The organism is Ammoniphilus soli (assembly GCF_040813775.1).
On the sequence record NZ_JBEGDL010000041.1, the window covers coordinates 1 to 44,084 of the forward strand.

Below are 44,084 nucleotides of genomic sequence, written 5' to 3' on the forward strand. Positions count from 1 at the left end.
GAGTAAAGCGTTGATGAAGATACTTCCTGATTTGTTCTTCCATTTCCATCCTCCTTTTGCCCTTTTACAGTCATTATAGCACATGTTTATCCCTATCATTTCCAATTCATGACTTTTGAGATCCCTATAGGTTGTTGATGGGGGACCTTTTGTACATCCGATCTAGATGAGACGTTCATTATATTTCTTATACAACCAGTAACTTCAGTACGGAGCGAAGAAACACCTGTACCTTTCGAACGGAGGCAAGGACATCTTCCTCCACCATCGAATAGACTTCTTTTCCTTTGGGGAGAAGTCGGTATACTCGATGGGACCTTCGCTCTCCTTCCCATTTCCCTTCTATCCAAATTTTCTTTTCCATATCCCAAAGCACTTCAAAATAATAGGTTTTAGCCGGTTGCCAACCATACTTTTCGAGAGATTCGTTTAATATCGTAGATGGAATTAATCGAGGGGAGCGGTGAAGTTCTTTTAAAATCATCCACTCCACTAACCGACGGACATGAACCAAACGACTAAAAAATTTCTGATGTTCACTATTCGAATGGATCACGGAAGGTTTACTACCCGTCCGAGTGATTTCAAAAACAAAAAGATCGGCCCAAACCTTCACCATCGTAAAGGATTCTATGTAGCTTTGGCGATACCACTCTCGTTTCTGTCTGCCGGCTGGAGTGATCGTTAATAAAGTTTGACGATGATCCGTAGAAGATACTTTTTGTATGAGTCCTTGCTCCCTCAAAGAGGCTAGCGTTGCATAGAAATGAGACTGACTGACTCGCTTTCCTAATAACTCTTGCTCCATTTTAAGAAAGAGTTCCGATCCACTCTCTATTCGTTGATCGAGTGCTTGTAGCACATACAACATAAACAACTCCTTGTGGCTAAGGCCTATTTTTTTTGCCGTTAGCATCTCTTCATGGTCTAGGCTCATAGGCTACTCTCCCCGTCCATATGATTTATTCTATTATACACCAATTTAAGAACAGTACGCTAACGGAATATTGAATTATAAAAGCAAAAAATATTCTCCTCCCCCTTTCAATTATATCCCCTTAATATATACCCTCCTAAACAACTTATCCTACTTGTAATAGGACAGAGATGTTAAAAAATTATCAATAAAAGTGGTTAATTTCAATACATTCGATAGATATTCCGTTAGAGTACTGTTTTATAAAAGAAGGATTAACAAAGTTTGTCCATCATTCTTCACGCTTCTCGTTCAAATACATGGTTTCAACCCATCAATTGGATTTTGAAATACAGATCATTAAAGTTGAAATTCCTTTACACCACTCTACTATTATTACAGGACTCAACCCCTTTTACCTAGTTAACGAAAGGAAAAGATCATCCCAGATGTAAGCAAAACACTAGGGAGTTATGGGTGAAAATATTCTGTACTTCTTTTATGGTATCCGACTTATAAAGCAACATGGGCTATAAGGGCTTGTTTAACACGTCATCCCTCCATAATCACCATACCACTTCCACGGGTTCCGCCAAGATGAAATGGATGGAAGGATTCGTCTATCAAGCCTTCGATCTATTTTCTACTACATTTACTGTCATACATTCATCTTTCATCCCCCACTCCTTGGGCCTAGTTTAAAACTATAAGCGGAGATGATCGGCTAACACAAGCTAACAGGAATAGCCCGAACTGCTGCAAAGGCAGTTCCAGAACATCCCCTTACCCTTACGTGCCTGCTAACTATAGGAGTCGGGATCATAAACACTATAAACCAATTAATCCAAAAGAGTTTTCCATATGACATGACAACTGAAGATGGTCAATGAAAAATAGAAATACAACGGAGAAGAACCGGCTGCACCGGTTCTTTTTTTGTCCTCGCTTAGTTGAGGCCGCGCCTTTGACAAGCGTACCATCCCCGAATGTCTGCTTTGCAAAGAGTCCTTTCAAGAAGCTAGGCTTGCAAAGCTATTCGGGGCACGGGTCTTCTCCCCACGCGGAAAGGCTTTGCGCGGCGAGCCTCGACCCTTGGTTCGTTTGCCTCAGGCGGCCCCGCAAGGGACGCTCGGACAAATTCCTATAAGGAGAGGATTAAGATGGAACAAAAAAGAAGTCGGATTACGGTTTACTCGGTGCAGTTGGTAAAGGAACGAAATATGATGGTGTATGGAGAAAAATCAATCCGGAGCCCACAAGATGCGGTAAAGGTCATGCGGGAATTCATCGGGACATCAGACAGAGAAGTGTTGCTACCATTTTCCTGAATACAAAAAACAAAATCACGGGGGTAGAAAAAGTGTCGGTCGGTTCGTTAAACTCAGCGATTGTGGACCCTCGGGAAGTATTTAAGGCGGCGATCCTACATAATGCGGCATCCATTATCGTTGGACATAATCATCCCTCCGGAGACCCGACTCCCAGCCGTGAAGATCTATCCGTCACGAACCGACTAGTGGAAGCCGGGAAAATCCTAGGGATTGAGGTATTAGACCACCTCATCCTCGGTGAAGAAAGATTTCAATCTCTCAAAGAGTCAGGAATGATGTAACCTTCCTGATTTCTCCCCCTCGGATGGCCCCTGAGGGGGATTTTTCTATATTGTAATATAATTACCACTTCATTACAATATAATTAAATTAATTATATTGTAATGAAAATGAAAGGGAGTGCCCACATGCGGTTATCTGAACAATACCAAGAATGGTTACGTCAACCGGAAGGTTTTGATGATCGGGAGCTAGCCCATGAATTTGACATCATATTTCAAATCACAAAAGACCAATTACAGCTTCATGTGGAGTCCAAAACGGAATATCTAGTGAAGGAGGAAAAAACCTTGAGTATTGCGGAACAAACCGCCTATATCAAAGCATTATTCGATGATCTCTACGAACATTTTATCCCGTGGCAGCCCATACAAACTGAGGAATATCTGAAAAAGGCGGAAGAGATGCGGATGTTTTTAGAAGATAGACCTATCCTTTTGGATACCCCTTATTTTCAACAAAACATCGGTCGTCAGCGGTTAAAAATCATCCAATATTGGATCGAAAACGTGGGAGGAAAAGAATAACCACGTTTTTCGTCAAGGGGAAAAGCGGTACCGGACCGCTGGTCTTTTTTTTCGGCGGGAGGATAAGAAGCGACCCTTGACGAATGGTGACCCAATAAGCTAAATATCCCCCCGAACACCGTTCGAGGGCTGGCTAGCGCCGAGCGTCATAAGGATTCCAAAGGGTATCCCTTTGGTTCTTTTTCATGGTTGTCTTTTGTCCTTCAAAAGTACATAACCAAGTATTCACTCGTTCCATCTTCTTTTTATAGGGTCATATCCCCTCACCTAATCTATTGAGCCTTCGGATAAACCCGCCGCTTGCAGCTAACACAGACATAAGCACGTTCCATCGTCTCCGGGTCTACGATTAACCATCGCCCTCTCATTTCCGTTTTACACTGGCATAAGTCAACGGCAGCCAACTGCTCCTTAATCTTACTGACTTCCCACCATTTCTCCATACAACCACCTCTAAACAAGAATATATGTTCTTATATTATCACAACTAACCGCTCAAGTTATTATTTTGTTCATTCCTATGTAACATTCTGGTCATATTATCCTTCTATAATGAAATTACGTAACTCCCTCCTGTATCAACATATTGCCCCGCCAATCTTTTGGCGGGCCCATTTTTATCGACATATACAAACCAGATAATCATTTTATATAGCTAAATAATTTTTTTAGAGATAAAAAATGTGCCTGCCATTCCTGGCAGGCAACAATGATTCACTTCAAGTTCATGCGTAGGGAATTTCATTATAATCCAATACATGCATGATGAGTAGATGAAACAGTTAGACAAATTACAAATATTGACATGTCTAAAAAAATAGTCATTTTTCATATCGCAGTCAATCGACTCAATCGGATTCGCTTAAAAAAGGGGAAGAAATAGAGAAGAATTAAACTTGAATTGTGATAAGGGTTATATGCGATTGAAGAGTTTATCCAATTGTAAATAAAGGATACCTTTAGCTTTTTTAGCTATGGGTATCCCTTATTATCACTTATCTATACGTCAATTTTATCTAATGCATGTTCCCATGACGGAAAGTAAAACAATGCACTTCGCATTAATACAGGATCAGATTGCTTTACTTTCTTTTTACTTAGTGATTCCCCTTTTGCCTTTAACTGCCTCAACTTAGCCAAAACATCTTCCATCTTCATGTCAGCTTGCATCGAACTTCACTCCTTATCGGTTGTAGTTGATGTCTGTTCATTAGATGTCATGTCTTGCGTACAAGTGTAATATAAAAAATGGACACAAGCAAATAAACTAAGCTGTGGTGACATGTCTAAAAACTAGTGATTTGTCCATCATGGTCATACATAGACTAGCAGGATACAAATCAAATCGGTACTGAAATTACGCTACGGGTGGATCCTCATACCCCTTTTGGTGTTGTGAATCATAGGGATCCTCTATCTTGGATCCAGTAAGGACCAGGGGGTATTTTGTACAAGTATAACTTGCTTTCAAACACTAGTTTTCATTATATTGATAATAATAACTATATTTTTATAGGGAGGTCTACAGATGAACAAAACCGAATTAGTAGCCTACGTAGCAGAAACCGCAGAAATCACCAAGAAAGATGCCACAAAAGCGGTGGATGCAATATTCGAGGCCATTGAAAACAGCTTGAAAAAGGGAGAAAAGGTACAGTTAATCGGATTTGGAAACTTTGAAGTTCGTGAACGTGCCGCTCGTAAAGGTCGCAACCCACAGACCGGTCAAGAGATTGAGATCGCAGCCTCCAAAATTCCCGCCTTCACGGCCGGTAAGAGTTTAAAGAGTTCCGTCAACGGAGAAGAAACCGCCTAATCACATACGAAAGCCTTGAGAATTTGCTTTTTCTCAAGGCTTTTGTATGTGATAGGGTACTAGAACTTTCAGGATAATTTATTGAATTCTTCCACTTAGGGATTGCTCTGCAAACTGAACCAACCGCTTCGTAATTTCTCCACCAACAGAACCATTCGCACGGGATGTCTGGTCAGCACCAAGTTGAATGCCGAATTCCTGCGCTATCTCCCACTTCATTTGGTCAATCGCACTAGCCGCTTGAGGAACTAGTTTCCGATTCGAATTACGACTCTCTTGTTGTCCTGGCATGTTAAATCCCTCCAATAAAGTTATGAAAATCCTTGTGGAAGTTATCATTCCACCTATGTGGTATGTTATTCATATAAACCTATAACAATAAATTTGATTTGTTTGTTTGAATTTTATGAATCTTGCCTGTCCTGTTAATAAGACCACTAGCGGGAGAGAAATGAAATGGGCACTTCAAGACTGAAGGTTATATTGGCTGAAAAGGACATAACAGTTAAGGAATTGGCTGCGGCCAGTGGTGTTCCCTATCGAACTGAGCCTTCGGATAGACCAGTCGCTTAGCTAACACAGACATAAGTACGCTCCATCATGTCTGAGTCTACAATTAACCAGCGCCCTTTCATCCGTTTTACACAGGCAGAGGTCAATCGTAGCTAACTACGTGATCAATCTGTCCTTGTATTAATCGTTGTGGAAGAAGTTCTTTTATCAATTCCACATTCATTAATGACCTCTTACTCATAGTCCATTGTTAAGAGGAATTTGTATGACGATTTTTTCTTTTGCTGTATGATACAAAATTTTGTTTCCTGAAATTCAAACTAACTTTCTTGTTGCATCTCTAGGAAAATCAATGGTTTTAATTACGGCTACTTCAGCAATCTTCCTCTATATGATAAGTTAACGCCTGAAGAACAGCATATTGACCAGAATAATTTGCGCACTTCGAACCATAACATACAAAAACACCTCTTTATATTCCTTTTAACACAAAGTATCATCTATGTTTTAGCAATTCTTATTGTTGGGGAGACCCTAATTTTAAGTTATAAATGCCTCCTATTTAATCCCATGTTAGTCCGCTTAATCCTCTTCTCATTTCTTCTAATTGTATTGGGCTAAGAGAAAAGTAACTCTCGCCCTCTCTGCAATCTTCTATATAAGCTAAAACTGCAAATAATACAAATCTAGAATTTCCCCCATTACGCGTGATGATATCAATGACTTTATTCCATGATGTGATATTCACTTTTTCACTCTCCCCTCGTGCGAATTCATACATCTAACGACGATTCACTTTCACCTTGATCCTACTCCTAGAGTTATCGATTTTTTCTTTTCCCTCTCGGTCGCGAGAGATTGCTACAACACAAATAATTGAAAATACCAAGCCACCAATTATCCCTATATGATTACCTATAACATTAACATCCATGGTTTAATCCCTCCATTTTGGTAACCATACTCGAACCAAATCAGTGCTCTCTCCTATTAACTCTTAAATACTGATTTTTTCCGTTAGCTCATTTCCATTTATTTTAATCTTCATTAGTCACCATCTCCTTCACCATTTAAGAAGTGTGTTTTTCTCTATTCCTCTTCGGAATAAATTCATACCTTTTGGTCAAAAATAAAGCTAAGAATTATTATGTAGTACACTCTATGTTGGCTAGAAGTTGTCCTATTCCGATTTTCGATAGCTTTTGCTCTCGGATTTCCGATACCCTAAACCAAAAGAAAACCTCCATCAATCAAGAGGTTTCACGATACAAAATATCATCTAAATTGGGACAATTAAGGGAAAAGTAAATACGGAGAAAAACATCTAAGGAAGGTTGACTCTTATTATTAAGGATATCGGACATATTACCGGTACTTATCCCAATTTCACGAGCAAATCGAGCACCTGACTTCCCAATTTTTTTCAAATGTGATTTAAGTTTGTTTTTTAGTGGAAGTTGCTTATCACCTAAGTAACTTAAAGATGGAACCTCATGATGGTGGATAAGATCAGATCGTACAAACTTAGGGATAAAGTAGACGAGTGCTGAACGAATCACATCCTCAGGCTGCAAATAATCTTTTGGGTTATCTAACTTTTGATTCGCATAATGCACAACTTTAAGTAAGTCATCTGCTAACTGATATGGCAGTGTGATCGAAAATGTCATGTCTTGTTTATTCATCCCTACACCCCTTTCAAAGGAGGTTTTGTTATGACAAGAGAGGAAGCAAAAGAGCTACTGGATCTTGCAAAGAAAGGAAAATAAAAAAGGCTTCTCTATTTTGGTGAAGCTTTTTTTATTTTGCAATCTATTTTATGAGTCAAAGAATATAGTTATGTATGAGGATTAAAAATTCGCTTTCTCCCAATATATCGAATGCATGTTCCTCAATCCCCCATCATAGGCTTTAATAAAATATCCTATGGACACGTGGAATGTGTCCATAGGATAAGGTCTAATTTTTGGGATGTGATTGAGTGAGAAGAGAGGGACAAAAAAGAAAAATTCGATCGGATAAAAAGAGAGATGTAAAGCCAACCGTTTCCATAGAACTTTATGAATGTATGAATCGATTGTCATATATTACGGTTCGACCAGTTAAAGATATCGCAGAGGATATTTGTCGGGTTGGAACACAATCGCAAGAAGTTATTACTGGCTTATCCTATTTCTTTAGAAGAGATTTTTATTTCACAAATAATTTTGGAGACTCCATCTGCTTTCGTGGAAGTTTAGATCGTGCTCCTATAAAAATTGATCGTGGTACAGGAGCCAAGGGTAGACTTTCTCTGCGCTTCCCCCCACACCTATTCGAAACGGTAAAAGAGCTCTCTTATGCCTTAGATCTGACCGTATCCTCTGCAACCACACTCTTGATCGAATCCGTTCTACAAGAGACTGACTTTGTCTCCGTTTACTTAGAGGAGTACATCAAAGAAGAATTAGATCCTCATCGACTACACCAATTAGAAGAAGTCGTAGCTTACATTAATCAATTCAACCCGGAAAAAGACACTACCGTCGCTAAGATCCTTCACTTGATTTGGGAAAATATGAAGGATCGTACGCAATCGATGAAAAAAGCTGTAGACGAATGGTTAAAAGAAAATACGGATTGATTATTTCTTTTTTACATTTAACGGACTCTTATTCCAAGATTTGTTTGCGTCCTTTGCGATTTTAGCAGCTTGTTCTTTAGTCATTTTAATGGCCATACTGATACACCTCGTCCTGGATTTTATATTCAGTATGGTCAGAAAACCTGTTTGATAAACCATGAAGTCTGGCTTTTTGATAAGGATAATAGAAAAAGCACCTTTTTCAAGGTGCTTACAGACTTAGATTTAGTAAACTACTAACCAGTTCATCATATATATAATCCGGATAAGTGATAAATGAGGGGATAAGTAAAATTTAAAATTTTCCATTATTTAGTAATACCCATAATGGTTTTTATTTAACCGAAAACGTGTATTATAATGGATTGTTTTATTATTTAATTCTCAATTTCGATCCAAAGATGGAACTTGGTCCCAATAACATCAATAAACATCAATTATTGACTCATTTCAGTAACCCTCTAAATAAGACGCCAATTCGTTGATCATCGTTGGAATACACAAAGCCATTTGCTGACCATCTGGAAATTCCACAATATATAAATAATCGATTCCTCTTATTTCTTTTTCAACAGTTCGCGAATGAAAAACTTCATGAAATTTAGACTCAACAACGCTTCCTATTTCCTCTAACGGATTCCCCTGTTTAAGCATGAAATTTCCTCCCTTCTATGAGATATCTATATTAACCATATGATCCAATAAGATTGTCCCATTCCACAGTCATGCAACTTGGACAACACCATCTGCATAGATTATAAAGACATGACACCACATTATTCAGGTATTAAAGGTCATTCGAGCTCGTGTCTGGGTTGTCTTATTCATTAGAACCCCCTATATTATCTAAACCATTCGATATGTTTCCAAAAGAAACACGAAAGGAGAATTACATGAGATATAGAGATCAAGCTATTCTATCCGATCTTCAAAGGTTTCGGGTGATGAGCCGTGATGATATTGTTGAAATTCACTTCCATGATGTAAAAGAAAAAATTAAAGGGTGTAACACCGTTCTTAAGCGATTGAGAGAAAAAAACTTGATACAAGCGAATACCAAACATCGCCCTTACCTTTACTTCCCCAATCCATCAACCGTAAAAATTAACAGTCAAAAACTAAATCACTTTCTAGCTATTTTAAAATTTTATCGTGAACTCCGTGAATTTAGTTTACCTAGTAAATTTGAGGTCGAGGCAAAGTTTGGACCTACCTATATGGAGCCGGATATATTTATGATCTGGGAAGGAAATCCTTACTTTGTAGAAATTCAACGATCTTACTATTCGCCCCAAAAAATGAGGGAAAAATTAAATCGATATATTAGATACTATCAAAGTAACGAATGGCAAAACTCTTCCTGGCAACATAACCCCCACTGTCCGGTATTCCCTACTTTATGGATGATTACGGATATTAAATACCCTCTTCAATTTCTTCCCTTTCGGATTGTTCAATCTGTGAATGTGGTCAATGGAGTTCACAACCTTAACATACAAACTAATACAAATACAACTTAGTTTTAGCTTTTTTTATATTCTATATGATATTCCCGTTACGGAAAATACAGCATTAAATCTAAGACGTATGTAAACCCACTTTTCATCTTACGTTGAAAGACGCCGATGACTTCATTTAAACCCATGATATGAATAAACCTAACATTAATTTGACTCATATAAATAAACGTAAGGTTTAGGAGATATTGAATAAAAAATTTTGTTTAATGGTCACAAATCATCACCTCCTCCCAGTCCAAATCGTAAAATTGAATCGATTTCACCCACAAAATTCTATTACTGGTTAGATACAAAGTAAAACGAACGAGCTGCTGAGATAGCTCGTTCGTTTTTATTCCAACTAAGTCATATTATCCAATGTTTTTATATTTGCAAATCCGCCATACGATCCGTAGAAAATAGGTTATTGCTTGGATTTATTCAAGCTCTGTTACTGTTTTATAGAGAGCTTTAAAATGAAAGTAAGAAAATCAGGTGTTTAATCCAAGAAAGTCGGTTCCTGTGGGATAAACCGACTCTTTTGAATTTTATCTACATTAGCAAACACGATTAATTAAATCTCTGTTATTTTGCTATAAATCCAGGTTAATTCGTATAAAAAACCATCCACTATTTTCTAAATAAATTCCATATACACCCTAATACTCTAACGTAGCTATCGTAGACATACAAAGGAAACAATTAAATTATTTTATCGTAGCTGTTATCTTTGGTTAAGTTTATTTATTTTTTCAACCCGTAGTCAGCAAATCGTTAATACCGCCAATCCATCTCCATCGACAAGTGCTTTAACAATTGAACAGCCTTTTTCGGTTCGGTTTCCAAAGTCTCTACATGAAGGGTGTTTTTAAAAGAGAGAACTCTACCCGTTTCGGATCAATCAGCACAAAACGGAGCTCTTTTGGAGATTTAATCATCATGAGCAACAGGATTAAACTGTTTAAGAAAACGGACTTCTCTGACCCGGTAGTACCCGCTACCAGGATATGCTTGATTCTTTCCAGTGAATCGAGGAGCAGCTCCCCTACTTCCGTTTTTCCTAGCACCAAAGGCAACGGATGGTTGCCGTTTCGGGTTGATCGCCCCTCCCCAACTCTGCTTCTAGGTTCTTTTGCTCCCTATTCCAGATCTCCTAATTCGATCTAACCAGGGGCTTCCCTTCATAAAATTACGTTTCGTTTGCCATTACTAACTCGGATGATTGCTTCCCCCGCAGGCCTATTTTCGAAAATACTTGGACAAGCTGTTGGACCACTACAAGGATCGTTTTATAAAAGCAAGTAGGTCAATAATGGGGAAATACCTCTACCCTAGTTAACAGTAATCTTCCCCCGGATACACCAATAATCTAGAAGGACTGCATAAAACTAAATTTGGGATTGTTAATCACTTACTTCTAGAGATAATAATGAAAAAAATTAAATGGTTATAAAATAAAAGTGGTAACTTAATACTTTTAGTAATCATAAAAATAACTATTTGGTTATAATCATTTATTAAATATTCTTTTTTAAATACCATTAGCGTTTTAATATTGTCCTCACTAACATTGATATATCAAGGGCTTGAGGATATAGATGAAAAAAATCCACGGACGATAACTTAGAAATAACAGACGATATTATAAAATTCACAGCTTCTTATATGGTATCAACATTCTTATACTTAATACTCACATAGATTGAATCTATAATCCACAGAATAGATGCCAATTTTACGGTTGAGTTTGATTCATGACTTCTATATAAGGTTGATCAACTTTATAAAAAAAAGCAAAGAATCGGGCTTTTTACACCGGTTCTTCGCTTTTTTTTGAAAATGAAATGATTTTTTCATAAAAGGGCATGACAACCAGCGGCCATCCTATGGAATCGCCGCTCCCGCTGTAGTTTCTAACCAATTGAATGGTTGGAAACTACGTAATATTGCTTTTTCTGCTTCTTTTTGCTTTTGTTGTTCTTTTCTTTTATATTGGCGCATAAGTAAGGTCTCGATTATATCACGAATTTCACACATTTTTTTGGTAAATTGACGAGTCCATTGAGAAGATTCTTGTAACCCCATATTCTTTATAGCAGATATTGATTTTTTGACATATGCCATTCTCATTTGCAGCGTTGGTAGGATTTTCACTTCTAAATCAGCTAAAATACCACGTAAAAATGGACAGACCTCCCCCTTTTGTTCCTTTTCATATATAGAAAAAGTTAAAAGGAGCTTATCCATGGCACGAGTAAATAACTCTAAGCCGACTGAGCCAAGCTTGGTAGTATATTCATCTTTTATTTTCATGAGGTTGATTTTGGTGTCATAGGAAAGAATATCATGACAATAGCTTTCGATGAGACGATCCTCAAGCCATTTCTCTTCTCCTTTATTTTTCAAAGGCTCTCTTTCCAATTCTGGTCGGATACCTGTTACCCTGAACCATTCTTCCCCTTTAAGCTTAAAACTTTCGATTTGTAAAAAGGATTGGGCTTCCTCCAACACTTCAAGAACCGGTGCTTTAGAGTACAGGTTCAATACACCCTTTTGTTCTCTAGGGCTATGGTAAAGGGTAGAAATTGGGCGAGATAGAATGCGTCCATTATAGACTCCATACCATAGGGTATAAAGTACAAAACGTTGAGTTTGCACACTGGTCTTCTTAAATTCGTTCGATTCTATAAAGGGATAATGTTTGACGTAACCCATTTTATACTGATCGGAGGGTACATAAAGATTTAAATAAATCCGATCACCTTCAACACGAATAATCTCGTCCCGGACTCCTTGCTTCATAAACTTGTAAACCGATTGCAGATCACAGTCCATTTCAACGGCGATTTCCTTTGGAGTAAGTGGAATTAATCCATCCCAACAAACAAAACGGGAAAGTACAAAATGAAATTGCATTCTCAATGGGCTATAATGTTTTGTTTTCGTTGGATCGCATAGTTTACGATGGATCATTCCTCTTACCTCCTTATATTTGTCATTTTGTTAACGGCACCAATCGCCTTTATCCGACATCATAACATTGATATGAAAAAAGTGGCAATCGGAGCACAGAGGATAAAGTAAGATAGGAGTACAGAGGATAATCGGAGTACAGAGGATAATCGGAGTATAGAGGATAATGAAAAATAGGAGGACAGAGGATAATCGGAGTACAGAGGATAAAGGTTGATCGGAGCGCAGAGGATAATCGGAGTACAGAGGATAAAGGTTGATTGGAGCGCAGAGGATAATCGGAGTACAGAGGATAAAGGTTGATCGGAGGACAGAGGATAATCGGAGAACAGGGGATAATCGGAGTACAGAGGATAATCAATAATCGGAGTACAGAGGATAATTAAAACCTAAAAAAAATTTTTTTAAATGGTAAATTGCAATAACATTGGTGCTGAATCGGAGTACAGAGGATAAATAGAAATCGGAGTGCAGAGGATAAACAATTAAGGAGATGTTAAGAAAAATAAAATAAGGGTCATTGCTGACCCAAAAATGTGATGTTTGATCTCTCTTCAATGATAATGGGTTGATTTTTAAGCCAGTCGGAAGGCACAAAAGTAAATTCTTTATAAAATCTACCCGCTTTTATGACATCATAGTCTTTAATTACATCAAAATCTTTCAATTCGGCAAATGCTTCTTTTATCATATTCACAGCTTTAGTCCGAGTAGAAGCGACAATACCTAGGTGCTCGATGAGAGGATCAATGAGTATGTTTCTTTCATGTTCGCTTAGTTCATTCACGATATAAAGGTATAAATTCTTTGAAGTTGGTGTGGCTAGATCATTGAATAAACCCATATTAATTAATACATAGTTCCCTGCTAGTAAACTATCGTGTAAATAGTTGTTAAATTCAATATGTGCTTCCGCAGTACCACTAGTGTATATGATATCTGCGTTCTGAATAGGATGGTGAATTCGAGTTCTTGTTTTTTTTCCACTCGTTGCATCTAGATACTCCTCCATAATAATGGATGTTCTAGCAAGATTGTCCAAACTTTTGGATAAAAGATTATATTCGCCGCCAGCCAAGTCACTTTCAATTACTTTTAATAATTCTTTAAATTGAAAGTGAAATGCTCGTTCCTTTCCTTTCATCTCCCATAGTTTTAGGAGGCCTATAAACACTTTTGAATCATAGGTAGTCAGATAATAACCATTTTCATTTCGATAGTATAGCTTTCTAAAGCCATTCCGTACCTCTTCAATGATCCCTTTATCTGTTCGTATCCTTTGTAATGTAGTTTCATTTGGGGTTGAAGATCGAAAAAGCCCATGTCGAAACACGTTTTTTTCAACTGGATGTGTAAATTGCTTTTGATATAGCTGTTTTGTTTCTATGGTTTTAGATATTACTTTTTGTTGCATGTCTAGGTTCTCTTGATAGGAAACTAATTCTTCATTTTTTCCGTTAGAGTCAATGTATTCTCTCATTAGATTAATTAACTGATCATTAATTTTTTCCTTCACCTTGGTCAGTTCACGCATATTACAATTTTTCAATTTCTTGACTACGTCGTCAAGTTCTTTATCCAGTTCTGCTTCGATAACATAGATATCAAAAAGAGATAATTCTCTCTTTTTATCAATTAACTTTGGGACCGCTTTATCAAGGATGTTCTCAATTTTTTTACTCATTTTTAACACCCCCTTCGTCTTCTATCATTTTATTATGAAAACCAGTGATCGTCTATGTAATAATGGGTAATACTCAGTAAAAACTAAGAAATTGAGAGATTGTTTAGTTGCAGAACTGTAGTAAGTAATGGATTATTAAATGAATAAAATAGAAAAGTTGATTTTTGGAAACAACAGATACACTAAGTTATCCCATAGATGCTTTCGATCATGATACAGACTAATTACTGAAGCCTTGATTCGTGGAACGAGAGAAGGCTTTACTGAAAATATTTATAAACACAATCCTTATACGAAGAAATCTGAATGACCCCAATTAGTGTTATGAATCTTTTAAGGTAGGAGACGGGCTAAGAAAGATCTGATATTAGCTTACATCATGGCGGGAAAAATACAGTTATCCAGTTTATCAAGTGGAAGGCTCGGCATTATAAAGCAAACACGAGAAAAAAGCCTTCACCAATTAGAAGACCTTTTCCACTTTAGGAGGGTTTTATATGGTAAAACCTTTTTAGGACCATCATTGGAAGGTTATAGCATTACAACATTAAACTCAAATACCTACATTTAGAAAGGTACATGTTTCTGTATTGTATTAACGTGATTAAATTGCCTCATCGTCTCAAATCTTCTTTTTTGACATTTTCCACTCCACTTGTTAAATAAACTTATTGATTGAACAATAATCCTTGTCTATATCCGGTGGAAAATTTAATGTTTTTAGTCTAGTGATTGAATTAGGTAGGCAAGATCGACATCTGACGTGCGCGATCTAGAATTTGAATTAATGTTTGATAATCCTCTACTAATTCACTTGGTGGTTGAGTTACCTTATTATCGAGCTCTTTTCGAAGATGTCGGATTTCATCTTGGAGTTCCCGGATGATTTGATCTTTTAAGATTAATTCCTTTTCCAGCCTACGATATTCTTCTACCTTTTGCCCGAGGAATTTCATGATATCCTCAAAGCTCATATTTCCCCCATAAAAAGCCTGCAAATTGCTATCGCTGGAAGAAGGATTTGCTTTCACCTGTACTTGATGGACTTCGCTATTTTCTAACCCCTTTCTCTTGATACTCTTGTTCTTCTTTCGTTCTTCTTTTGCATTTTTTATCTCTTGGTCATATTGTTTTCGAATGGTACTGTTCCAACGGAAACCACAAGCTGCAGATGTTCGATTTAAGAGTTCTGCTACTTCTTTAAAAGCTAGCAGTTGTGTACTTCCTTCACGAATATGGTTGTATACGGTATTGGCCAGAAGTTGATCATCTTCAAACGACCACGAATCTTGGCGTGACTTCTTTTCTGCCTGCATAGGAATACCCTCCATTAATCTATGTTAGACCAGTAGTTTGTCTATCAGTTTAGACTGTATTATTAAACTTTATACATAGATTACTTAAATTATGCATCTTGGAATCTGAGTGCAGATGATAATCAATAAGGAGGGAATAAAAAATAAAACTAACTAAAACATTGTATACGTAATTGTTCTTCAATGATCATATTTTCAGCAAATCTGACTAGTACAAAAGTGCATTTTTGTAAAATACTGCTATTTCTAATATATAGTACTCTAACATCAAAGTGTGTTTCCAAACTTATCCAAGACCTGATTATCTATATTCATTTTTTTGGTACGTAGAAACTTGAATATCCCGTTACCCAATGATGGTACGAATAGTATATTTCAACCGTTTCCGGTGATTTCGTTAAATGCCGCAATAATAATAGTATAATTATTAATTGAGCTAGGAGTTGTTGCATTACTGAATTAAGCCCATATTCAATAATGCAAATTGCTAGTAGACTATCATAACCAGTTTTTAAATAGGGATATGAATTCGTTTTTCCTTTTATTCAGTCGTTGCAGTTAGATATTCTATCCTACTTTTAGCTAAAACATTGAATGACATTGTCCAACTACCGTTCGTTTGTTTGGTCAATATCATTCAATGTTAAGAATTAATGAATAATTAGTTAATAACGAACTTCTCCATTTTTCGTTATTACAACTAATCGGTGCTCTTTAGGAACATTGTATTTATCTTGCAAAAACGTAATGAAACTTGGATTACGTAACATGATTTCAATAATCTCTGTAGCAAGGGCTGTTTTAGACTTACTAACCGTCATCGATAACCGATGAAGAAGTATATTTGATTCCAGAGTAATATTTGTTTTTACACAAATCTTCTTATGAGGCTTTACCTTACTTGCTTCGTTACCTATCATCACTTTAATTTCATCCATCAAATCACCTCAAATTTAAAAGTTGGGATATCTCAGGGCAAGTTGCTCAAGTGATTACACTTGCCCTACTTGCCCTACTTGCGCAACTTGCTCAAGTGATTACACTTGCCCTACTTGCCCTACTTGCCCTACTTGCCCTACTTGCGCAACTTGCCGACTTGCCCTAAACATATGCCCTAAGTGATTTAATGATGACAAAAAATAATTCTATCCAATTAATATCTTTGCGTGTATTAAATACACATCAGCTGCGTAAAGTATCCATGCCCCTCACCGGTTAATTAAATCGAATCCCCTCTTTTTAATGCACTTCTGTAAAGCGAATACCATCATGGATGTATCTTCATCATGCTTTCAATTAAAATGGCTTGCTCTCATAATCCACCATTTTAACAACACAGAAGAGGAAATCTTTTCTAAAATATAGTATCTTTGTTTTTCAACACATAATTATTTAGCGAAATTAAGCAACTTTATGCAACCACTTGGGTTTTGAACCTCACATGACTGAAGTCACGTGATTCCTGCGCTGAACACCATACTGGGTGAATGTAAGCAGGCTATCCCTATGGCTCCCACGGTTGGTCTTCTAATCAGGGTCTTGGAACTGAACAATATCATCTTCCCAAAAACAGATTTAACAAATATCGTAAGAACCTAGAGGCTTATATTCCAGTCTGTTATTGGGATACATATTACATTTTGACGGGAATTCTACCATATTCGTTCGAATTCCCCTTCGGTTACTACCGAATTCCCCTTCGGTTACTACCGAATTCCTCATAGTAAACTTCATTTCTTGGGAATTCTCTCCTCTACCATGGGATGAACCTATGAATGAGTAGAATGTAAGAATGAAATCATCCTAAGCAATTGGTGGACCCAAACAACTTTCATGCTAAAAAGGATCAAGTTTTTATTAAACGTATTATTGCTACAGAGGGTCAAACCATACAAGTGAAGAATGACCAATTGTATGTTAATGTGGAGTTAATCCCTGAGCTCTACTTAGCTGAGCTCAAAGGACAAGCCCAGCGTGGAGGATTTTTTTAACAGGAGATTTTGGTCTCGTAACAGTACCGAAAGGTCATTTATTTGTAATGGAAGATAACCGTCATCATAGCATGGATTCTAGAATGATCGGTACTATATCTAAAGAACAAATTATCGGACGTGTGGATGCGGGTTTTTGGCCTTTTTAACAGGCTAGATTACCTAACCCATTAGATAAAACCTGACCCTTTTCTAGCCATATAGGATAAAAAAGGTTTTTTGTTTAAATCAAATTAATTTTATTTATGTACCATACATAAAATTGGTATAAAATGATCGGGTATGAACTTTAGGAATATGTAGTTTTATTTGTGGTACACAATTGTGGTACATAATATCCTTATATTAATTGAAAATTATAGGTTTGATTGTGGTACACAATTGTGGTACACAAATGGTTGTAATTTTACTCAAGTCAATTAAAATTAATTGAGAGAAAGATGGATAGAAAATAAGAATATATTCTGCCATTTCGAATAAATACCAAAAGATATACATATTATTATCCTAATAGAAATTGCCAAATTTATGATATTCTACTATAATGGACCATAATGGTACACAATTGTGGTACATAAATGGGCGTAAGGAGGATGACAATGGAGGAGTCTTCCAATCGGATTGTAGATTTGGATGAAATATTATTTCATCCTGAACATCTTTTGTTTTTTCGAAAAAAGATGGATGATTTCACAGTAGAAGTATTTAAGAAGGTAGTTCGTGCAAACAAATCTGGTCATGGACTGATTAAAACTAGATTAGAAAATTATCATAGTCAACGAAAACACTATGATCGAGCTTTTACTATTCTGGAGGCGCAAGGCTTTATCGATAAGAAAGAAGATGGAACTTGTACCCCATATTCTGTAACCAATCGCGGAAGACAATTATTAAAGATGCTTGTAACTGAAGAGCAACAAAAACAAAATTAAAGGAGTTAGATTACATGAAATCAATAGATTCTCTAAAAAATTTAGGTGCTTTAAAGGCGTTATTATCTCGTCATGTTCTGTCCAGCGAATTAGAATCAGAGTTTAGTCGTTTTCCTTCTCAAGCAATCGTTGGACTTGGACAAGGTGGTGGTCGTATTGCTGCCGAACTATCTCGATTCGGATTCCCGACTTTTCTGTTAAACTCATCTAAATCTGATATGAACGAACATCGTGGTTTGATTCCTGATGAAAGGCGTATTGAAACCAAACATACAGGATACCCAGCCCTTGAGGGTACAGATAAGAACGCTCAATTGGGTTACGAGATCGCTGTTGAAAACAAAGACACTTATAAACTGATAGCCGTGGAACAGGATATTCAAAATGCAGAGTTTGTGTGGGTGTGTGTTTCTTTAGGCGGTGGTACCGGTAACGGGGCTTTAAAGGTTGCTTTGAGTTATTTATCTCAAATTCGTAGTCGTCGTGCTATTCCCACAAGCGATGGCAATAAGATCCCGCTAGGTGTGATTTGCTCTCTTCCATCAAAGGATGAAAAAGGTTCTGCTTTCCGGAAAAATGCCTTAGCTGGTATTAATGTACTCAGTCAATTGATGCGTGAACGTAAAATCGGTTCAGTATTAGTAATGGATAATCAAAAGATTTCGGATTACTATAATGATCCCTTAACCACCACACAAGGAATGGAGATAGACGCTCGTTCGTACTCAAATATGGTAGTGGCCAGTACATTATTTGAAATTTGTACATTACCACTCTTAGGAGGACGTAGCGTATTCGATAAAACAGAGCTGTTGTCTACATTATCGACTCCTGGCTGGTTATCTATCTCCAAAATGAATGATTTAACCATTGACAATGAAGATTCTATAAATTTTGAAGCTGAAATAACGAGACTATTTAAAGATAACGAGGTTCTTGCCGATTATCGTTTTGATAAAGCGCTGGCGGGTGCTATTGCCGTTATTTATCCGGAAGGGAAAAATATATCCCCTAAGATTGCTGATGCCGTCTATGGACATGCTTCCGAGTTATTAAATACAAAAGTGAACCAAGCCATTTCGAAGAGTCGTCATCTACAGGAGATATTATTTTACGGATTAGCGGTGGTGGCAGAAGCTCCTGTTCGGATTCATCAGTTATTGGAAGAAAAGAATGAATGGGAATCCATTGAAGAAGAACAAAGAAAAGCACAACAAGAGATTGCAACCGCAGGTTTAGATGAATTTGACGATTTCTTCACTACAAAAAAGAAATTAACCCATACCCGTCAAAATATTGGATTTGATGATTTGGTAGATGATATCGAAGGATCGCAAAAAGCGGCCGATTTAATGGACCTAGATGATCTAGATGATAATTTTTAATCGTACAGAGATCGATAGTACAATCTATCGATCTCTTTTTTAAAAAATAAAAAACCTGGCTGGGCCAGGTTCCATCTATTATTTATTGCCATATTCCTCTATGTACTTTTGTATAAATTCTTCCATTGCAACCAAGTTCTCTACTCTCCGAAAAAAACCTTTTTTTAGGAATCGTTCTGAATCTGGCTTTTCAGACCATTTAATCAAGGCTTCTTTTCTTAATGCTGCGTCTTTTTTACGTTGTAGCTCTAGTTCTTTAGCAAACTTAACGTCTACCTCTTTGGCTAGCGATTCATTCTCTTTTCGAAGAGTTGTAATTTCTTGCTTTAACTCATTTTCAACTTCATTGTGCTTTTCTCTGTACTCAGTGATCTTATCCTCAAGTCTAGTTAACGTTTGTTCTGGAAGTTGAAGTGCGTTAGACTGAAGAGCTGCAACGAGAAATTTAGATTTAACGGAAATCTTACCTTGACCGTCCACTTCAAAAAGTTCATTTATAGTCCGAATGAGATGTTGCTGATTTTTCTCCATTTCATCCATGCGATCGAGTAATTCGTCGTTTGCGTCATACTCTTCGTTTTGGTAACCCAAACTTTTAGCCACATACTCCGCTATGGTTGGGATCTTCATTTCTTCTTTTAAAATGTCTATCATCAAGAGTTTAAAAGCGCCTCTATAATCAAACCGGTATACGTTTGCTGTATCATCAGGGTTTATATATTTTTTGGTCACTTTAATGATTTGTCGTATATTGCTGGAACTTTTATACCCTAGGTTACCCGCTAACTCACTAGTGCTGTAGAATTTGCTAGTATCTAACCAAAAAGTTGCTTTTCTAAGGAGTTCTTGTTCTTTCTTTTTCTCGCAGATGAGTTTAAATAAGACATCGTCTTTAAATTCATCCAGGAGACGCTGTTTTAGTTCGTTTTCTTGCTCTAAGTCAACTATATGTTGTTTATCTACAATGACTTCTTCCATACAAGTGCCTCCCTTCCATTGATTTTTGGAAAAACAATATGTTTTTCTTTATTTTATACTAAAATTAAACAAAAAAACTATAGAATTCCTAATAGAATTCGCAAAGAACTAAAATTTTTCTGTGGAATTCTAAGTATTACTTTAAATAGATCTCCATTCACTTGAGAATTTTATAGTTCTGGTTCAAATCTGATGCAGATATAAATTAGTCTAGTCGAACACAGTTAGTAAAACCATGTAGCATTATTAGGATATTGGAGGTTGAAAATCATATAGCCTATATCTTTGAGCGTTGAGAAATAAGAACATGAAATTAGAATTCTAAGGAATACAGTAGGTTTCCAAAGAATTCTTAACGCATTGAGATAACAAACTTGAATCCCCGTAATCTTTCTTGAAAGAATTCCCTCGTATAATTTATATTCTTCAGAATTCCCTGGTTTAGTTAAACTGTATTTTATATATAGATATAATCACTAAAAATAAACAAAAGAATTCTGTAGTACAAAATTCCTGCGAGAGAATTCCTATTAGAATTCTATAGGTGTGCCACAACGCAACTAAGAATTCTCTCGAATTCAAAAGTAAGAGACTTGGTGGAAGTCAGTTCTAGTTAAGTATAGATAAGAATTCTTCAGAAAATCATAAACCAGAACAAAGAATTCCATAGAAAAACTTATTTCTATAGAAATCCACAGAGAATTCCTTCGAAGAAAATAATGTCTCGATTTTACAGAACGAAAATTCGAAGGAAGTGAATAGATTCGAAAAGAATTCTGGAAATTCGTAGTTTGGAGATGGAAAACAAAATAGAGAATTCTCTTATATAAAATTTATTCTCTAGAATACTACGAATTCGGAAGAAATAATGGATAATATTAAACTAGAAAAAAAGGAAAGGGAATTTACTTTTCCAAAGCTAAAAATCAAATCAACCTCACCGTTGTGAGTTTCAATTGTGCTTTAAATTTCTTGTATGTTTTTTTACTTGTAAAAGCTTGGGCAGTCTCCAACTTCTGTTTGATTACTTCTTTAAATAGGAACAAATGTTTTGTGTTATTACATAAACAGGAATAATTGTTCGTAAATAGGATAGTGAAAAGGTTGAATTAACAAACAGACAGAACGCTATTTTAGATTTCATCAAGAGGAAGTGCTAGACAAGGGCTATCCACCATCGGTTTGTGATATAGGTGAGGCTGTATGTTTAGCCTCCAGCTCTACGGTCTATGGCCATTTATCCCGTTTAGAAGAGAAAGGTCTTATCTGCTGAGATCCAACCAAACCTCGGGCGTTAGAACTCCTTGAGCCTGACAATGAACCGGAATTTATAACTCCAACACTGTTCAAATCTATGTCTTAGGGAAGTCACGGTTGGTCAACCCATCTTTGCGGTAAAGGATATGGAGAAATATTTTGTACTTCCTGAGAGAATGATTGGCAGTGATGAGGTTTATATGCTTCGTGTTGTTGGAAACAGTATGATTGATGCGGGAATATTAGATGGAGACTTTGCGATTGATAGACAGCCAGTCCGATGCAAAGAACGGGGAGATTGTGATTGTCATGACAGAAGAAGGGGAGGCTAGCTGTAAAAGTTTCTTCAAAGAGAAAGATCATTGCAGTCAGAGAATCCAACAATGGAACCCATTATCTTGGCGAAATTCATCGGAGTGTTTAGAACCGTGCACTTTATTATGTGTGCTTAGGGGTGATGATAAGTGACTACATCTAGATTTGATTACAGCAAGTTGCCTAATCGTTCCATTCTTTTACTCGATGCAAAAAGCTTTTATGCCTCCGCCCATTGTTCGAGTTTGGGACTAGATCCACTCACAACCTATCTCGCGGTTGTAGGGGATCCGGAAAGTAGGGCTCCATTTTGTTTGCCTCTGTAGCCTTAAAGCGTGATTTTGGTGTGAAGAACGTTTCTCGAAATTTTGAACTTCCCAAGGATCCTAGAATTAAAGTCGTGAAGGCCCAGATGGATAAGTATCTGAATTTTCAGTATGAAGTTAACAAAAATTTTTAACCGGTTTTACCTTATGAAATCATTTTTCAATATTCCGTGGACGAAGCATGGAGTGATGTCACCGGAACGGAGAAACTCTTCGGGGATAAATGGACAGTGGCAAGACAGATCAAGAAATAAATTTGGAGGAGCTCAGAATCCCCGTGTCGGTAGGGATAGGACCTAACATGCTAGTGGCCAAAGTTTGCCTAGATATTGAAGCCAAGAAAACGCCAGAAGGTATCACAGAGTAGAAATATGAGGATTTTCCTGAAAAACTATGCCGGTTCCTGAAAGAAATGTGGGGTATTGGATCTCGGATGGAAAAAAAGGGATCAGAACCGTATGACATCTTGCCAATTTTGATGTTTCCATATTGTAAAAGCGTTTCGGAATTATGGGGGTTCAGTTATACAATCACGCCGGGGAATCGATCTTTCTTCGGTTACTCCTAATTATTGTGATTCACATAAAAGCTACGGAAACGGGATCACGTTACTACGAGATTATGCAAACCATCAGAAATAAAAATAGTCATACGTGAACTATGTGACTAGTAGGGGCAGAAAGGACAGTTGGCCGGGCGGACTATTTCACTCGGGATGGGCTACTCAAAGGAGGTTTCAGGAGGATTTTCTCGTTCCATGAGTATCCAAATACCAACGAACTTTGAGGACGAGGTATACGATGTCTGCCTGAAACTATTTGAAAAGTTTTATGTGCCGGGTACCGATGTCAGGAATCTCTATGTCTGCTTATCGAATTTATGTACTGATGAAGAGATTCAACTGGATATGTTTAGTTTTTGATCGAAGGAAAAGAAGCGGAGCTTGGCCTATGCTGTTGATGATATCCGAGAACGATTTGGATCGATAGCGGTTGTCAAAGCGTCAAGCTTAGCTGAAGGAGGGATCGCTATCGATAGGAGTACGAAATTGGTGGGTACTATGAGTGATTGTTCTAGTGATATGGATCCCGGAGCTGTATAAAATTGAGTGACCCTACTAAACCAGAGGTAAGGGTCTTTTTTGTTTGATCGGGGTTTGCATCAGAACTTGTTCCGCCAACGGGTTAGATAGTGAAATAATATGGTACTATTTATGTGGGATTACAATAATGGTTCTATAGAAATTTGAAAAAAGCGAAGAAATTTATGGGAATCAAAATGACACAGGATCAAGCAATAAAAAATGCACAACAAGCTAATGATTCTTGGAAGAAAAGCCCACTTAATAATAAAAGGAAAGAGTGTATTAGTTAATATATTCATCCAACTAATGATGGAAAGCCTGTTTAACTGTTTGGGTACGGTTTTTTCATGTTTTCCCAAATTAAGTTGATGATCTAAGATATAGTCGTATGTTGAACAGGGCTGTTTTTATTAATATAGGAGACGACTTGTTTTAATTGGTCTAATCTATTGGCAACTAATTCTTCATAAATGTAGTGTTCGATATAGTCAGAAACGATATCTGACTGTTGAATTGTACTTTCTAATTAAAAGGGAGTTGCGGTTAAGTCAAGGGCATACGATAGTTTCATTGACTTTTTCGTGAGCTATTACTGCGGTTTTTCCCGATTTTCTATTTCTTTCGATCTTTCATTTTTTACTGCTATTTAACAACTCAACAACAGTCGTGTGTTAATAATGCTAGACCGTGCAGTAATGGGAGGATAAGGAGTTGACATAGAGGAGATTCCACATAACGTCTACATCTCGAGCCTTGCGTCGGTGAACAAGAAGTCCAGAAACGTCAGATTTCTAGCTTCCAGAGGGCCGCCGGCGGTAAAAGAAGATGACCGATGACATTTGGTATATTGTTCGGATTTCAACTTTGTAGCGGAGGGAAAGACTGATGAGTATGTGGAGGTCAGTCTAGCTCTGGGAAGGAAGTTACTTATCCACTAAACATGGTGAAGAGCCTTGTACTTAAGATTACGTTAGCTATGATCACGCTATAATTATACTTAGCGAATTGAAGGATACGAAATGAAACAGCATCTCCAAAAAGTAAGCTTTGGTTAGTTGAATTTGTATTCTTGAAATGCTGTTAACAAAATAACGCGAAAGCACGTTTGAAAATTAAAGTTCATGCCAACAATGAAGACATAAAAATTAATCCTGAAAGGGTGTTAGCAATGGCTGTTAAAATGACGAAAGAACAAGCTATTAAAATTGGAAAACAAATCAATGATTCATGGAAAAGGGATGCACTGAATGTAAAGAAAGGCAAATAAGTGGATCATTCTGTAAATTGATCGATCCACTCCTCTAGATATTGATGTACTTTCTTGGTTTTACTGTAAGCTTGTTTTGCTAGGTAGGCTACTAACTTAGGAATAGTGATTTTGTCGTCTGGTGTTTGATATTTGTTCATATATAGTAAAACTTCTTGAAGTTGCTCCATTCGTTGATTATCAATGTTAGATTGGATATGTTTTTCGATATATTCTAGTCCGATATCCATATATAATGCTCTTTCTAACAAGAGAGTGGTAGCACTGGATATCGTTAAGTCTAATGAGTAGGCTAACTGACTTAATCGATCGTGTTGTTCTTGGAGAAATCGAATGGATATTCTGGATGTTTCACCTTCTCCACGGTCTACTGTTATAGGCATACGTGTGCTATCACCGGGATATAGGATGAGATCACCAAAATCATTATGAAACGGATAGTCCCTTCTAAAATAAGAAGAAAGTTGATGGATTACCTTTTGGGAACGTAACCCTTCTATACATAAAGTCTCTCCAACGTTCTTAATCGGGGTTGTAGTAATAAACGAAATGCGCGCCAAACAATCATAGAATTCTACAGAAATTACCGGTTGGATTTGGCGTTTACGATCACTTCTGACTTTTCTAACCCTATGCTTATCTCCTGCTCCATTCATTTCCACACCTAATTTCCACATAATATCCCCGGTACACATTAACTGTGTACCGGGTTTATATTTTATTCTATGATGGAGAAGGGAGGGCTATGTCCATAAAAGCGAACACAAGTTCACCTCGGAAAATCTTTGATTAGAAGTAAGATAGATAAAAATCATACGTTAAAGACCTGATCCATCTTATAGCGATGAGTTCAAACATACGTATTTACGGTTGCTAAATTTTATTGGACCCTTAAAAAAGTAGGGGGCAAATGATTGATAGATAAATAAGTCTTATGTTAATGGCTTTTTTGAAGATATTACGAAAAGGAGATACGAATGGAGATTGTGAGAAATGAAAGTATTTTCTGTTCAGGAAGAGATTAGGCGGGGAAGTAACGTTGAGGATCTCACCAATAATTTTTGAAAGTGGAAAAATATCCCCTGACATCAAAAAATGTCAGGGGATAATGTACGTTAGCTTTGATTTCTTTTTTTCCTTCGGTCATGCTCTTATTTCAAGTAAGGTGGATGTTTCAACAACCCTCATAGCCATATAAATCATGTGAAACGATGCTGCAGATCCAAGGAAGCCGATTCCGATAGGCAGGATCATCCGCCACACTTGTTGTATCATCCAGTCCATTCTTTTTAGCCATTTTTCGGCTTTTTTTCTCTCCAATCTTCCACCGTTTCTTTATCCAATGGATCACTACCTTAAAAAACCTTGTTGATGTGAAAGTCATGCACGAGCCACTTTCCCTTTTCAAACGTCAATTCAAGGATCATATGGGTGAGTGTTTTGGATTGTACGGTTTGAACGGTAATGATTTGGTCAAAGTTGGCTCAAAGCATGAGTAGTATCGGTTTTATTATAAATCAACTCTTGGATGATGAGGTTGGACTTCACATTTCTGTCTCGTGAATCGGAGCGATGAAATAGCGCCTCTAAAAAGGTTTGTCCAGCTTGTTTAATGTTTGCCACTATGTTCGTGTCTGCCGCTTGTTCGTATTTTTTATGGCTGTTGATTCCCGTCCATAAGGAAGCCATCAAAAGGATGGAGAGAACCAGGATCGTAATCGGGGTGATACGCATCCACTTTTTCATACTTCCCTCACTCCATAAAAAGGTGTAGGATCAACCGGTCGGTTGTTTTCCCGGATTTCAAAATGCAGGTGTAACCCCGTGGTAGAACCGGTGGAGCCCACGTTTCCAATGATATCTGCGATTTTCACCGTTTGTCCTTCCTACACGATAATTTGGGAAAGGTGTCCATATACGGTTACCATTCCGTTTCCGTGATCGTCATGACACGTTCCCCGTAGCCCTGCTGGTGATTCTTTGGATTTTCCCAACCTGCCCGGATGATTTTCCCAGCTTTGACCGCACGGGATCTTCCCCGGCGATGTCTATGCCTTGATGTAGTTCGAAGATCCCGGTGAACGGGTCATATCGATAGCCAAAAGGGGACGTTAACTGCCCCTGGTGGGTTGGATAAACACGTAGGCATTGGACTTTAGATTACTAGCTTTTCCTTGGATATACCGAAAGACATGATCAACGTAGCCCACATCGCCATAGCTGTCCCATCCGTACTTTTGTGCCATCATCTGAGAAAAGGCGATCGCGTTGGCTTTCGAATATCCTCCGTGCTGTCTTGCGAAATTAATAAAACCCGCCCCAAAATTATAGGACTGTACTAGCGGAAGAATTTGTTCAGACCTACTATGATAAAAGGGTTGACCCTCTTAAATTTCAAGTCATTTACCACCACCTCGAGAGGCAAAAACCTCCTTTGTCTTTTATCATTGGTTAGAAAACGTTTAAGACCGCCTTTTTTAAAAATATAAAGATACGCGGTCTATTTGTGTTGCTAGAAAAGAAATGACCTGTCAAACCCTTCTACTCCCTTTCAACCCGTGGAAATTTGCCATGAAGAGGACATGAACATCATGTTCTCTTCCTTTTTTTATGCCTTTTTATCTGTAAAATCTGTGGAGATTAGTGAAGGTCATTGTGGATTATAGAATTAAAGATGTGAATATAAGAAATTGACTTGTACATTCTAGAATGGGCATTATGGATTGTTTTGACGACCATTTCACAATCCTTGCTACACTTGGGTTTCAGCCGACTTGGTCATGATCCTAATGGTTTTTAAGAATGGGTATTAAAAATAGAAGTTATATTTAACTTAAAGAACATGCCATTTTCTACTCTTTCTTTTTTTCGTGCAAAAAAATCTATCTTCCTTTCATTTTAATCCGTCCTGATTCCATTGACTATTTCTTTTGTTCGTCATTTTACTCTCTTTTATTCCATATAAAAAAGAAAAATGAAGTAGCTACAGCACCGAACTGAGCAGTAATACGGTCACAAGTATCTATCTCGTTTGATGATGTTTCGAAGTAGGTTGAGTGTTGTCAAGCGAAGTCCAGTAACGTCAGGTTTCTGGCTCCCAGAGGGCCGCCGGAGGCAAAAGAACATGACCGATGATCATGGCCTATGTTCGCTTTTTGCTGTGTGGTGGAGGGAAAGGGTGAGGTGCAGTCGTGGGCAGCCTAGCTCTGGAGTAAATCTGTAGCTGTTGAGCTTCGGAGAGACCCACCATGGCGAAGCGGTCCTGTTTTTGGGCCCGCGTTCGCCATCATGACGCGGTTTACGAAGTAAACTTAGCGTAATGCAGGATAAAGAGATGCACCAGCATCTCGAAGAGCCATGCTGTGCTTGGCTCGATTTGTGTTCACTGAAAATGGAAAAATGAACCAATTTATGTTAAAATTAAGAAAAGTAAGGGAAAGGATGTGTTCATGATGTCAACTGTGACTTTTTCCGTTCGTATTCCACCGGAATTGGATACCGAATTACAAAAGAGATCCAAAGAGCAAAATACCACCCGAAATCAGCTGGTCAATGTGGCTATTAAACAGTATTTACAACATACCGCGCAAGAAAGAATAGACCAAGTGTATGCCCCTATACTCGAACAATTAATGAGAAAAACGCTTCAAAGTTTCGAAAATCGAATTGCAACGGGAATCTATAAAACGGAGTTAGAAGTGTCGATGATCCTCACGGTTGTGGCTGAGATGCTCGCTCAGCAAACCGGTCATACTGCCCATGATGTCAAGCAGTTGGTTCGAAAAGCCGTCATAGAGGAGCGTAAGAAAACGAATAAAGAAGTAAACCGAGAGTAAGATCATGGGAGATTTGCGGGCGTTTGTGAAAATGTCGACGGAAAAGAACGCAGAAAAAGTCGGTCCTCATTTAAAATACATTGGTTTTCGTTCCCAAGAACAAGGATACGAAAAAGAGATGAAAGGTTTTTTTGATAAGCAAAAGGACCGTGTGACGGATTATAAGGCGCTTGAGCAAAGTGTTCAACATGATCGAGCCTTACAGCATCACTCCTCGGTGAAGATCCATAAATTCGTGATCAGTTTTCGCGGGGAAGATTACGAGAAGCTGGGTCTGAATGAGGGGAGGATGAAGGAGGTGGCCCGGGTCTTCATGCAGAAGTTAGAACTGGAAAAGGGAATGAAGCTGGAATGGGTAGGTGCAGTCCATTTGAAATCCGATCACCCTCATATTCATCTGGTGGTTAAATCCGTGGGTCGAGATGATTTCGGAAACGGCCGAAGGCTTCATATCAACATTAAAGAGGATATTTTGGAACTCAAGAAGGAAATTCATCGCTTCACAGGGCGTGATGAAATCTTGAACCAGGAACGACGAGAAAGGCAAATGGAGCGTGAAATGGCAAAGGAGGACCGGGAAGAAGCGAGGGAATGGGTTCAAGTGGGAAAGGAATTATCTTCGATTATCTCAAAATGGGTTCAAGAAGGAGAACGGTTAAATCAAAGGGCACGAAACCAAGCGGAACGAGCTTCCAAACGAGAAGCCGACCGAGGGAGGGACCGTTGATGAAAGCATGGTTTATCAAATGTGGGTTGTTGTTCGGTTTAGGAGCTGTACTTGATTTTTTTGCCGGGTATTTGATTATCTTAGCTGAACATTTCCGTGTGTTGAGACAACCAGGGGTGGAGAAAGCCAAAGAAGTTATGCAACATCCTATGGAGGCGTTGGATATTTTAGTGTGGGGTGGGGATCACTCGGCCGTGCATCAAGCCATCCATGACACGTTCTTTAGTTTTCCGTTCCAAGCGATCGTGTGGGTGGCCTATGGATACTTTGTCTCCGGATTCTTTAAAAAGAAAATGCCGGTCGAAAAGCAGGAGGCGTCCTCTTATGGTTCCCATGGTACGGCCAGGTGGGCTAATAAAAAGGAATATACCCAAGCCTTAATGAAGGATGAGATCGGCTTTGTTCTGGGGGAAAAGAATAGAAAGCTGGCCGTTCATCCGTTGAATTCTCCCTTAAACCAAATTATCACCACCTTTGGGGGCTCAGGTACGGGGAAATCAGCGGGGTATTCCATCCCCAACATTCTACATATTGCGGAAAAAGTAGGGGAGTCACTGGTCGCTACGGATCCCAAGGGAGAGTTGTATAATCAGACGGCGAAACATGTACAAAAGCTTGGATATGATGTAATTGTTTTTAATTTACTCGATATGAAAAAATCTCACCGTTATAATCCGCTAGATTATGTCCATACCTCGGACGATGCGATGAAACTGGCTAAAAAAGTGGTGCAATCGACGGGGATAAGCAAAGGGGACAAAATGTGGGAGAATGCGGAAATGAATTATTTAGCCGCGCTCATCCTCTATCTGAAGGAGACCCAGCCCAAGGAAGAACAACATTTACGAAATGTTCTTTATCTGGGCACTACCATTGGCCGAGAACAGAAGCAGCTGGATGCCTTATTTGATGCCCTCCCATATACCTCAACAGCTAAAGCCTGTTATGATATTTTCCGTCTCGCCGAAGACAAAACGAGGGCAGGGATTCTCATTGGGTTTGGGGTACGCTTGCAATTATGGGTCAGTGAGAATGTAGCCCAGCTTACCAAGGCTAGTGATTTTGATTTGAATCAATTAGGGATGAAAAAGACGGTTTTATACTTACTAATTCCGGATTCGGATTCTACCTTTGATCTCATTCCCTCGATGTTAATTGATCAACTCTTTGATCAACTGTATCGGCAGGCCGACCAGAGTCCCAAAGGCAGACTTTCGATTTCCGTCCGCTTCATCTTAGATGAGTTTGCCAATATTGCGGCGATCAACGATTTTGAACGTAAAGTCTCTACCATGCGTTCACGTGGAATATCGGTGGTGCCTATTTTACAATCCTTGACCCAGTTCCAAAATCGATATGATCATAAACGTTGGTCCGAAATCCTCGCTAGTTCCGATACGATTGTATTTTTAGGAACGAATGATGAAGAAACGGCCAAATATTTTTCTCAGAAGCTCGGGCAAACGACGCTCATGATTAACTCTACCTCTGAATCTAGTACCCAGCATGGCTTATCTGAAAGTCGGAGTACCTCTTTTATTGGTCGGTCTTTGGTGAACCCGGATGAATTGCAAAAGCTCAAAGACGAGGTGATCGTTTTTCAGCGTGGACAGTACCCGGTTAAACTGAAAAAGTATTTTTATTACAAGCAAAAGCGGTGGGCAGACCTCGAGACCACACATTGGAACCATGATCTTTTGGTAAGGAGAGATGAACCTATTTTTCCTTTACACCTAAAAGTGGTGGAGGAAACTAGCAAAAAGGAAAGCATTCCGGAACCAAAGAACGAAATAAAATCTTTGACATTCGAGGTTGCCGGGAAAGAAGAAAGGATACCGAAAAAGCCTGAGGAAGTAGCAGTGGTCGAAGAGGAAGATATTCTGAGGGTAAAGGAAGAGGTCTCGGTTTTTGCCCTTGAGGTTGCAGCTGGTAAAGAACCTATTATAGAAAAGCCGGAGGAAGCGGAAGAGACGTGTATTCCCGAACCGAAGAAACCCAAATCCTTGACATTCGAGGTGGATGTCAGCAAAGGTACAACGAAAGGGGTGGAGGAAGAGACAGATCTATCTAAACCAGAGAAGAAAAAACCCCTTTCCTTCTCTTGAGTGAATGTTTGAAAAAAGGTGTGTGCAAGTGCACAAATAATCCATTACACTAATCATAACCAACTGAATCAAGGGGGAAAAGATGTGCCAAGACAGCCCAAAGGAGGGTATCCGTCTAAAGGATATAGAATTTCTAAATTTCATATCCAGTTATTTGATGCTTGCTCTAATGTGTATGGTACGAGTAAGAGTGCTTTAGCTTATGCCCTCTTGTTCTTGAAAGAACCGATAAACCCTCGGGTTGTCAAGAATCTTCCCGAACTACACTCCTACCAGTTATTAGAGTGCATGCTTCAACAGCTATGGGATCAGGAGGAATCTTATCCAAGGTTGACTCATCATTTATTTAGCCAGCGAATGAAGGAACTGAAAGGGATGAAAGAACCTTCTTTTTGGGAGGGGAAGAGATTATCCCGGCATTTCCGTTTAAGTATGGATTCAAGAGAAGCGATTAATGAATATACGAAGAAATACAACCTACAGGTGGGAAATACGCTGGAGCTTGCGATTTGCATTTTTGTAAACGAGCGAGAGGATGATGAATATATCTTGATCAAGACGGTGTTTGAATCGCTGCTCCATCCCACGGAGGATGAGGACGAAACCCAATAAAGTTGAACAGGTAAGGACATGAAAAGGCCACAGAGGACAGCAAGAAGCCAAATCGTTTGTATCTGTTAAAACATGAAATGTGCGATGGAGGAGAAAGAGATGATATGGAAAGGGATCAAACTCCTGGCTTTGGTATTCACTGTCGCGTTTTTGTGTCCTTGGACCGTCTTTCTTCCGTTTTATTTGATCACCAAGCTGATAGCGAAGCCGGGAACCCGTATGGATCAAATTCACCAGCATTTCGAAAACCAAGTGACAGAAATTTTTTATGAATCCATCGCCAGGATCGACTTAATCACCGTATGTTGGCTGATTTTATTTGTTCTCCTCTTCTTCCTCGGGCTAGCGACTGGTATCAAATGGTTAAGGGGTAGGAAAAGAAACCCAAACTATCCATTTTAGGCCATTTCTACTAATTGGAAAATGGTTCCTTTTTCGCTTGTTGTGTGTTCGTGAACACTATATACTAAAATTGGGAATATAAAATAAAAAAGAAGGAAGGGAGAGGATGGACATGCCGCCGTTTATTAGTGCTTTAAAAAGCCTGCTGGATGATTTAGCTTCCTGGATGATGTTTTTGGTTCCCGGTATCTTGGTGGTTACGCTGGTTATCGGGGGGATCCTGCTTGCGAAAGCGGATGATGGAGTGGAAACCAAACATATCAAAGATCGTATGGGCAGAGTCGTCATTGGGGCTGCCATCGCGGGTGGAGCGACCTGGCTAGGAAAATACATATGGGGCTTGTTTGGAGGGGGAGTTTAAGAGGAGAGAGGAGGGAATGAATCATGCCGACAGAGACAAATCAATTTGATTCAACTACTTCGACACCGGATGGTGGAGATGAGGCAGTGTTCGGGAACGTAAGTAATTGGTTTGACCCCGTTGACAAATTTAACGAAGCCATTCGAGAATTATTCGCGAATTTGGCTACCGAGGCGGCGTCAGCGGCCTTTGATTTTTTGGGTGAATATGTGATTGCCATCACGGATTTAAACAAAATTCCCAATTTGGATACGTTAATCGAATGGTCACAGTGGGCTGCTGGGGTTCTCATGATGATCTTCTTACTGAAGCGAATTATGGACGCTTTAAAAGGGGAAGCCCTCATGGAAGGGGAAGCCAACTGGGCAGAGATTATCGGGAGTGCAGCGATTTCTACCGCATTGATATTTGCCACGCCGTATATCATCAAGAATTTCCTCATTGAAATCAATAATGCCATTGTCCAATCCATCACAGGCCTCGGCATCCAGGTGGATATGTCCTCACTAGAGATTATCCATCTATTTGCACCGTCTGGACTAACCCAAGAAACAGGAAAAATCATTTTTATGACGCTCATGTGGGCCATTGCTTTTCTCATATTCTCCATTGCGGGTGCTGTCCGTTATGTTGACTTGGCGATTGTACTCATCATGGGTCCCTTAGCGGCCACTTGCTATACCAATCGCTCGGAGGTGTATGCGAATTATTGGGTGGAAGCCATCTCGGTGATTTTTACACAATGCATTCATGTGTTGCTAGCCTATCTCATGCTTCAGTGGAGCGCAACAGGAACGCTACTAGGGATTTGTGGATCGATCGCAGGGGCTGTAGTCGCGATTCGCGGACCCCATACGCTCCGACAGTTCCTTTATTCAACTGGAACCGGAAGTGGTGCAGTAGGAATGGGAAGGCTCGCATTTTACAAATTGGTCATGCAAAACGCAGGGAGGTAGGGCGGTGAAATATAAAATTCCGCGAAATGTTAAAAGAGGATTGAGCTTTCTCGGTCTTGAATTCCAAGGATGGGTCTATTATACACCGACGGTTTTGGTTCTATCGGCCTTAGCGTTTGAAATCCCTTATCCTCAAGCTCAATTTGTCATGCTGGTTCTAGCAGTGATTCTGCCTCACTTCGCCTTTCAAACGGATGAAAAGACGGGGAAACTGAATTTTTCCTTTTTGAATGATTATATGAAATGGCTATGTAGCAAAAAAATCATAGAGCCGGTTTGGGGGGATGAAGATGCTCGGCAAGAATCTCTTCAGATTCAACTTCGACTTTTTAAAACGAAAAAATAAAAAAAGTCAGATCAAGCGGGAGAAAATGCCGATTCACGCGGTGGATGATTTGATTTATGAATCGAAGAAATATAAAGCCGTATTAAAAGTTGTGGATCCTATTAATATTGATTTGCTTTCTGAAGAAGATTTGCTCAAAGCCATTGAGGCGATTCAAGGATGTTTAAATGCGCTGGAGCTCAATCAAAGAGCGCAAATTCTAATCAGTTCAGAAAAAATTGATATGGAAGCCTATTTTGGTTATCTGAATGAAAAAGAACAGGAAGCTGCTGCGGTGGCGGATACATACTCAATCGAAAGAATTCAAGGAAAGAGAGCCTTTTTAAGAGATCACGTGCATTATTCTCGTAATGTCCATAAGTTTTATTTCACCCTAGAGAGTAAATATCCCAAATTTGCCGATGAACTCCGGGATTTAACCGGTTCTTTGATGGAATACCTGCATGACGGCGGAATGAGTGTTGTCATGATGAAAGGGGATGAAATCAAGAAAGTCATCTATGAAAAGCTGAATCCGATCACGTCCCATCTCCAACCCTATGACTCCGATATGAACATCATGAATCTCGCCCCAACCTCTATTATCGATCACGGGTCTTATTATGAAATGGATGACCTCTTTTATAGCTTTTTCAGCTTCTCTCATTTTCCGGAGGAGGTTTCTCCTGGATGGCTCCAACGAATTTTGAATACCAAAGTGCATCTCGATTTATGTATCAGTTTGATGGTGGGAGATAAAGCCAAGCTTACGAAATCGACGAACGCCAAAATTCAAGAGTTAGAAGCGAAGTTGGTGGGAAAATTGCCACCGATGTATAAGCTAAAATATGAGAAGGAACGGGAAAGTCAGCTGATGCTGTTAGAAGAGATCCAAAATGACAGTGAACAGGTGCTTGATGCTTCCTTTCTTCTTTGTGTCCGTGCAGAGTCCAAAGAGGAATTGATCCATGCGGAAAAGCGCTTGATTACGGCGGTATCCAGTTCCAAATTAAAAGCCCGTAAGCTCCGCCACCAAGGACACGAACTCATGTGGTATACGCTGCCGATGGCCTATCACAAAATCGATTTGGAAGCGAAGATTTACTGGTCCATGCAATCGTCGGTGGTGGCATCTATTCTTCCGTTTAATTCGAGCGAGCTGAATCATAATGAAGGAGTATTTAAAGGATTTAATGCCAAAACAGGAAGTCCGGTCATTTATGACCGATACAATCGTGTCCTCTTTCATAATCCCAATGAAGTGGTCTTTGGAGAATCCGGTTCCGGGAAGTCCTATTATCTACGGTTGGATATTCTGCGACATGCGACCTCCGGAAGGAGCAACCGGATCCTAGTGATTGACCCAGAACGGGAATACTTCTTTGAAAACTCTCTGCGCATTACATTTGCGCTCGGAAGTCGTTTTACCACGAATCCTTTTCATATTCGCTCGACCATTGTGGATTCCGATGATGAAAAACTCGATGGCGTGAACGATGTGGGGCAGTACTTAAGAAAAAAAATTGGTTCCATGATGTCTTTCTTCCACTGGATTGTGCCAGACCTATCCCCCTTAGAAAAAGCGAATCTCTTACAGGCGATTCAAATGTGCTATAACCAAGCGGGGCTAGACTATCAATCTCGTAAACTACCATCGGTATTTCCGACGCTTTCTGATTTGGTCCAAGTCGTAAAAGAACACTTCTATCCGGCCATGGAGAACTTTGTAGCCTCGCTATACCCTTATGTAGAGGGGGCCTATGCCACGATGTTTAATGGCCAAACGAACTGGGATATGCAAAGCCAAATTATTATTTTAGATATTCATGAACTTGGTGATGAAGTCAAACGCCCGTTAATGGACTTGTTGTTGAAAGAAATTTGGGAGGAAATCAAAATTGACCGGGAAGAACTCATGGGAATGTATGTGGATGAAGCGTGGCTTCTAGCGGATGAAAAGAATCAGCAAACGATGGAATTCTTACGTGAAATTGCCAAGCGTATTCGAAAATATGGGGGATTTTTGACTACGGCAACCCAAAATGTGGATGACTTTTTAACGATTGGCAAGCACGGAACCGCGATTTACAACAACGCCTTTATTAAAACCTTCATGCGGATGTCGGAGCATGATATTCAAGAGCTCTCGAAGTTTATGAATTTCTCAGATAAAGAGCTCAGAGTCTTGGGACGTGGCAAACAGCAAGGATACTGTGTGCATGTCTGTTCTACGAAACGCATTGAGATGCGAACCCAAGCGAGTCCGGATGAAAAGAACATGCTGGGTCTTAAAGAGGCGGAGAACAAAAAAGATCCATTCGTGGTTGAACAAAAACCCGTCTTGCAACTAGCCAAGTGAGGGATTGGGTATGGCGAATACATTAAAAGCTCTCTTCCTCATCGGGTTGATCGTCTTGCTCAGTCGATTTGTCGATTTCCATGCTCTATTCAATGGTGAGTCATCAGAACCGGTTACTCCTGTTGCATCTCCGGCCCCGAAACCGGAAGTATCCGTCAAGCCGTCTAAGGTAGAAACGAACGAAGACAATGAAAACATCAAAAGACAACAAGCCGAATCCTTGGAAGTAGCTAAAACCTTTGTGTTGATCTATTTCTCTTATCATCATCAAAAACTAGGGCAAAACCTGGAGAAAAGTCTTCCCCTCATGACACCGGAATATATTCAGCTCACAGGCGGCGTTCCGGCGAGAGAAAAAGCAGAGTTGATACAGCGGGACGTACAGATCTTAGATGCCTATGTCGTGGAAGGAGATCATCCTCCTCAACAGATGATTTGGGATATCGCCGTAAGAAAAACAGAAACCGTGCAAGTTAATGGAAAAACACAAAAATTAGCAAGCGAAGCGGTTTATATGGTTCGTTTAAAACAAGTAAACGACAAGTGGTTCGTGGATGGAGTAGAGGTGTCATATGGCCAATAACGGGAGTGTATCATCAGGAAGGTGGGTTCAGGGAGGAATTGCCCTTGCGAAATTAGGCCCAATTGGAATCGTGATTCTTTTACTTTTGATGGTCCCTTTTATTCTGGCTCCCATGATGTTTTTCTTCCAGAGGGAACCGGGAACGGTAGGAATCGTTGGTGGTACAATCTCAGAGTTTGGGGCCCATGAGATCCCTGCTAACTTCATCCCCATCTACAAAGCAGCAGAAGCCCAATACGGAGTTCCTTGGAATCTGTTAGCCGCTCACCACCGTGTGGAAACGACATTCAGCACGAATGTATCTGTTAGTTCTGCGGGTGCTGTGGGGGCCATGCAGTTTATGCCTGCGACATGGGCAGGGTGGAAGTATCCTCATACGCCTCTCGGGAAGATCACAATCCCTATTGATATTTCAGATCCATCTGTAATCGCCAAAGGAGGCGGTTATGGAGTAGACGGGGATGGCGACGGAAAAGCTGACCCCTATAATCCGGTAGATGCTATTTATTCAGCGGCCAAATATCTTGCGGCAAATGGTGCCGCGGAGGGCCGAATTCGTGAGGCGATCTACGCCTACAATCATAGTGAGGACTATGTGATGGAAGTGATGAGTTACGCCGAACGGTATGTAAAAGTCCCACAGGTAGTTCAAATGGATGCAGGAAATGGTCTAGTCAATCCTGTTCCTACAGGCTACCGGGTCAGTTCAGATTTTGGATTCCGAATCCATCCGACCCTGAAAAATGAGGAAAAGCATACGGGGATTGATTTAGCGGCTCCCGAAGGTGAGCCTGCTGTATCCATTACCACTGGTAAAGTCAGTTACGCCGGGTGGCGTGGGGGCTATGGGAATACCGTGATTGTGGACTATGGGAATGGGGTTCAAGCCCTTTACGGACATTTATCTAAAATTGCAGTCGAGCCAGGTACAACCGTCAAGGCTGGACAATTGGTTGGATTCATCGGAAGTACCGGACGATCTACCGGACCTCATTTACATTTTGAAATACGTAAAGATGGAAAGCCGATTGATCCGGAGCAGTTCATCAAGCTATAAAGGAAGGAAGTAGTTACTTTTGAAAAAGATCCTTATTCCGGTGGTTGGTCTCCTTGGGATTCTTGTCATCATCATGGTATGGGTTTCCACCGGTTCCTCTAAAAGCCCGTCAGAAGTCGTAACAACCTTTTATGAACTAGCCAATGAAGGGGAATTTAGTAAAGCTACAGAATACGTTTCAGGCGATTTAATTAGAATCTACGAAATGAATGGTAAGAATATGAACTTGGATATGGCTAAAGATACACATAATGGACAATTGAAAAACGTAGAAATGATAAGCGAAAATATTAATGGTGAACTGGCAATGGTTAAAGTGAAATTAAATTGGAAAGATGGGACACCTTCAAGAATCGCTGATTATCACTTGACCAAAGAAAATGGGGAATGGAAGATAGCACCGAGGTAGGATTAACTGCTGAAAATAGAAACAGGAGTACTAGAAGATAGAAAAGAAACTCACCGCGGAAGATTGGCCGCTCAAGGTGAGTTTTTTCTTTAAAGAGCTTACTATTTGGTTTCTACAGATTTTACTGAAATTCTAAAAGTCATTTTGTTCCTAAGAGAGGCTGGCAAGAGATCAAAGAGATGAAGAACCTGTCAGAAATGTTTTTTTATTTAGTACGCTTGGGTACACTATTGGTTGTTTTCGTCTGCCTTCTTCTTCTGCGTTTTCGGAGCTAGACATCCGCATACCGCCGATAGGGTCATAGCCAATCAAATCGAACCTTTCCATGCAAAGTAAAATATCATATAAAACAGGGGGCTTTAGAGGTACCCCCTGTTTTATGTTTGATTTAAAGGTCCTTACTTTGGATTCTAATCATACATAATGCCGTTTTGTATCATTCTAAAAAAGATTTCACTCCATGTGATTTAGTTTGAGGGAATTTCCATCTATGGGATTGCATTGATGAAACAAACTTTGGTTTGAAGTTATACATCCTGATTCTATTCTGATGTTCTTGATATTAATTAGGTACAACATAGTGCTATTAGTTATCTGGATATAGCGTAAGAACCTAATGGGTTTAGGATTACTCGGAGGGAACCTTATCATCGCAACAATCCGTGAGGGTTGATAAAATTTTATAAGGTCGTAACAAGCTATACTATACGAACTACACTTATATGGTACTATTATCATATAAGTGGGATAACTATGTAGATTAAAGTACGGTTCACCGAGTTAATTTAAAAAAACTTCCATTGAAAATAACCTAGAATGATTTTTCTACCTATACTTTTCATTTATTGAAATAATAGAATCTACAAGCCATGAAAGAGGTGTGAATTGTGAAGGAGGTTTTTCAATCCGTTATTAGTAGTTACGAAGATGAAATACTAAACAGTCAAATGGACATCCTATTTGATAAGGTTCGATCTCAACAGGTAGATTTCACACAAGGTATAAACAAATTAATAATAAAACAACAAAAGAAAAAAAGACAGGTTGTATGTGTTCATGAAAAAACAATAGAAGATATTACTTTAAAATACTTAAAGAAACGGCTAGATACTACATTTAAAATAAAATATCCAAATAGAAAAAATATAATGAAAGAATGTTTTTCAATTTTGGAAGCAATTCATAGTATGAGTGATTTTGTCATTTTTAAGTTTGATTTTAAAGATTTCTTTCAAAGAGTATCGGGTAAAAAAATTTATGATAAGTATCTTAAATATTGTGATTTGTATCGATATGAAAAAGATCTATTAGAACAATTGGCTAACAATTTTAATAATTGCTCAGCAGGTTTACCTACTTCAAATGCCTTAATTGAGATTATATCTCGAGAATTTGATTTGAAGCTGAAGTCACGGTGTTACAATCTGGGCCTAATTTTTTACTCTAGATATGTTGATGACTGTTTATTAATATTTAATCAGTTCGTAAAACAAGATCAACTGTTACAAATAATAAATGAGACTATAGAAGAGGTATTTTCTAATTGTTCAGTTGAATTAAATACAAAAAAAATCTCATATCTAAGTAGCAATTCAAGTTCTGATACTATATTTGATTATTTAGGTTACTTATTCAAATATAAAAAAAATGGTGATGATAAAACTTATTTTCAGTACGGTATTGCTGAAAATAAATTAAAGAAATATCGGAGAAGAATGTTAGCTATTATTCAAGATTTTAGGAGGAGTGGAGACATTGAACTTTTTAGACAGCGCTTGCTCTTTATGAGTTCTAGGATAGTATTCTATAATGCTTTCCAGTCTAATTATTCAACTATTTCAAATTGGGATGTAATAGGGATTATATCTAATTATGCTGAACTACGTCATTTTATTACCGAAAGGGATAGAATTGAAGAGAAGACATTACAATTTTTCACCTATGAGATAATTAAAACAATTAAAGCTGAGATTGGTTACTTGCCATATTTTTTAAAGAAAAAACCAGATGGTTACTTATTAAAAAATCGTTTATATAATAATAAGTCTATTATATTTCACCCATATATTGGTTGGACAAAAATGCATCTGGTAAAGATGCTAAGAAAACTTGACAGTTCGATATCTGTTTCAAAAAAATCGTACCGTCAATTGGTTAAGATTTATTGTGACAAAATTAAAGTAAAGGCATAAAAAAGGGGTCTTAGACTCCTCTAGAGTTGTCCAAGCCCCTTTTTTAATAGCGTTTTGGATTATAGTTTGAAAGAATAAAGCAGGAAATTCAAATGAGAACCACAGTTCTTTATCTTACAGGGACTACATTGATTTACTAGGGATGAAACTGAACCCGAGTAACCCAGATCCGATAATGTGTGTAATCAGCTATGTAAAAATCGATGATGCCAAAAAGCAGGCTAATTACTATGAGAATTTTCTCTATTTAAGAGTAACATAAAAATAGGTGGTTATTCAATGGATATCAAGAATATCAAACGAAATGAATTAGATATATTACTAACGGAGTTATTACCAGTAGAAGTAGGCAACATATTTACATTACGTTATTTTTATGATTTTTTAATGACGAAGAAAAATGAAATTCAGGCTCTTGAAAAAGAATTGCTAAAAACAAAATTTTCACCTGAAAATTCATTGTTTGATGGGGGTTGGCATGCCACTCCACTAAAATATAAAGTGAATAAAGGGAATAATGATTTAAGAGAGATAGCAATTTTAAATCCGTTTTCATTAATGCAAATTTTTCTTTTTACAAAACTATATAATAACGAAATTATCGATAATCTAAAGAAAAATTCTTACTTTTCCTTACGCTACCATCATAGAAATAATGATTTGTTTTATAAGAATAGTTCTAAGGGAGTAGTAAAATATGAAGACAATAGTGAGCATAAAGATAAATTTACAAAAGCATTAGAAGGCTCAGGTATTTTCTATAAGATTAAACCATGCGGTATGTTGGGGAATTTTTACAATTCAGATCAATGGTTTAAGTTAAATAATCAATTTCGTTATTTTGCTAAGATTGATTATAAAGATTGTTTTGGTAGCATTTATACACATACATTTAAATGGATTATTTCTAATAATACGATAGACTCTAGGGAATTTAAAAACAATCATTTATACAGTGTGATTGACAGATTGTTACAACAAATTAATTCGTCTATTTCAAATGGAATAATCGTAGGTCCGGAATTTTCCAGAATGATAGCAGAGATGTTATTACAACACATTGATTATGAAGTATACAACAATCTAATTTTATCGGATATGAAAAAAGGAATAGACTATGAAGTGTGCCGTTACATAGATGATATATATATATTCGCTAATGAGGAAAACGAATTACTAAAAATACAAAATTTATTTATACAATATAGTTCTAAATATCAGTTGAAAATCAATGAACTAAAAAGTATTAGTGGAAAACTTCCATATCTTTGGAATGAATGGAAGGGAAAAACTAAATCATGTGTTAGTACACTTTTAGAAAGGACTTTTTATTCTTCAGAAGAAAAAAAAGAGTATTATATAAAAGCAAAAAATTATACGAAGTTAAGAAATGTTGCCTCCTTAAAAGAAGAACTTCAAAACCTATTATCTCAATACCCTAATTTTAGAGAAAAAATTATATCCTATGTATTTAGTGCGCTTTTTAATAGAATGAGAGAAAATAATAAAAATTTATTTAGGCCTGAAGTGACAGATGAAGAAATAGAAAAGGTGCTGGATTTTATTTTCTATATCTATTCTTTCGCTCCAACTTTTAGAAATACCCGCAAATTGATATGTATTGAATATTTATTTGAAAACGAGATAGACTCAGTGCGGTTTAAGTCTATATTACAAGGTGTATTAAAGAAGTATGAATATATATTTTTTAATGCTAATTTACCTGATGTTGTTGATTTACTATTGATTATTGGCAAAAACAATTTAGAGTTGTCCATATCAACTGAAGAGTATTTATGGCAAAAAGTCATTGAACAAGATAACCCTATAGTAGCAGCAAACTATTTAATGTATTCAAATTACAATAACAAGTATTTCAATACAATCCAAAGAGAAGTCGCAGATTTAATTGAACAAAAAATATCTGTAATGACAAACCAAAGTAATATCTTGCTATATAGAGAATTATGGTGGGTTTTTGTTTTTATAAATTGTCCTTACTTGACAGAGAAAGTGAAAAAAATTATGAAGGAAAAAATAAACTTGTTACAATCAAGTAGGGGAGATACAAAATCCCAACTACTGTCTTTTTTATATGAATTTTTAACAGATGATAGAATTTTAAACAAATTCATTGATTGGGACACAAACAAAGACCTCACTGGTGATATAGCATATTATACTTATGAGAGAACAATATTTCAAAATCCATCGTTTAATTTGATATTGGAGTACTTCTAAATACTCGTATCTCATTATTGTTGATATATTGTAAAGGCCAAGTGTTGTGAGATCGATTACCCAGTTCACTTCAAGTTATTTCAGTTATCTTCAGATCTAGAATCAATTTGGTACACTGGAAAGCAAGCTATAACCTTTAAAAAATTACATCATAACATTGAGATATCAAAAAAGTTTTTAAATTGATAAAGTAAAGATTGATTTTGAGTGGATACATCGTACAGCTTGTTCTCACTGTCTACTCAACACATGTTGACTGTGGGAACAACAATTAGAAATTTGGGAGATATAGAGGAGCAGCCCTCTCTGCCACTTTATGAGCAGATGTCTTTAGACGGATATCTGATTTTGCTGTAATTGGAATCATACACAATTCTGTTTTGTATCATTGGATAATCCCTTATTTACGTGATTATTGGGTTGTACAAAGTTACCATCGACTTCAACCTGTCATTATAGGTAATAATGATACTTAAATATCGCAAATTTTACCAGTCAAGTATCAAACAGAACAGGAGGTTGTCATGGAGTTTGTTCAACCGATTCGAGACCGTATAAAGATTGAAACCATGAAAAAGATCCTCAAAAGACGAAATTTGAGAGACTATTGTCTGGTTGTATTGGGAATCAATAGTGGGCTTCGTGTGAGCGACTTGCTGAAACTAATCATTTCTGATGTGCTTGATGAGGGAGGAAAAGTAAAGGACCGGATCACCCTTAGAGAGAAAAAGACCGGGAAAACGAAAAACTTTCCCTTAAGCGATAACGCGAAAACGGCCATACAGGAATATTTAGCAACTCGAGAATATCAACATCAGGAACCTCTGTTTATTTCGAGGAAAGGTACCCAAGCTCGAGTTTGACACCATGCACTTCAAATAAGCCTGAAACCATTGGGATTCCAGGC

The 44,084-nt window shown here is 38.1% G+C and carries 49 protein-coding genes and 2 pseudogenes; 32 read left to right on the plus strand and 19 right to left on the minus strand.

The window, feature by feature from the left end:
• Positions 1-187 precede the first annotated feature (187 nt).
• Positions 188-937, minus strand: a complete 750-nt coding sequence (locus ABLT31_RS33315) for a winged helix DNA-binding protein (RefSeq protein WP_367759848.1) — start codon at positions 935-937, stop codon at positions 188-190.
• 1,139 nt (positions 938-2,076) lie between these two features.
• Between ABLT31_RS33315 and ABLT31_RS33320 the strand changes: the two genes are divergently transcribed.
• The 3 genes from ABLT31_RS33320 to ABLT31_RS33330 all read left to right on the plus strand — a co-directional run bounded on the left by ABLT31_RS33320 (position 2,077) and on the right by ABLT31_RS33330 (position 3,053).
• Positions 2,077-2,244 (plus strand): hypothetical protein, encoded by a 168-nt coding sequence (locus ABLT31_RS33320; protein ID WP_367759850.1) that lies wholly within the window; start codon positions 2,077-2,079, stop codon positions 2,242-2,244.
• A gap of 14 nt (positions 2,245-2,258) precedes the next feature.
• Positions 2,259-2,528: a JAB domain-containing protein gene (locus ABLT31_RS33325; RefSeq protein WP_367759932.1), complete on the plus strand. Its 270-nt coding sequence runs from the start codon at positions 2,259-2,261 to the stop codon at positions 2,526-2,528.
• A gap of 126 nt (positions 2,529-2,654) precedes the next feature.
• Entirely contained in the window at positions 2,655-3,053 is a 399-nt protein-coding gene (locus tag ABLT31_RS33330; RefSeq protein ID WP_367759852.1) for a hypothetical protein, read from the plus strand.
• A gap of 272 nt (positions 3,054-3,325) precedes the next feature.
• Here ABLT31_RS33330 and ABLT31_RS33335 read toward each other — a convergent pair whose 3' ends face one another.
• Both ABLT31_RS33335 and ABLT31_RS33340 read right to left on the minus strand, forming a co-directional pair.
• Positions 3,326-3,496 carry a hypothetical protein gene (locus ABLT31_RS33335; RefSeq protein WP_367759854.1) on the minus strand — a complete coding sequence of 57 codons (171 nt, stop codon included), beginning with the start codon at positions 3,494-3,496 and terminating at the stop codon, positions 3,326-3,328.
• Positions 3,497-4,052: 556 nt separating this feature from the next.
• Positions 4,053-4,223, minus strand: a complete 171-nt coding sequence (locus ABLT31_RS33340) for a hypothetical protein (RefSeq protein ID WP_367759693.1) — start codon at positions 4,221-4,223, stop codon at positions 4,053-4,055.
• 358 nt (positions 4,224-4,581) lie between these two features.
• Here ABLT31_RS33340 and ABLT31_RS33345 point away from each other — a divergent pair, with 358 nt between their 5' ends.
• A complete protein-coding gene (locus ABLT31_RS33345) occupies positions 4,582-4,869 on the plus strand; it encodes an HU family DNA-binding protein (protein ID WP_367759856.1) in 288 nt (95 codons plus the stop codon).
• Between the two features lie 78 nt (positions 4,870-4,947).
• On the opposite strand, the gene ABLT31_RS33350 is transcribed toward ABLT31_RS33345, so the two are convergent.
• From ABLT31_RS33350 to ABLT31_RS33365, 4 genes are all read right to left on the minus strand, one after another.
• Entirely contained in the window at positions 4,948-5,160 is a 213-nt protein-coding gene (locus tag ABLT31_RS33350) for a small, acid-soluble spore protein, alpha/beta type (RefSeq protein ID WP_367759696.1), read from the minus strand.
• A 784-nt stretch (positions 5,161-5,944) separates the two neighbouring features.
• Entirely contained in the window at positions 5,945-6,130 is a 186-nt protein-coding gene (locus ABLT31_RS33355; RefSeq protein ID WP_367759858.1) for a hypothetical protein, read from the minus strand.
• Between the two features lie 33 nt (positions 6,131-6,163).
• Positions 6,164-6,316: a hypothetical protein gene (locus tag ABLT31_RS33360; protein WP_367759860.1), complete on the minus strand. Its 153-nt coding sequence runs from the start codon at positions 6,314-6,316 to the stop codon at positions 6,164-6,166.
• Between the two features lie 316 nt (positions 6,317-6,632).
• Positions 6,633-7,067: a helix-turn-helix transcriptional regulator gene (locus ABLT31_RS33365; RefSeq protein ID WP_367759862.1), complete on the minus strand. Its 435-nt coding sequence runs from the start codon at positions 7,065-7,067 to the stop codon at positions 6,633-6,635.
• A 296-nt stretch (positions 7,068-7,363) separates the two neighbouring features.
• On the opposite strand from ABLT31_RS33365, the gene ABLT31_RS33370 reads away from it, so the two are divergent.
• Positions 7,364-8,005, plus strand: coding sequence for a hypothetical protein (locus tag ABLT31_RS33370; protein ID WP_367759863.1), 642 nt, complete (start codon positions 7,364-7,366; stop codon positions 8,003-8,005).
• A gap of 450 nt (positions 8,006-8,455) precedes the next feature.
• Here ABLT31_RS33370 and ABLT31_RS33375 read toward each other — a convergent pair whose 3' ends face one another.
• Positions 8,456-8,659 (minus strand): hypothetical protein, encoded by a 204-nt coding sequence (locus tag ABLT31_RS33375; RefSeq protein WP_367759865.1) that lies wholly within the window; start codon positions 8,657-8,659, stop codon positions 8,456-8,458.
• A 239-nt stretch (positions 8,660-8,898) separates the two neighbouring features.
• Between ABLT31_RS33375 and ABLT31_RS33380 the strand changes: the two genes are divergently transcribed.
• The gene (locus ABLT31_RS33380) at positions 8,899-9,525 is read left to right on the plus strand and encodes a hypothetical protein (protein ID WP_367759867.1); all 627 of its coding nucleotides are present in this window, start codon (positions 8,899-8,901) and stop codon (positions 9,523-9,525) included.
• A gap of 830 nt (positions 9,526-10,355) precedes the next feature.
• Here the strand turns inward: ABLT31_RS33380 and ABLT31_RS33385 are convergent.
• From ABLT31_RS33385 to ABLT31_RS33405, 5 genes and pseudogenes are all read right to left on the minus strand, one after another.
• Positions 10,356-10,601: pseudogene (locus ABLT31_RS33385) on the minus strand (FtsK/SpoIIIE domain-containing protein); the annotation flags it as partial.
• 787 nt (positions 10,602-11,388) lie between these two features.
• Complete coding sequence (locus ABLT31_RS33390; protein ID WP_367759869.1) at positions 11,389-12,477, minus strand: hypothetical protein; 1,089 nt, start codon at positions 12,475-12,477, stop codon at positions 11,389-11,391.
• A 517-nt stretch (positions 12,478-12,994) separates the two neighbouring features.
• Positions 12,995-14,161 carry a hypothetical protein gene (locus ABLT31_RS33395; RefSeq protein WP_367759871.1) on the minus strand — a complete coding sequence of 389 codons (1,167 nt, stop codon included), beginning with the start codon at positions 14,159-14,161 and terminating at the stop codon, positions 12,995-12,997.
• A gap of 737 nt (positions 14,162-14,898) precedes the next feature.
• Complete coding sequence (locus ABLT31_RS33400; protein ID WP_367759873.1) at positions 14,899-15,477, minus strand: RsfA family transcriptional regulator; 579 nt, start codon at positions 15,475-15,477, stop codon at positions 14,899-14,901.
• A 665-nt stretch (positions 15,478-16,142) separates the two neighbouring features.
• A complete protein-coding gene (locus tag ABLT31_RS33405) occupies positions 16,143-16,415 on the minus strand; it encodes a hypothetical protein (RefSeq protein ID WP_367759875.1) in 273 nt (90 codons plus the stop codon).
• Between the two features lie 876 nt (positions 16,416-17,291).
• Between ABLT31_RS33405 and ABLT31_RS33410 the strand changes: the two genes are divergently transcribed.
• The 4 genes from ABLT31_RS33410 (at position 17,292) to ABLT31_RS33425 (ending at position 19,785) form a co-directional block, all read left to right on the plus strand.
• Positions 17,292-17,468 (plus strand): S26 family signal peptidase, encoded by a 177-nt coding sequence (locus ABLT31_RS33410; protein WP_367759877.1) that lies wholly within the window; start codon positions 17,292-17,294, stop codon positions 17,466-17,468.
• Positions 17,459-17,617 (plus strand): signal peptidase I, encoded by a 159-nt coding sequence (lepB, locus tag ABLT31_RS33415; RefSeq protein ID WP_367759934.1) that lies wholly within the window; start codon positions 17,459-17,461, stop codon positions 17,615-17,617. Before ABLT31_RS33410 ends, lepB begins: the two co-directional genes overlap by 10 nt.
• A 450-nt stretch (positions 17,618-18,067) precedes the next feature.
• Positions 18,068-18,400 (plus strand): hypothetical protein, encoded by a 333-nt coding sequence (locus tag ABLT31_RS33420; protein WP_367759879.1) that lies wholly within the window; start codon positions 18,068-18,070, stop codon positions 18,398-18,400.
• 14 nt (positions 18,401-18,414) lie between these two features.
• Entirely contained in the window at positions 18,415-19,785 is a 1,371-nt protein-coding gene (locus ABLT31_RS33425) for an FtsZ/tubulin family protein (RefSeq protein WP_367759881.1), read from the plus strand.
• 78 nt (positions 19,786-19,863) lie between these two features.
• Here the strand turns inward: ABLT31_RS33425 and ABLT31_RS33430 are convergent, their stop codons facing one another.
• Entirely contained in the window at positions 19,864-20,763 is a 900-nt protein-coding gene (locus ABLT31_RS33430) for a hypothetical protein (RefSeq protein WP_367759883.1), read from the minus strand.
• Between the two features lie 1,130 nt (positions 20,764-21,893).
• On the opposite strand from ABLT31_RS33430, the pseudogene lexA reads away from it, so the two are divergent.
• The 7 genes and pseudogenes from lexA to ABLT31_RS33465 all read left to right on the plus strand — a co-directional run bounded on the left by lexA (position 21,894) and on the right by ABLT31_RS33465 (position 25,012).
• A pseudogene (lexA, locus tag ABLT31_RS33435) lies at positions 21,894-22,472 on the plus strand (transcriptional repressor LexA).
• Positions 22,473-22,484: 12 nt separating this feature from the next.
• On the plus strand, positions 22,485-22,661 hold the full coding sequence (locus ABLT31_RS33440) for a hypothetical protein (RefSeq protein ID WP_367759885.1): 177 nt from the start codon (positions 22,485-22,487) through the stop codon (positions 22,659-22,661).
• Positions 22,662-22,831: 170 nt separating this feature from the next.
• Positions 22,832-22,915 carry a hypothetical protein gene (locus ABLT31_RS33445; RefSeq protein ID WP_367759936.1) on the plus strand — a complete coding sequence of 28 codons (84 nt, stop codon included), beginning with the start codon at positions 22,832-22,834 and terminating at the stop codon, positions 22,913-22,915.
• Positions 22,885-23,028: a hypothetical protein gene (locus ABLT31_RS33450; RefSeq protein WP_367759887.1), complete on the plus strand. Its 144-nt coding sequence runs from the start codon at positions 22,885-22,887 to the stop codon at positions 23,026-23,028. The genes ABLT31_RS33445 and ABLT31_RS33450 overlap by 31 nt, the downstream gene beginning before the upstream one ends.
• Positions 23,029-23,376: 348 nt before the next feature.
• A complete protein-coding gene (locus ABLT31_RS33455) occupies positions 23,377-23,583 on the plus strand; it encodes a DinB/UmuC family translesion DNA polymerase (RefSeq protein WP_462976569.1) in 207 nt (68 codons plus the stop codon).
• A 21-nt stretch (positions 23,584-23,604) separates the two neighbouring features.
• The gene (locus tag ABLT31_RS33460; protein ID WP_367759890.1) at positions 23,605-23,763 is read left to right on the plus strand and encodes a hypothetical protein; all 159 of its coding nucleotides are present in this window, start codon (positions 23,605-23,607) and stop codon (positions 23,761-23,763) included.
• A 1,087-nt stretch (positions 23,764-24,850) separates the two neighbouring features.
• A complete protein-coding gene (locus tag ABLT31_RS33465; protein ID WP_367759892.1) occupies positions 24,851-25,012 on the plus strand; it encodes a hypothetical protein in 162 nt (53 codons plus the stop codon).
• 5 nt (positions 25,013-25,017) lie between these two features.
• On the opposite strand, the gene ABLT31_RS33470 is transcribed toward ABLT31_RS33465, so the two are convergent.
• The 5 genes from ABLT31_RS33470 to ABLT31_RS39095 all read right to left on the minus strand — a co-directional run bounded on the left by ABLT31_RS33470 (position 25,018) and on the right by ABLT31_RS39095 (position 27,363).
• Positions 25,018-25,689: a hypothetical protein gene (locus ABLT31_RS33470; protein WP_367759894.1), complete on the minus strand. Its 672-nt coding sequence runs from the start codon at positions 25,687-25,689 to the stop codon at positions 25,018-25,020.
• A gap of 497 nt (positions 25,690-26,186) precedes the next feature.
• Complete coding sequence (locus tag ABLT31_RS33475) at positions 26,187-26,309, minus strand: hypothetical protein (RefSeq protein ID WP_367759896.1); 123 nt, start codon at positions 26,307-26,309, stop codon at positions 26,187-26,189.
• A gap of 176 nt (positions 26,310-26,485) precedes the next feature.
• Complete coding sequence (locus ABLT31_RS33480) at positions 26,486-26,758, minus strand: hypothetical protein (protein ID WP_367759898.1); 273 nt, start codon at positions 26,756-26,758, stop codon at positions 26,486-26,488.
• Complete coding sequence (locus ABLT31_RS33485; RefSeq protein ID WP_367759899.1) at positions 26,755-26,886, minus strand: M23 family metallopeptidase; 132 nt, start codon at positions 26,884-26,886, stop codon at positions 26,755-26,757. Before ABLT31_RS33485 ends, ABLT31_RS33480 begins: the two co-directional genes overlap by 4 nt.
• A 237-nt stretch (positions 26,887-27,123) precedes the next feature.
• A complete protein-coding gene (locus ABLT31_RS39095; protein WP_462976570.1) occupies positions 27,124-27,363 on the minus strand; it encodes a lysozyme family protein in 240 nt (79 codons plus the stop codon).
• A gap of 1,101 nt (positions 27,364-28,464) precedes the next feature.
• On the opposite strand from ABLT31_RS39095, the gene ABLT31_RS33500 reads away from it, so the two are divergent.
• The 15 genes from ABLT31_RS33500 to ABLT31_RS33570 all read left to right on the plus strand — a co-directional run bounded on the left by ABLT31_RS33500 (position 28,465) and on the right by ABLT31_RS33570 (position 44,040).
• Positions 28,465-28,848: a hypothetical protein gene (locus ABLT31_RS33500; RefSeq protein WP_367759903.1), complete on the plus strand. Its 384-nt coding sequence runs from the start codon at positions 28,465-28,467 to the stop codon at positions 28,846-28,848.
• Between the two features lie 4 nt (positions 28,849-28,852).
• A complete protein-coding gene (locus ABLT31_RS33505) occupies positions 28,853-29,575 on the plus strand; it encodes a relaxase/mobilization nuclease domain-containing protein (RefSeq protein ID WP_367759905.1) in 723 nt (240 codons plus the stop codon).
• The gene (locus tag ABLT31_RS33510; RefSeq protein WP_367759907.1) at positions 29,575-31,680 is read left to right on the plus strand and encodes a VirD4-like conjugal transfer protein, CD1115 family; all 2,106 of its coding nucleotides are present in this window, start codon (positions 29,575-29,577) and stop codon (positions 31,678-31,680) included. Before ABLT31_RS33505 ends, ABLT31_RS33510 begins: the two co-directional genes overlap by 1 nt.
• Before the next feature lie 84 nt (positions 31,681-31,764).
• Positions 31,765-32,292, plus strand: coding sequence for a hypothetical protein (locus ABLT31_RS33515; RefSeq protein WP_367759909.1), 528 nt, complete (start codon positions 31,765-31,767; stop codon positions 32,290-32,292).
• Between the two features lie 99 nt (positions 32,293-32,391).
• Positions 32,392-32,694, plus strand: coding sequence for a hypothetical protein (locus ABLT31_RS33520; RefSeq protein WP_367759911.1), 303 nt, complete (start codon positions 32,392-32,394; stop codon positions 32,692-32,694).
• Positions 32,695-32,806: 112 nt separating this feature from the next.
• On the plus strand, positions 32,807-33,055 hold the full coding sequence (locus tag ABLT31_RS33525; RefSeq protein ID WP_367759912.1) for a hypothetical protein: 249 nt from the start codon (positions 32,807-32,809) through the stop codon (positions 33,053-33,055).
• Between the two features lie 23 nt (positions 33,056-33,078).
• On the plus strand, positions 33,079-34,011 hold the full coding sequence (locus ABLT31_RS33530; RefSeq protein WP_367759914.1) for a conjugal transfer protein TrbL family protein: 933 nt from the start codon (positions 33,079-33,081) through the stop codon (positions 34,009-34,011).
• Between the two features lie 4 nt (positions 34,012-34,015).
• Positions 34,016-34,357, plus strand: coding sequence for a hypothetical protein (locus tag ABLT31_RS33535; protein ID WP_367759916.1), 342 nt, complete (start codon positions 34,016-34,018; stop codon positions 34,355-34,357).
• Complete coding sequence (locus ABLT31_RS33540; RefSeq protein WP_367759918.1) at positions 34,302-36,695, plus strand: VirB4 family type IV secretion system protein; 2,394 nt, start codon at positions 34,302-34,304, stop codon at positions 36,693-36,695. The genes ABLT31_RS33535 and ABLT31_RS33540 overlap by 56 nt, the downstream gene beginning before the upstream one ends.
• A gap of 10 nt (positions 36,696-36,705) precedes the next feature.
• Positions 36,706-37,278 carry a hypothetical protein gene (locus tag ABLT31_RS33545; RefSeq protein ID WP_367759920.1) on the plus strand — a complete coding sequence of 191 codons (573 nt, stop codon included), beginning with the start codon at positions 36,706-36,708 and terminating at the stop codon, positions 37,276-37,278.
• The gene (locus ABLT31_RS33550; protein ID WP_367759922.1) at positions 37,268-38,335 is read left to right on the plus strand and encodes a peptidoglycan DD-metalloendopeptidase family protein; all 1,068 of its coding nucleotides are present in this window, start codon (positions 37,268-37,270) and stop codon (positions 38,333-38,335) included. The genes ABLT31_RS33545 and ABLT31_RS33550 overlap by 11 nt, the downstream gene beginning before the upstream one ends.
• Before the next feature lie 19 nt (positions 38,336-38,354).
• Positions 38,355-38,744 carry a DUF4878 domain-containing protein gene (locus ABLT31_RS33555; protein ID WP_367759924.1) on the plus strand — a complete coding sequence of 130 codons (390 nt, stop codon included), beginning with the start codon at positions 38,355-38,357 and terminating at the stop codon, positions 38,742-38,744.
• 887 nt (positions 38,745-39,631) lie between these two features.
• Complete coding sequence (locus ABLT31_RS33560) at positions 39,632-40,936, plus strand: reverse transcriptase domain-containing protein (protein ID WP_367759926.1); 1,305 nt, start codon at positions 39,632-39,634, stop codon at positions 40,934-40,936.
• A gap of 279 nt (positions 40,937-41,215) precedes the next feature.
• Positions 41,216-43,177, plus strand: a complete 1,962-nt coding sequence (locus ABLT31_RS33565) for a reverse transcriptase domain-containing protein (RefSeq protein ID WP_367759928.1) — start codon at positions 41,216-41,218, stop codon at positions 43,175-43,177.
• 524 nt (positions 43,178-43,701) lie between these two features.
• Complete coding sequence (locus ABLT31_RS33570) at positions 43,702-44,040, plus strand: tyrosine-type recombinase/integrase (protein WP_367759930.1); 339 nt, start codon at positions 43,702-43,704, stop codon at positions 44,038-44,040.
• The last annotated feature ends 44 nt before the right edge of the window (positions 44,041-44,084 follow it).

Bases quoted from the DNA above. Each gene is read 5' to 3' on its own strand.
- ABLT31_RS33450 (WP_367759887.1), top strand. From the start codon at position 22,885: ATGGACAGTGGCAAGACAGATCAAGAAATAAATTTGGAGGAGCTCAGA.
- ABLT31_RS33455 (WP_462976569.1), top strand. From the start codon at position 23,377: ATGGGCTACTCAAAGGAGGTTTCAGGAGGATTTTCTCGTTCCATGAGT.
- ABLT31_RS33340 (WP_367759693.1), bottom strand. From the start codon at position 4,223: ATGCAAGCTGACATGAAGATGGAAGATGTTTTGGCTAAGTTGAGGCAG.
- ABLT31_RS33480 (WP_367759898.1), bottom strand. From the start codon at position 26,758: ATGAAAAAGTGGATGCGTATCACCCCGATTACGATCCTGGTTCTCTCC.
- ABLT31_RS33500 (WP_367759903.1), top strand. From the start codon at position 28,465: ATGTCAACTGTGACTTTTTCCGTTCGTATTCCACCGGAATTGGATACC.
- ABLT31_RS33395 (WP_367759871.1), bottom strand. From the start codon at position 14,161: ATGAGTAAAAAAATTGAGAACATCCTTGATAAAGCGGTCCCAAAGTTA.
- ABLT31_RS33545 (WP_367759920.1), top strand. From the start codon at position 36,706: ATGGCGAATACATTAAAAGCTCTCTTCCTCATCGGGTTGATCGTCTTG.
- ABLT31_RS33350 (WP_367759696.1), bottom strand. From the start codon at position 5,160: ATGCCAGGACAACAAGAGAGTCGTAATTCGAATCGGAAACTAGTTCCT.
- ABLT31_RS33320 (WP_367759850.1), top strand. From the start codon at position 2,077: ATGGAACAAAAAAGAAGTCGGATTACGGTTTACTCGGTGCAGTTGGTA.
- ABLT31_RS33365 (WP_367759862.1), bottom strand. From the start codon at position 7,067: ATGAATAAACAAGACATGACATTTTCGATCACACTGCCATATCAGTTA.
- ABLT31_RS33330 (WP_367759852.1), top strand. From the start codon at position 2,655: ATGCGGTTATCTGAACAATACCAAGAATGGTTACGTCAACCGGAAGGT.
- ABLT31_RS33550 (WP_367759922.1), top strand. From the start codon at position 37,268: ATGGCCAATAACGGGAGTGTATCATCAGGAAGGTGGGTTCAGGGAGGA.
- ABLT31_RS33565 (WP_367759928.1), top strand. From the start codon at position 41,216: ATGGATATCAAGAATATCAAACGAAATGAATTAGATATATTACTAACG.
- ABLT31_RS33345 (WP_367759856.1), top strand. From the start codon at position 4,582: ATGAACAAAACCGAATTAGTAGCCTACGTAGCAGAAACCGCAGAAATC.
- ABLT31_RS33540 (WP_367759918.1), top strand. From the start codon at position 34,302: ATGCTCGGCAAGAATCTCTTCAGATTCAACTTCGACTTTTTAAAACGA.
- ABLT31_RS33380 (WP_367759867.1), top strand. From the start codon at position 8,899: ATGAGATATAGAGATCAAGCTATTCTATCCGATCTTCAAAGGTTTCGG.
- ABLT31_RS33520 (WP_367759911.1), top strand. From the start codon at position 32,392: ATGATATGGAAAGGGATCAAACTCCTGGCTTTGGTATTCACTGTCGCG.
- ABLT31_RS33470 (WP_367759894.1), bottom strand. From the start codon at position 25,689: ATGTGGAAATTAGGTGTGGAAATGAATGGAGCAGGAGATAAGCATAGG.
- ABLT31_RS33375 (WP_367759865.1), bottom strand. From the start codon at position 8,659: ATGCTTAAACAGGGGAATCCGTTAGAGGAAATAGGAAGCGTTGTTGAG.
- ABLT31_RS33525 (WP_367759912.1), top strand. From the start codon at position 32,807: ATGCCGCCGTTTATTAGTGCTTTAAAAAGCCTGCTGGATGATTTAGCT.
- ABLT31_RS33510 (WP_367759907.1), top strand. From the start codon at position 29,575: ATGAAAGCATGGTTTATCAAATGTGGGTTGTTGTTCGGTTTAGGAGCT.
- ABLT31_RS33420 (WP_367759879.1), top strand. From the start codon at position 18,068: ATGGAGGAGTCTTCCAATCGGATTGTAGATTTGGATGAAATATTATTT.
- ABLT31_RS33570 (WP_367759930.1), top strand. From the start codon at position 43,702: ATGGAGTTTGTTCAACCGATTCGAGACCGTATAAAGATTGAAACCATG.
- ABLT31_RS33360 (WP_367759860.1), bottom strand. From the start codon at position 6,316: ATGGATGTTAATGTTATAGGTAATCATATAGGGATAATTGGTGGCTTG.
- ABLT31_RS33475 (WP_367759896.1), bottom strand. From the start codon at position 26,309: ATGGCTAAAAAGAATGGACTGGATGATACAACAAGTGTGGCGGATGAT.
- ABLT31_RS33400 (WP_367759873.1), bottom strand. From the start codon at position 15,477: ATGCAGGCAGAAAAGAAGTCACGCCAAGATTCGTGGTCGTTTGAAGAT.
- ABLT31_RS33430 (WP_367759883.1), bottom strand. From the start codon at position 20,763: ATGGAAGAAGTCATTGTAGATAAACAACATATAGTTGACTTAGAGCAA.
- ABLT31_RS33530 (WP_367759914.1), top strand. From the start codon at position 33,079: ATGCCGACAGAGACAAATCAATTTGATTCAACTACTTCGACACCGGAT.
- ABLT31_RS33405 (WP_367759875.1), bottom strand. From the start codon at position 16,415: ATGGATGAAATTAAAGTGATGATAGGTAACGAAGCAAGTAAGGTAAAG.
- ABLT31_RS33335 (WP_367759854.1), bottom strand. From the start codon at position 3,496: ATGGAGAAATGGTGGGAAGTCAGTAAGATTAAGGAGCAGTTGGCTGCC.
- ABLT31_RS33390 (WP_367759869.1), bottom strand. From the start codon at position 12,477: ATGATCCATCGTAAACTATGCGATCCAACGAAAACAAAACATTATAGC.
- ABLT31_RS33425 (WP_367759881.1), top strand. From the start codon at position 18,415: ATGAAATCAATAGATTCTCTAAAAAATTTAGGTGCTTTAAAGGCGTTA.
- ABLT31_RS33315 (WP_367759848.1), bottom strand. From the start codon at position 937: ATGAGCCTAGACCATGAAGAGATGCTAACGGCAAAAAAAATAGGCCTT.
- ABLT31_RS33505 (WP_367759905.1), top strand. From the start codon at position 28,853: ATGGGAGATTTGCGGGCGTTTGTGAAAATGTCGACGGAAAAGAACGCA.